Annotated in this window: 50 protein-coding genes (1 of these 50 running past the window's edge); 24 read left to right on the top strand and 26 right to left on the bottom strand. The window is 68.8% G+C overall.

What is annotated here, in order from left to right; all coding sequences use genetic code 11:
* Nucleotides 1-51 precede the first annotated feature (51 nt).
* Complete coding sequence (locus tag SB771_RS20315; protein ID WP_410721814.1) at nt 52-1,050, bottom strand: hypothetical protein; 999 nt, start codon at nt 1,048-1,050, stop codon at nt 52-54.
* A 1,354-nt stretch (nt 1,051-2,404) separates the two neighbouring features.
* Here SB771_RS20315 and SB771_RS20320 point away from each other — a divergent pair.
* The 3 genes from SB771_RS20320 (at nt 2,405) to SB771_RS20330 (ending at nt 6,356) form a co-directional block, all read left to right on the top strand.
* On the top strand, nt 2,405-3,877 hold the full coding sequence (locus SB771_RS20320) for a benzaldehyde dehydrogenase (RefSeq protein WP_175661236.1): 1,473 nt from the start codon (nt 2,405-2,407) through the stop codon (nt 3,875-3,877).
* Between the two features lie 14 nt (nt 3,878-3,891).
* Nucleotides 3,892-5,019 carry an NAD(P)-dependent alcohol dehydrogenase gene (locus SB771_RS20325; protein WP_175661235.1) on the top strand — a complete coding sequence of 376 codons (1,128 nt, stop codon included), beginning with the start codon at nt 3,892-3,894 and terminating at the stop codon, nt 5,017-5,019.
* A gap of 167 nt (nt 5,020-5,186) precedes the next feature.
* Entirely contained in the window at nt 5,187-6,356 is a 1,170-nt protein-coding gene (locus tag SB771_RS20330; RefSeq protein ID WP_175661234.1) for a helix-turn-helix domain-containing protein, read from the top strand.
* 328 nt (nt 6,357-6,684) lie between these two features.
* Here SB771_RS20330 and SB771_RS20335 read toward each other — a convergent pair whose 3' ends face one another.
* Entirely contained in the window at nt 6,685-7,869 is a 1,185-nt protein-coding gene (locus SB771_RS20335; protein WP_175661233.1) for a sugar transporter, read from the bottom strand.
* Nucleotides 7,870-8,062: 193 nt separating this feature from the next.
* On the opposite strand from SB771_RS20335, the gene SB771_RS20340 reads away from it, so the two are divergent.
* Nucleotides 8,063-8,737 carry an HAD family hydrolase gene (locus SB771_RS20340; RefSeq protein ID WP_105832417.1) on the top strand — a complete coding sequence of 225 codons (675 nt, stop codon included), beginning with the start codon at nt 8,063-8,065 and terminating at the stop codon, nt 8,735-8,737.
* Nucleotides 8,738-8,860: 123 nt separating this feature from the next.
* Here SB771_RS20340 and SB771_RS20345 read toward each other — a convergent pair whose 3' ends face one another.
* The gene (locus tag SB771_RS20345; RefSeq protein ID WP_011660491.1) at nt 8,861-9,103 is read right to left on the bottom strand and encodes a DUF6566 family protein; all 243 of its coding nucleotides are present in this window, start codon (nt 9,101-9,103) and stop codon (nt 8,861-8,863) included.
* Nucleotides 9,104-9,303: 200 nt separating this feature from the next.
* Between SB771_RS20345 and SB771_RS20350 the strand changes: the two genes are divergently transcribed.
* From SB771_RS20350 to treY, 12 genes are all read left to right on the top strand, one after another.
* Nucleotides 9,304-9,999: an MgtC/SapB family protein gene (locus SB771_RS20350; protein WP_011660492.1), complete on the top strand. Its 696-nt coding sequence runs from the start codon at nt 9,304-9,306 to the stop codon at nt 9,997-9,999.
* A complete protein-coding gene (locus SB771_RS20355) occupies nt 9,996-10,334 on the top strand; it encodes a hypothetical protein (RefSeq protein ID WP_012372629.1) in 339 nt (112 codons plus the stop codon). Before SB771_RS20350 ends, SB771_RS20355 begins: the two co-directional genes overlap by 4 nt.
* Nucleotides 10,331-12,550: a VTT domain-containing protein gene (locus tag SB771_RS20360; RefSeq protein WP_175705046.1), complete on the top strand. Its 2,220-nt coding sequence runs from the start codon at nt 10,331-10,333 to the stop codon at nt 12,548-12,550. The genes SB771_RS20355 and SB771_RS20360 overlap by 4 nt, the downstream gene beginning before the upstream one ends.
* Nucleotides 12,541-13,350, top strand: a complete 810-nt coding sequence (locus tag SB771_RS20365) for an endonuclease/exonuclease/phosphatase family protein (protein WP_105832414.1) — start codon at nt 12,541-12,543, stop codon at nt 13,348-13,350. The genes SB771_RS20360 and SB771_RS20365 overlap by 10 nt, the downstream gene beginning before the upstream one ends.
* Nucleotides 13,351-13,362: 12 nt before the next feature.
* Entirely contained in the window at nt 13,363-13,851 is a 489-nt protein-coding gene (locus SB771_RS20370; RefSeq protein ID WP_175661231.1) for a phage protein NinX family protein, read from the top strand.
* Nucleotides 13,852-14,153: 302 nt separating this feature from the next.
* On the top strand, nt 14,154-17,555 hold the full coding sequence (locus tag SB771_RS20375; protein ID WP_175661230.1) for a maltotransferase domain-containing protein: 3,402 nt from the start codon (nt 14,154-14,156) through the stop codon (nt 17,553-17,555).
* Nucleotides 17,555-20,965, top strand: coding sequence for a maltose alpha-D-glucosyltransferase (treS, locus tag SB771_RS20380; protein WP_175661290.1), 3,411 nt, complete (start codon nt 17,555-17,557; stop codon nt 20,963-20,965). The genes SB771_RS20375 and treS overlap by 1 nt, the downstream gene beginning before the upstream one ends.
* A complete protein-coding gene (gene glgB, locus SB771_RS20385; protein WP_175661229.1) occupies nt 20,962-23,163 on the top strand; it encodes a 1,4-alpha-glucan branching protein GlgB in 2,202 nt (733 codons plus the stop codon). Before treS ends, glgB begins: the two co-directional genes overlap by 4 nt.
* Before the next feature lie 34 nt (nt 23,164-23,197).
* Nucleotides 23,198-25,312 carry a glycogen debranching protein GlgX gene (gene glgX / locus SB771_RS20390; RefSeq protein ID WP_175661228.1) on the top strand — a complete coding sequence of 705 codons (2,115 nt, stop codon included), beginning with the start codon at nt 23,198-23,200 and terminating at the stop codon, nt 25,310-25,312.
* A gap of 9 nt (nt 25,313-25,321) precedes the next feature.
* Nucleotides 25,322-27,193, top strand: coding sequence for a malto-oligosyltrehalose trehalohydrolase (gene treZ / locus SB771_RS20395; protein WP_175661227.1), 1,872 nt, complete (start codon nt 25,322-25,324; stop codon nt 27,191-27,193).
* A complete protein-coding gene (gene malQ / locus SB771_RS20400) occupies nt 27,190-29,418 on the top strand; it encodes a 4-alpha-glucanotransferase (RefSeq protein ID WP_175661226.1) in 2,229 nt (742 codons plus the stop codon). The genes treZ and malQ overlap by 4 nt, the downstream gene beginning before the upstream one ends.
* A complete protein-coding gene (treY, locus tag SB771_RS20405; protein WP_175705045.1) occupies nt 29,415-32,189 on the top strand; it encodes a malto-oligosyltrehalose synthase in 2,775 nt (924 codons plus the stop codon). The genes malQ and treY overlap by 4 nt, the downstream gene beginning before the upstream one ends.
* A 91-nt stretch (nt 32,190-32,280) precedes the next feature.
* On the opposite strand, the gene arsH is transcribed toward treY, so the two are convergent.
* From arsH to SB771_RS20430, 5 genes are all read right to left on the bottom strand, one after another.
* Nucleotides 32,281-33,003, bottom strand: coding sequence for an arsenical resistance protein ArsH (gene arsH, locus SB771_RS20410; RefSeq protein WP_105832405.1), 723 nt, complete (start codon nt 33,001-33,003; stop codon nt 32,281-32,283).
* Nucleotides 33,004-33,023: 20 nt separating this feature from the next.
* Entirely contained in the window at nt 33,024-34,094 is a 1,071-nt protein-coding gene (arsB, locus tag SB771_RS20415) for an ACR3 family arsenite efflux transporter (protein ID WP_175661224.1), read from the bottom strand.
* A 66-nt stretch (nt 34,095-34,160) separates the two neighbouring features.
* Entirely contained in the window at nt 34,161-34,655 is a 495-nt protein-coding gene (locus SB771_RS20420) for an arsenate reductase ArsC (RefSeq protein ID WP_175661223.1), read from the bottom strand.
* A 22-nt stretch (nt 34,656-34,677) separates the two neighbouring features.
* A complete protein-coding gene (locus SB771_RS20425; protein WP_175661222.1) occupies nt 34,678-35,013 on the bottom strand; it encodes an ArsR/SmtB family transcription factor in 336 nt (111 codons plus the stop codon).
* A 131-nt stretch (nt 35,014-35,144) separates the two neighbouring features.
* A complete protein-coding gene (locus tag SB771_RS20430) occupies nt 35,145-35,396 on the bottom strand; it encodes a hypothetical protein (protein WP_175661221.1) in 252 nt (83 codons plus the stop codon).
* Nucleotides 35,397-35,536: 140 nt separating this feature from the next.
* On the opposite strand from SB771_RS20430, the gene SB771_RS20435 reads away from it, so the two are divergent.
* On the top strand, nt 35,537-36,784 hold the full coding sequence (locus SB771_RS20435) for a phosphatidylserine decarboxylase family protein (RefSeq protein ID WP_175661220.1): 1,248 nt from the start codon (nt 35,537-35,539) through the stop codon (nt 36,782-36,784).
* A 61-nt stretch (nt 36,785-36,845) separates the two neighbouring features.
* On the opposite strand, the gene SB771_RS20440 is transcribed toward SB771_RS20435, so the two are convergent.
* The 5 genes from SB771_RS20440 to SB771_RS20460 form a co-directional block, all read right to left on the bottom strand.
* Nucleotides 36,846-37,055: a hypothetical protein gene (locus SB771_RS20440; protein ID WP_175661219.1), complete on the bottom strand. Its 210-nt coding sequence runs from the start codon at nt 37,053-37,055 to the stop codon at nt 36,846-36,848.
* Nucleotides 37,056-37,325: 270 nt separating this feature from the next.
* The gene (locus tag SB771_RS20445; protein ID WP_011660510.1) at nt 37,326-37,667 is read right to left on the bottom strand and encodes a DUF1488 domain-containing protein; all 342 of its coding nucleotides are present in this window, start codon (nt 37,665-37,667) and stop codon (nt 37,326-37,328) included.
* Nucleotides 37,668-37,670: 3 nt separating this feature from the next.
* Entirely contained in the window at nt 37,671-38,219 is a 549-nt protein-coding gene (locus tag SB771_RS20450; RefSeq protein ID WP_175661218.1) for a type 1 glutamine amidotransferase domain-containing protein, read from the bottom strand.
* A 241-nt stretch (nt 38,220-38,460) separates the two neighbouring features.
* A complete protein-coding gene (locus SB771_RS20455) occupies nt 38,461-38,826 on the bottom strand; it encodes a DUF3022 domain-containing protein (RefSeq protein ID WP_175661217.1) in 366 nt (121 codons plus the stop codon).
* A 91-nt stretch (nt 38,827-38,917) separates the two neighbouring features.
* Nucleotides 38,918-39,337, bottom strand: a complete 420-nt coding sequence (locus tag SB771_RS20460) for a hypothetical protein (protein ID WP_175661216.1) — start codon at nt 39,335-39,337, stop codon at nt 38,918-38,920.
* A gap of 140 nt (nt 39,338-39,477) precedes the next feature.
* Between SB771_RS20460 and SB771_RS20465 the strand changes: the two genes are divergently transcribed.
* Together SB771_RS20465 and SB771_RS20470 are read left to right on the top strand one after the other, a co-directional pair.
* Nucleotides 39,478-39,834 carry a DUF3175 domain-containing protein gene (locus SB771_RS20465; RefSeq protein ID WP_175661215.1) on the top strand — a complete coding sequence of 119 codons (357 nt, stop codon included), beginning with the start codon at nt 39,478-39,480 and terminating at the stop codon, nt 39,832-39,834.
* Nucleotides 39,835-39,876: 42 nt separating this feature from the next.
* Nucleotides 39,877-41,202: a cation:proton antiporter gene (locus SB771_RS20470; RefSeq protein ID WP_012372655.1), complete on the top strand. Its 1,326-nt coding sequence runs from the start codon at nt 39,877-39,879 to the stop codon at nt 41,200-41,202.
* A gap of 5 nt (nt 41,203-41,207) precedes the next feature.
* Here the strand turns inward: SB771_RS20470 and ligD are convergent, their stop codons facing one another.
* From ligD to SB771_RS20525, 11 genes are all read right to left on the bottom strand, one after another.
* The gene (gene ligD / locus SB771_RS20475) at nt 41,208-44,006 is read right to left on the bottom strand and encodes a DNA ligase D (protein WP_175661214.1); all 2,799 of its coding nucleotides are present in this window, start codon (nt 44,004-44,006) and stop codon (nt 41,208-41,210) included.
* A 24-nt stretch (nt 44,007-44,030) separates the two neighbouring features.
* Entirely contained in the window at nt 44,031-45,038 is a 1,008-nt protein-coding gene (locus SB771_RS20480) for a Ku protein (RefSeq protein WP_175661213.1), read from the bottom strand.
* Between the two features lie 57 nt (nt 45,039-45,095).
* The gene (katE, locus tag SB771_RS20485; protein WP_165754625.1) at nt 45,096-47,204 is read right to left on the bottom strand and encodes a catalase HPII; all 2,109 of its coding nucleotides are present in this window, start codon (nt 47,202-47,204) and stop codon (nt 45,096-45,098) included.
* A 160-nt stretch (nt 47,205-47,364) separates the two neighbouring features.
* Nucleotides 47,365-47,751, bottom strand: a complete 387-nt coding sequence (locus tag SB771_RS20490) for a DUF3022 domain-containing protein (RefSeq protein WP_175661212.1) — start codon at nt 47,749-47,751, stop codon at nt 47,365-47,367.
* On the bottom strand, nt 47,748-47,909 hold the full coding sequence (locus SB771_RS20495; protein ID WP_006498332.1) for a DUF1328 family protein: 162 nt from the start codon (nt 47,907-47,909) through the stop codon (nt 47,748-47,750). Before SB771_RS20495 ends, SB771_RS20490 begins: the two co-directional genes overlap by 4 nt.
* Before the next feature lie 54 nt (nt 47,910-47,963).
* Complete coding sequence (locus SB771_RS20500) at nt 47,964-48,146, bottom strand: DUF3008 family protein (protein WP_011660519.1); 183 nt, start codon at nt 48,144-48,146, stop codon at nt 47,964-47,966.
* 69 nt (nt 48,147-48,215) lie between these two features.
* Nucleotides 48,216-49,655 carry an RNA polymerase factor sigma-54 gene (locus SB771_RS20505; RefSeq protein ID WP_175661211.1) on the bottom strand — a complete coding sequence of 480 codons (1,440 nt, stop codon included), beginning with the start codon at nt 49,653-49,655 and terminating at the stop codon, nt 48,216-48,218.
* A gap of 329 nt (nt 49,656-49,984) precedes the next feature.
* Nucleotides 49,985-50,293 (bottom strand): hypothetical protein, encoded by a 309-nt coding sequence (locus tag SB771_RS20510; RefSeq protein ID WP_012372660.1) that lies wholly within the window; start codon nt 50,291-50,293, stop codon nt 49,985-49,987.
* Between the two features lie 49 nt (nt 50,294-50,342).
* Complete coding sequence (locus SB771_RS20515) at nt 50,343-50,654, bottom strand: hypothetical protein (RefSeq protein WP_175661210.1); 312 nt, start codon at nt 50,652-50,654, stop codon at nt 50,343-50,345.
* Nucleotides 50,651-50,908 carry a hypothetical protein gene (locus tag SB771_RS20520; protein WP_126223740.1) on the bottom strand — a complete coding sequence of 86 codons (258 nt, stop codon included), beginning with the start codon at nt 50,906-50,908 and terminating at the stop codon, nt 50,651-50,653. Before SB771_RS20520 ends, SB771_RS20515 begins: the two co-directional genes overlap by 4 nt.
* Nucleotides 50,909-51,272: 364 nt before the next feature.
* Nucleotides 51,273-51,578: a hypothetical protein gene (locus SB771_RS20525; RefSeq protein WP_011660522.1), complete on the bottom strand. Its 306-nt coding sequence runs from the start codon at nt 51,576-51,578 to the stop codon at nt 51,273-51,275.
* A gap of 144 nt (nt 51,579-51,722) precedes the next feature.
* Here SB771_RS20525 and SB771_RS20530 point away from each other — a divergent pair, with 144 nt between their 5' ends.
* From SB771_RS20530 to SB771_RS20550, 5 genes are all read left to right on the top strand, one after another.
* Nucleotides 51,723-51,974, top strand: a complete 252-nt coding sequence (locus SB771_RS20530; RefSeq protein WP_175661209.1) for a hypothetical protein — start codon at nt 51,723-51,725, stop codon at nt 51,972-51,974.
* Between the two features lie 94 nt (nt 51,975-52,068).
* Nucleotides 52,069-52,500: a CBS domain-containing protein gene (locus SB771_RS20535; protein ID WP_011660523.1), complete on the top strand. Its 432-nt coding sequence runs from the start codon at nt 52,069-52,071 to the stop codon at nt 52,498-52,500.
* 90 nt (nt 52,501-52,590) lie between these two features.
* Nucleotides 52,591-53,073 carry a PRC-barrel domain-containing protein gene (locus SB771_RS20540; protein WP_006753979.1) on the top strand — a complete coding sequence of 161 codons (483 nt, stop codon included), beginning with the start codon at nt 52,591-52,593 and terminating at the stop codon, nt 53,071-53,073.
* A gap of 251 nt (nt 53,074-53,324) precedes the next feature.
* On the top strand, nt 53,325-54,620 hold the full coding sequence (locus tag SB771_RS20545; RefSeq protein WP_105832390.1) for an MFS transporter: 1,296 nt from the start codon (nt 53,325-53,327) through the stop codon (nt 54,618-54,620).
* A 63-nt stretch (nt 54,621-54,683) separates the two neighbouring features.
* The gene (locus SB771_RS20550; RefSeq protein ID WP_175661208.1) at nt 54,684-55,466 is read left to right on the top strand and encodes a substrate-binding domain-containing protein; all 783 of its coding nucleotides are present in this window, start codon (nt 54,684-54,686) and stop codon (nt 55,464-55,466) included.
* Between the two features lie 24 nt (nt 55,467-55,490).
* Here the strand turns inward: SB771_RS20550 and dctA are convergent, their stop codons facing one another.
* Nucleotides 55,491-56,813, bottom strand: a complete 1,323-nt coding sequence (dctA, locus tag SB771_RS20555) for a C4-dicarboxylate transporter DctA (protein ID WP_175661207.1) — start codon at nt 56,811-56,813, stop codon at nt 55,491-55,493.
* A gap of 52 nt (nt 56,814-56,865) precedes the next feature.
* Nucleotides 56,866-57,671 carry the 3' portion of a LysR family transcriptional regulator gene (locus tag SB771_RS20560; RefSeq protein ID WP_175661206.1) on the bottom strand. 130 nt of this gene lie beyond the right edge of the window, so 806 of the gene's 936 nt are visible here — the last part of the coding sequence; the start codon falls outside the window, past its right edge; it ends in the stop codon at nt 56,866-56,868.

The following is a 57,671-nucleotide window of genomic DNA, read 5'->3' on the forward strand; positions in this document are numbered from 1 at the left end:
TTCCTTGCGTTTGCGTGGCATAAAGTGGCTCCTTGGCCATCAGTTTATGCCTCACACACAAAGGTTCGGATAGGCTCGCTGAGGATCCATGTCGCTTGAGCCTCCATCGCCTAGCAATGCCCATCGATCAGTGACAGGATCATCATTATTGAACGCTTCAGGAATGTAACCTGCGTCAAGCGCCTTCTCAAATCGCCGAAGCCAATCGAGTACCGCTTGACCCGCTTCACCTTCACACAAAGCCAGCGCGTCGCGAGGCGCTCGCGCGACAATTAATTCAGCGAGCGTCTGCGCGGTCATGGTCGACGACATAACGATATCCCGTTCACCAGGAAGAACTCTTCCTTCACTGCCGGCGGTGTATCGATAGATCTCGTCATTGAATTTTCCTGGCGGATGAAACGCACAGCGCCAGTGCATTCCAGATGGCGCCACATACGGCAGGATCATCAGTCGACCATATCCATTTCGAATTAACCAGATGCCAGCACGCAAAACGGTTTGCGCGACGAGTCTCGTATCCATGTGATCGTCATTGATTTGTTGATAATTATCGAGAAATTCAGGAAGATAATTGGCGATTTCCTCATGCGAAATATATCGGTCAAACGCTTCGGCGTCGACGCGATGTTGATCAAAGAAAACTTGAGGCGCAATCAGGACCGTCTCAAAGTCTACATACATCCCGTACTTCGGATTATTGAGCCAATGCGCTGCTCGTGACTGGTATCGTTCTGGCTGCTCCGGCATAAATGAACCATTTTTGAGCTTATTCTCGATATGCAAAGCAAACGGCCCGCCATTCGGGCGCGAGAACACGACCAAAACGTCGGTTTCGCTCTGTACATATTTGACGACCGGCTCGCCACTCGCCAGATCAATAGCTACATGTGGATGAGTACCCCAAGGGTTGTCGCTGCGCGACCATTGGTACACGCCCCCGTCATTGGCGAATTTTGTCTGAGCGAGAAACCAGTTGGTAAACGCCCGGTTCGATTGGAACGCCTGCTCGATGCAACTGTCGAGTTGCTCCTCTTTGCTTTTGACCATATACCCCCCGATTTATTCGTTCAATCTACGGGCGCTCCGGACCTTTTGCCACACGCGACAGTAATGCGTTTGCAGGTCAATTCAATCCGTTTCTGGCGCATCACGCCTCATTTGACGGGGGCAAGATTCTAGCGAGCCTCGATGCTGTTTATATTCATCTATCAGAAACAATTTTATACACGATTGTTTGATTGTCAGCCTGTAACACATCGATTGAGAAATTTTGAAACCGAATTCTCGATGATGAGCTGAGGTCATATTTGACGCTTTGGTAGAACGCTGGCGCGGCATACCCTCCGCGGAACTCTCTGTAAGATACGTCGATGGTATTTCCAGATCGCCCTCCGTAGACGAGTTCTTGCCGTACGTAATCTTGTGAATATTCTTTGGATTCCCGCCATCCATCGGGTGAATTCAATATCCCAACCCAATGCCTAACGGTAGAGATCGAGCCGTTCTGATTCACAAGAAACGACTGTCCGATTGTGGCAGTTTGTTGCACCCCTACCGCGTATGACCTATAGGATTGCGATTCAATAACCGTCGATGCGCAACCTGAAAAACCCGCAGCGCACGTTGCCAATAACACAGCGCGCACGATAATCATGGTTTTTTTCACTATATCCCCCAATGAGTGCTAGAGAAAGTCACGAATAATTTCACCTAGATTTTCGACGTATGCCGGATAAGCTCTACTCGCTCGGCCGATTTACAGGTAGGAAGGCAAGCAAGTTTCAGGCCACTTCGCACCATTCGGCGTACGCCAAGTGACGTGAATGCCGTCGGTTGTTCGCCTCTGATGAAAGAGCAGGAAAGGTTTCACTATCGAATCATGTTCGACCGACAGAGAACGTTTGCAGGAATGGCTCTGCAGCGGTCAAAGAGTCAGCGAGTTCGATGGCGCGGACACGGGGAGAAGTGCGGATCGTTTTTTTACATCTGCACAAAGTGTTGCAAATGTGATTCGTTTCCTGTTGCTGCGTGGCTTCGGGCGTAATGACTTAGAGCTGACAACTAATATCGGAGGCATTCGTTGGCGGTTGGATGTGACACGTGGAGTTCTCGATGAAGCAATGCAGCCCAAGTGGGCGCTTCCGGATACCTCCCAGGTAGCGCTTCACCACCAACCCCCACCGCGTCATCAGCCGGCATGCCGCAACAACCCACGCAACGACTGTTCAGTTTCCGCACACATAACCACAAACGCCCCACGATCGCCGCAGCCCCGGCGGGTGGGAACAAACCCGGATACCCCCTTCCGCCGCCCCTGCCTACCCTCGCCCGCATTCCGGTCGACACCCAAGCCCCCAAGCAACACTCGATCCGGCCGATCCGAATTTCCCCAGGAGCGTAAATGGATAGCAGCACCAACACCGCACTGTTCGACGCCGACATCTGGCGCGGTAAGACTTTCACCGGACGCTGGCACGCGAGCGCGCTCTCGGCCGACGTAATCGAACCGGCGACCGGCACCCCGCTCGGCCGCATCGGCCTCGCCGACAGCGCAGCCATCGCCGACGCGTCGGCCGCCGCGCATCGCGCGCAGCCCGCATGGTTCGGCCTGCCGTACGACGAGCGTGCGGCGGTCCTGCGTCGCGCGGCGGCCGTCGCCGAAACGCACTTCGACGCAATCGTCGACTGGCTCGTGCGCGAAAGCGGCTCGACGCGCGCGAAGGCGTCGTTCGAAACGTCGGTCACGATCAAGGCACTGCACGAAGCGGCCGGGTTGCCGTCGCGCGCGGCCGGCGAGGTGCTGCCGTCGGCGGCCGGCCGGCTGTCGCTCGCGCGTCGCCGCCCGCGCGGCGTGGTCGGCGTGATCTCGCCGTTCAATTTCCCGCTGTACCTCGCGATGCGCGCGGTCGCGCCGGCGCTCGCGCTCGGCAACGCGGTCGTGCTGAAGCCCGATCCGCGCACCGCCGTGTGCGGCGGCGTCGCGATCGCGCGCGTGTTCGAACTCGCCGGCTTGCCGGCAGGCGTGTTGCACGTGCTGCCCGGCGACGGCGCGGCCGGTGCCGCGCTGGTCGCCGATCCGCATGTCGCGATGATCCAGTTCACCGGCTCCACCGCGGCCGGGCGCAAGGTCGGCGAAGCAGCGGGCCGCCATCTGAAGAAGGTGTCGCTGGAACTCGGCGGCAAGAATTCGCTGATCGTGCTCGACGATGCCGATCTCGACCGTGCGGTCGCGAACACCGCATGGGGCGCGTATCTGCATCAAGGCCAGATCTGCATGGCAACCGGCCGCGTGCTGGTGCAGCGCGCGATTCACGACCGCTTCGTCGCGAAGCTCGTCGAGAAGGCGCAAAGCCTGCGCGTCGGCGATCCGGCAAGTGGCGACGTCGGCCTCGGCCCGCTGATCAACGCCGCGCAACGCGACCATGCGGCGAGCGTGGTCGACGCGGCTCGTCGCGCCGGCGCACGCGTCGAGACGGGCGGCGGCCATCGCGACCTGTTCTTCGAGCCGACCGTGCTGAGCGGCGTCGCGCCGGGCAACCCGGCGTTCGACGAGGAAATCTTCGGGCCGGTCGCGATCGTCGTGCCGTTCGATACCGACGAAGACGCGATCGCGCTCGCGAACCGCACCGAATACGGGCTGTCGATGGCGATCCTGTCCGCCGACGTCGGCCGTGCGCTGAGGATCGGCGAGCGGCTGAATACCGGGCTGCTGCACATCAACGACCAGACGGTCAACGACGAAGCGATCAACCCGTTCGGCGGCGTCGGCGCATCGGGCAACGGCTCGAGCATCGGCGGTGCGGCAAACTGGGAAGAATTCACGCAGTGGCAGTGGCTGACGATCAAGGGCGCAGCGCCGCTGTATCCGATTTGACGAGGAAACCGATCATGTATACCGAAAACGATACGCGCGCCGTCACCGCGGCCGTCGCCCGCGCCGCCGGCGCGCCCTTCTCGATCGAACCGGCCCGGATCCGCGCGCCGCGCGGCGACGAGGTGCTGGTGCGCGTCGTCGCGACGGGCCTGTGCCACACCGACCTGATCGTGCGCGACCAGTACTATCCGGTGCCGCTGCCGGCCGTGCTCGGTCACGAAGGCGCCGGCGTGGTCGAGGCCGTCGGCCCGAACGTGAAGACGCTCGCTGCCGGCGATCACGTCGTGCTCACCTACGGCGCGTGCGGCCATTGCGCGTCGTGCGTCGGCGGTCACGGCGCATATTGCCGGCAGTTCTTCGCGCTGAACTTCGGCGGTGCCGATGCCGACGGACAGACGGCGATCCGCGACGCAGCCGGCGAACCGCTGCACGATCATTTCTTCGCGCAGTCGTCGTTCGCGAGCTACGCGCTCGCGCGCGAGAACAACGCGATCAAGGTGCCGAAGGAAGCGCCGCTCGAACTGCTCGGCCCGCTCGGCTGCGGGATCCAGACCGGCGCGGGCGCGGTGATCAATTCGCTCGCGGTACGCACGGGCAGCAGCTTCGCGAGCTTCGGCGCCGGCGCGGTCGGCATGAGCGCCGTGATGGCCGCGCGCATTGCCGGCGCGACGACCATCATCGCCGTCGACATCGTGCCGTCGCGGCTCGCGCTGGCGCTGGAGCTCGGCGCGACGCACGCGCTCAATAGCAAGGAAGTCGACGTCGTCGACGCGATCCGCGAGATCACCGGCGGCGGCGTCGACTACGCGCTCGAATCGACGGGGCTGCCGGCCGTGCTGTCGCAAGGGATCGACGCGCTCGGCTCGCGCGGCACGATGGGCGTGGTCGGCGCGCCGAAGCTCGGCACGAAGGCCGAATTCGACGTGAACAGCCTGCTGCTCGGCGGCCACACGATCCGCGGGATCGTCGAAGGCGACAGCGTGCCGCAGACCTTCATTCCGCAACTCGTGCAGCTGCATCTGCAAGGCCGGTTCCCCTTCGACCGGCTGGTGAAGTTCTATCCGCTCGAGCAGATCAACCAGGCCGCCGCGGACAGCAGCAGCGGCATCACGCTCAAACCGATCCTGCGCTTGCCGCATTGAGTGCGGGGTGCCGCCGGCGGCACCCCGATGCAAATCGGCGGCACGCGGCGTGCACCCTTGCACGGCACGACGATACCCCGCTTCGGGCACCGGGCTATATTACGCATTCGCGCGACACGCCGGCCGGCATGCCCGGCCCGGCCATTCGACCCACATGGAGCGCATGTGTGAATACAGCCCCTGAATCTCCTGCACGGCTGGTCGACCTCGACCGGCTCCGCGCCCGGTTCGCGGCGGGCGAGCCGCTGCCCGAAACTGCTCTGCCGGCCAGCGTCGCGCGCTCGTGGCTGCGTTCGCGCGACGCCGGCCTGCGGCCATGGCAACACGCCCGCTATGAAATGCAGCGCGAGCTCGACGAATCGCGCGCGGACCGGCGGCTCTACCGTTGCGTCGCGCAGGAGATCGAGCCGCTGTGGGCCGCGTTCGGCGGCCGCGAGTGGACGATCTTCTGCGTCAATCCGCGCGGCACGATCGTGCATGCGCGGCGCAGCCCGCAATGCGACGACGCGCTGCTGACGCCGATCGTCGCCGGCCGCCGGATCGTCGAACCGAACATCGGCACGACCGCGCCGAGCTGCGTGATTCACGATGGCGCCGAGGCCGTCGTCGCGGGCGCCCAGCACTATCTCGACGAGTTCTCGCGGGTATTCTGCCTCGCGGTGCCGCTGGTCGGCCTCGACGGTGAAGTGATCGGCGCGCTCGACATCACCGGCATCGGCCGGCGCAACGTCGCGCAGCTGCGCGAGCAGTTCCGGCACGCGGCGCTGTCCGCCGAGCAGCGGCTGTATGCGATGTTGCGCGACTGCCATCTGCTGCAGGTCCAGCACGATCCGCGCTGGCTCGGCACGCCGCTCGCCGGCGTCATCGCACTCGACGAAGCGGGCCGCGTGCGCGCGGTGAGCCGGCTTGCACGGCAGATGCTCGATCTCGCGCCCGCAGGGCCGGTCGCGCCGTATGACCTCCGGCAACTGTTTCCCGGCGCGACGCCCGCGCAACAGCGTCGTTTACTGACACCGGCGCGCACGCCGCAGCGAATCGCGCGCGACGATGGTAGCCACCTATGGGTGCGCACGCTGCGCGCGCCGCTCGATCGGGCGACGATGTCGCGCCACGCCGATGTGCTCGAAGACGCCGCCGATGTGTGCACCGCGGCGCCGGCCGCGAGCCCGCAGGCAAGCCTGCACGAACAGTCGCTCGAAGCCATCCGCCGCGCGCTCCGCGAACACGACGGCAATGTGTCGGCGGCCGCGCGGCAACTCGGCATTTCACGCACGACGCTGTACGCGAAGCTCAGGCGGCTCGAAGCTGCGGGGATTGGGACTGACGGGCTGCATTGACGCGGCGTGCAACGTGCGGCGTGCAACGTGCGGCGTGCAGCGTGCAGCGTGCAGCGTGCAGCGTGCAGCGTGCAGTGTGCGGTGTGCGGTGTGCGGTGTGCGGTGTGCAACGTGCGGCGATGGGCATGAAACGATGGCGGCCACGCCATCGCCCTACCCGATTCCTTGCGAACCCGATCGCCGCCGTCGCATCCCCCGTCGCGAACCGCTTGCTCGGGTATTCGCTGGATCAGGGAACGGACCCGCCGCCGCGATCGTCGAGCACGACAGGTTAATGCCGCCATTGCGGCGTGATCATCGATCGTCGGCGCGACGCTGAATCGGCCCGCTACGCCACCGCCCGCCGCTCATGCAGCCGCAACGCGGCCCACGCGATCCCGGCCGAGAAGATCCCGACCACCCCGCCGAACGTGCCGATCCACGGCAGCCCGAACGCGCCGGCGATATGGTTGCCGAGCAGCGCGCCGGCGCCGATCCCGACGTTGTACAGCCCGGAAAAGATCGACACGGCGAGATCGGTCGCCTCGGGCGCCAGCTTCAGCACCCACGCCTGCATCGCGAGACCGAAGCAGACGATCGCGCCGCCCCACACCAGCGTGTGAACGGAAAGCGTGACGATGTTCAGCGCGCTCGGGAACAGGATCAGCAGACAGGCCGACAACGCGATGATCGACGCGATCAGGAAATCGGCCGGCCGCTCCGGAAACACGCGATTGAAGCAGAGCGCGGCCGGCACGCCGGCGACGCCGAACAGGATCAGCACGTAGGTAATCCGGCTGCTGCTCGCATGATTGACGCTCTGCACGAACGGCTCGATATACGTGTACGACGTGAAGTGCGCGGAGATCACCAGCACGGTGATCGCGTACAGCGCCACCAGCGCCGGCTTGCGCAGGAACGTGCCGATGCTCGCGAGCGAGCCGGCGCCCTCGCTGGGGAGCGTCGGCAGCGTCATGCGCAGCGCCAGCAACGCGACGGCCGCCGCGCCGCCGATCACGAGGAACGTGACGCGCCAGCCGAGCGCCTCGCCGATCACGCGCCCGAGCGGAATGCCGGCGACCATCGCGGTCGCCGTGCCCATCGCGAGCAGGCCGAGCGCGCGGCTTTTGCGGTCGCGCGGCGCGAGCCGCACGGCCAGCGGGACGGAAATCGACCAGAACACCGCGTGCGCGCACGCGATGCCGAGCCGGCCGAGCATCAGCACGGTGAAATCCCACGCGACGCCGGTGAGGACATGGCTGCCGATGAACACCAGCAACGCGCAGCTCAGCAGCTTGCGGCGCTCGACGTGACGCGTGACGAACGTCAGCGGCAGCGACACGACGGCGACGGCCCACGCGTAGATCGTCAGCATTAGGCCGACGGCGGTCGGCTGCATCTGCAGGCTGTCGCCGATCGCGCTCAGCAGCGCGACGGGCACGAATTCGGTGGTATTGAAGATGAAGGCAGTGAGTGCCAGGGCCAGAACGCCCCACCACGACTGTTCGGAACTGACGGCGTCCGGGGTTGCCATACGGGAATTCGACGAAGGTTGGCGGCGCGGGCAGCCGGCCCGGCGCATCGGCGCGATTGTACCAGCGGCGCTTGAAACGCCGCTGCCGGCCGCGATGCGCGAACACGGCAATGACACGGCCGTGCGCCGATAATGTGTCGAATCCGCTTTCCCCGAACGAATCGCCCGAACGCCATCGGGCCAGGAGATTTACATGCGCATTGAAACGTCATTTCTGTTCGATCTCGACGGCACGCTCGTCGACAGCGTCTATCAGCACGTGCTCGCGTGGAAGGAAGCGCTCGACGCCGAGGGCATCGAGCTGTCGGTGTGGCGCATCCACCGCAAGATCGGGATGAGCGGCGGCCTGTTCCTGAACCAGCTGCTGCGCGAGACGGCCGGCGACATCGACGCCGAGCGCGTCGAGCGGCTCGCGCGGCTGCATGCGGCCGCGTACCAGCGGCTGCGCGCGCAGGTCCGGCCGCTGCCGGGCGCACGCGAGTTGCTGGCCGCGCTGACGAACGCCGGCATTCGCTGGGCAATCGCGACCAGCGGGCGAATGGAAACCGCCGCGATCAATCTGGAGGCGCTCGGCGTCGATCCGGAGAAGAACGTGGTCGTCACGCGCGATCAGGTCAAGTACGCGAAGCCCGATCCCGACCTGTTCCTGACCGCCGCCGCGAAACTGAACGTGCCGATCGAACATACGGTCGTGGTCGGCGACAGTATCTGGGACATGCTCGCCGCGAGCCGCTGCCGGGCGCTCGGCGTCGGGCTGCTGTCGGGCGGTTACGGCAGCGACGAGCTCGAACGCGCGGGCGCGCTGCGCGTGTATGACGATCCGGCGGATCTGCTGTGGCATCTGGATGAGATCGCGGCGCGGCCGTAACGCCTGAATCGTCCGGCCGACCCGCATCGGCCGGGTCCCAGCGATCGCCTTCCCCGGCTTCGTTCCCCTCGGCGGGCACGCGCCTCCATGCCGGACGCGCGTGCGAACACCGTGCCGGTGGAATCAATCGTCGTCGACGCGCTTGTCGACCAGATAGCGCCCGCGCTCCACGCCCGCCCGCAGCGCCTCGTCCTCGGTCAGCCACTCCGTGCCGGCCGGCTCGGGTACGTACAACTCGATGCGCGCGCCGTCGACATACACCTGCACCTCGTCGTCCCACGCACCCCGCGCGTTGCGGCGCGCCCATACGCGAATCTCGTGGCCGCGATACGGGTCGCGAACCTGTGCGTCCTGTTGATGTTGCATCCTGGCCCCCTGTACTTATCTGCGATGAAGATGCAAAAAATGCGCGCCGCATGATCGCCGCGCGCGCCGTCGGGCCCGCGCGCACGCGGCGTGCCCGGTATCGGCCGATCCGGCACGGGCCTTGCGTCCCTATTGAGCAGCGAACCGCGTATCGAACCGGTATCGACCCGCTCCAGTACGCCAAACAAAAGGAGGCCACGATGATCGGCCATCTCGAACTCCTCGGACGCCTGCTGCTCGCCGCGCTGCTCGGCAGCGTGATCGGACTCGAACGCGAGCGCCTCAACTGGGCCGCCGGCTTGCGCACCCACATGCTGGTATGCGTCGGCTCGGCACTCGTGATGCTCGTCTCCACGTTCGGCTTCGAAGACGTACACGGCCAGAGCGGCGTCGTGCTCGACCCGTCACGGGTCGCCGCACAGGTGGTATCGGGCATCGGCTTTCTCGGCGCCGGCTCGATCCTGCTGCGCGGCGAAGTCGTGCGCGGGCTGACGACCGCCGCGAGCCTGTGGGCGGTGGCTGGTGTCGGTCTCGCGGTTGGCGGCGGCATGTACGTTGCGTCGCTCGGCGCGACCGTGATCGTCCTCGTGATCCTGGCGGGCGTGAAGCCGCTCGAGCGCCGCTTCATCACCCAGCGGCAGCAGCGCACGCTGCGGCTCGTCGTCCAGCGCGGCGGCCTGACGCTCGGCAAGCTGCACGACACGCTCGGCACCGACCGCGTGCGCGTGAAGCGATTCATCGTCCAGCAGTCGGACGACGATCCGGACACGGACGACATCTCGGTGTCGTTCTCGCGCACGAGCGGCGCGGAATTTGCGGCGATCTGCGCGGCGCTGCAAAACCTCGCCGGCGTACGGACCTGTCGCCCCGATACTTCTTCAAGGAGTTTTGCGTGACTCAGACCGACCTGCTCTCCTACCTCGTAACGAGCCAGCTGACGGCGCGCATGCGCGGCGGCGCGTGGATGACGACCAGCCAGACGGTCGGCGCGCTGCGCGCGTGGCTCGCGTGCCATCACGCCGAATGCGGCTGGCTCGACCGGATCAGGATCGCGGACGCGTCCGCCACGATTGCACAAGGCATCTACGAGATCGCGTGCGCGTACGGCGATCCGGACAGCGGCGAACGCATCCGGCTCGACGCCGATTCACCGGAACTGCAGGCGCTGCGCGCGCGTTGCGACGTGCTGCTGCAACGCATCGACGGCGACCGGGACGTCGACGCCCGATGATCGTGCCGGGACGCATGACGCGCGCCAGCGTCGCGACGGCGCGCTCCGATGGCGCGACAGCCGACCCGTCGCGCACGGACGAGCCGCTGCGCCACGGGCTGCTCGAGCGCGGGCGCAACTGCGACACGATCCGCCATGCCGATCGCTTCGCGATGCTGGTGGACGGCGACGCGTATTTCGCGACGCTGCGTGCCGCGCTGCTCCGGGCGCGCCATACGGTGTTCATCGTCGGCTGGGACGTCGACAGCCGCATGCACCTGCCGCCTGCCGACCCCGGCGACGGCCTGCCCGACACGCTCGCCGCCTTTCTGCACGCGCTGGCATCGTCGCGGCACAACCTGCGCATCTACGTACTCGCGTGGGACTTCGCGATGATCTATGCGCTCGAGCGCGACTGGCCGCCGGTCTATCGCGCCGCGTGGCGCGCGCATCGCGGCATCCGGTTCCGGCTCGACGACACGCATCCGCGCGGCGCATCGCATCACCAGAAGCTCGTCGTGATCGACGACCGCCTCGCGTTCGTCGGCGGGCTCGACCTGACGCGCGCACGCTGGGATACGCCCGCGCACGCGGCCGACGATCCGCGGCGCCGCGACGCGCACGGGATGCCGTACGGGCCGTTTCACGACGTGCAGGCGATGTTCGACGGCGACGCGGCCGCCGCGATCGGCAAGCAGGCGCGCGCGCGCTGGTTCAATGCATGCGGGCGTCCGATCGCGATCCGCGCGCAGCGGCATCTCGATCGTGAGGAAGACGTCGATCCGTGGCCGCCCGATGCGCGCGTCGACCTGCGCGACGTGCGGCTCGGCATTGCCTACACGGCGCCGCGCCACCGCGATCGCGAACCGGTGCGGCAGGTGTCCGCGCTCGTCGAGGACACGATCCGCGCCGCGCGCCGGCACCTGTATATCGAGAACCAGTATTTCACCGCGGCGGTGGTGCGCGAAACGCTGTCCGAGCGGCTCGCCGATCCGGAGGGGCCCGACGTGACGGTCGTCGCACCGCGCGTGCAGAGCGGCTGGCTGCAGGAAGCGACGATGGGCGTGCTGCGCGCGCGGCTGCATGGCACGCTCAAGGCCGCCGACCGCTTCGACCGTTACCGGCTGCTGTATCCGCATGTCGACGGGCTCGGCGACGCATGCGTGAACGTGCACAGCAAGATCGCGATCGCCGACGACGAATGCATCGTGATCGGCAGCGCGAACCTCAATAACCGTTCGATGGTGCTCGACACCGAATGCTGCATCGCGCTCGTCGCGGCCGGCGAGCCGCGCATCCGCACCGCGATTGCCGGCCTGCGCGACCGGCTGCTGGCCGAACATCTCGACACGACACCGGCCGAGATTGCCGCCGCGCTCGCGCATGACGAACGTCCGAATACCGTGCTCGACCGGTTGCGCGACAAGCCCGGCCGCACGCTGCGCACGCTCGAGCCGGTCGTGACGCCGCAACTCGACGCGCTGGTGCCGGTCAGCGCGCGGCTCGACCCCGAGCAGCCGATCGAGCCGGACCGCTTCGTCCGCGAGTTCGTGCCGCGCGAGCAGCACCGCGTGCTGACCGCGCGCTTCTTCGTGCTCGGCGCGGCCGTGCTGCTGGTCGCGGCGCTCGCGCTCGCGTGGCGCTTCTCGCCGCTCGGCAAGGAGCTGAACATCGCGTCGCTCGCACGAATGGCCGCTCACGCCGCGCAGCTGCCCGGTGCGCCCGCGTTGCTGCTGGCCGGCTACGTGATCGCGGCGACGCTGTCGGTGCCGATCACGCTGCTGATCACGGTGACGGGCCTGGTGTTCGGCGCGTGGCCGGGCTTCGCGTATGCGGCGCTCGGCACGATGGCGGCCGCCGCCACGACCTACGGGATCGGACACTGGCTCGGGCGCGACGCGGTGCGCCGGCTCGCCGGCGCGCGCGCGAACCGGCTCAGCGAACACCTCGGCCGGCGCGGCGTAGTCGCGATGGCCGTGCTGCGGCTGCTGCCGATCGCGCCGTTTACGGTCGTGAACCTGGTCGCCGGCGCATCGCACATCGGCCTGCGCGACTATCTGGTCGGCACCGCGATCGGGATGCTGCCCGGTATCGTGCTGACCGTCACGTTCGCGCACCAACTGACCGCCGCGTTCAGCCATCCGGGGCCCGGCGCGTTCGCGTGGCTCGCGGCGATTGGCGCCGTGCTGGTCGGCGTGTCGGTGCTGCTCGTCAGGGTGCTGCGACGATGGCGCTGAGCGTGCAACCGGCCCCGCCGCCGGACATCGTCACGTCCGACGGCCCGCCCCCCGCCGCACCGGGCGGGCGCGACCTGCGGATCGCGACGTACAACATCCGCGGCGGCTACGGCAAGTGGCACACACGCGCGGCCCACCGGATCGCGCAGGTGATTCACGAACTCGACGCGGACGTGATCGCGCTGCAGGAAGTGCCGCTCGGCGGCACGCACGCGCCCGACGTGCTCGCGCATCTGCGCGACGCCACCGGCATGCACGCAGTGGCCGGCCCGACCATCGACACCCCCGAGCGCCGCTACGGCAACGCGGTGCTGTCGCGCTGCCCGATTCGCGCGGCGCGCACGCTGGACCTGTCGTTTCACCAGCGCGAGCCGCGCGGCGCGCTCGATGCGGACATCGACAGCAGCGCGGGCATGATCCGCGTGGTCGCGACCCACCTGGGGCTGTCGGCGAGCGAGCGCAGCGCGCAGGTGCAGCGGCTGCTCGCCGCGTTCGACACCGGCGCGATGCCGGTGATCCTGATGGGCGACATCAACGAATGGTTCGTGCGCGGTCGCGCGCTGCGGGCGCTCGTCACGCGGTTCCGGCGCGCGCCGGCGCCGCGTACGTTCCCGACGCTGTACCCGGTGTTCTCGCTCGACCGGATCTGGATCCATCCCGGCGAGTGGCTGGTCGACGTGAACGTGCATCGCAGCATGCGCGCGCGGCGTGCGTCCGATCACTACCCGCTCGTCGCGCGCATGCGTGCGACGCCGGGCACGCCGCTTGCGCGACGAGCGCCCCACCCTGACGAAACCTGACGGAGCTTGCCGATGCGAACCGACGAACTCGCCGGAACCGCCCTCGATTACTGGTGCGCACGCGCGTTGTGCGCGGATGATGAAGACACGCTGTGCTTCACGGCCGTCGACCCGAAGGTGATCCTGACCGGCGCGTGCGACGCGTTGCGACGCCTGGACGCGCATTTCGCGCCGTCGGCGTCGTGGGCCGATGCGGGTGCGGTGCTTGAGCGCGTGGCCGACCTGCGGATCGTGCGGCGCGGCGACGGCGTCGAATGCGACGCCAGCTTCATCGACGGCCCGTCGACCTGCGCGGCACGCGCGCCGGACGTGCGCACCGCGGTGCTGCGCGCGTTCGTGCGTGCGCGCTTCGGCGACGAGGTGGACGCTCCGCCGTCGTTCGCGCACCGGATCGAGCATGGGGCGGCGGTGCGCTACGACCCGGGGGTGCCGATTCCGGAAGCGGACGATGATGCGGCGACGGGAGACAGTTCGGATATTCGGTCGATTCCGCGGATGTGAGGGGTGTGTTGCGGGGGGTATCGGCTGCTTGCGGGTTGTCGCGATGATGCCACCGCATGCGCCGAGTTTTTCATCGATATCTCGAAGCCATTGGCAAAAGTTTCACTCTGCCGCCCCCCCGTCATCGATCACGCGCCCCCGCATAAAAACGCCGCCACCGCGCCCCAGCCTGCAAAAAACGACCATCCAAACCGCCGCGAATCGCGCGTGCGCGTTTGCAACCCCGCCCGCCTCACAGCAGGAACACGCATTGCGACAAGCACACCTGTTGCCGATCCGGCCGCCGCCCGCACACGCTACCCATGAACCCCACACCGCCCTTCGCTCCTCACATCTACTTCTGCGACGCCCGCCTCGTCGGCCCGCTCGATGCATGGCCCGACACGTTCCAGCACATCGCCGGCATGGGCTTCGACCACGTGCTGATCGGCGGCTTCTGGGCCGCCAGCGTCGCGGGCTTCCCGCGCCACGTCGCTGACTTCCATCGGCCGGCGGCGACGTTCGCGACGCGCGCCGGCGCGCTGGAGACGTTCTCGCGGCTCGCGCAGCTCGCGCACGGCCACGGGCTGCGCGTGCTGCTCGAAGTGGTGCCGGACCGCATCGCGCGCGACAACCCGCTGCGCGCCGAGCATCCGGACTGGTACGTCGAGCGCGCGCACGACGACGCGTTGATCGATCCGCGCAGCGCCGCGCATGAAATGGATGTCGCGCATGCCCAGGTCGGCGAAGACGCCGCGCACGACGCGCTGTCCGCGTGGTGGTGCACGCACCTCGCCACGTTCGCGGATGCCGGTGCGTCGGGTTTCCTGATCGACGCGCCGCATCACCTGCCGGCCGCGTGGTGGCCCGGCTGGCGCGCGGCGCTGCGCCGCGCGCGCCCGGACGTCGCGGTGCTGGCCGGCGTCCCCGGCCATGCGCGCGACGCGCTCGCCCAGCTCGAGGCGGCCGGCTTCGATGCGGTGTTCTCGTCGGTCCGCTGGTGGGACTTGCACGCGCCGTGGTTCGTCGACGAACACCGGCTGCTGCGGCGCATCGGCTCGCCAATCGCGTTTCCCGATGCGATCGACGGCCCGCGCCTCGCCGACAACTGGAACACCGCGCCGGACGAGACGGTCGCCCGCGCGTACCACCGCGCGTTGTGGACCGCCGCCGCGGTCGGCACCGGCTGGCTCGTGCCGATGGGCTTCGAGCGCGGCGTCACGCTGCCGCTGATGGCGCGCGACGCGGACGCCGCACGCTTCCGCGCCGCGCTGGACGACGCGCGCTTCGACCTGTCCGGTGCGATCGCCGACGCGAATGCATGGCGCCGCGCGACACCGCTCGCGGCCGAGCGCGGCGAAATCGCGCAAGTGAGCGCGCCGGGCGCGCGCGCGACGGCGCTGCTGCGCGGCATGGGCCCGTCGCTCGAATACGACGACACGGCACTCCTGGTCGCGCTGAATCCCGATCTCGATGCGCCGACGCACGTCGATCCCGCGACGATCCTGCCCGGCGTGCCGGGCGGCTTCACGCACGTCTCGCCGCCGAACGGCGCGCGCAAGCCTGCGCCCGCCGCGCCGGTCGCGCTGCAAGCCTTCACGCTCGAGCCCGGCGGCTATGCGTTGCTCGACGCACGGCGCGCGCCGCCCGCGCTCGCTCGCACCGATGCGGCGGGCGAGCGCACCGCGCTGTCGGCCGCGCTCGCGGCCGACCGGATCGCGATCGAGCGCGTCGAGCCGGTGGTCGACGGCGGCCGCTTCGCGATCAAGCGTGTGATCGGCGAAACACTGGTTGTGCACGCATCGATCTTCACGGACGGCCACGCGCATCTCGCGGCCGCACTGCAGTGGCGAGCCGACGACGAAGACACATGGCGCGAAGTGCCGTTCGTCGCGGAGCCGAACGATCGCTGGCACGCGTGCATCTCACTCGACCGGCTCGGCCGCCACGCGTTCCGCGTGATCGCATGGCGCGACGACTGGGCATCGCTCGTCACCGATATCACCAAGAAACGCGCGGCCGGCCAGGACGTGACGCTGGAGCTACGCGAGGCGCAACTGCTGCTCGCGACCGCGTTGAAACACGCCGATCCGGCCGACCGGCAGGCGCGCACGCGGATGGAACAGCTCACGGCCGAGTTCAACGACGCATCGCCCGACAAACGGCTCGAACTGCTCGGCGCGCCCGCGCTCGCCGATGCGTACGGCGCGCTGCGCTACCGGCCATTCGTCACGCACGACGATGCGGTCTACCCGGTCGACGTCGAACGCCGCGCCGCGCGCTTCTCAAGCTGGTACGAGATGTTCCCGCGCTCGGCGAGCAACGACCCGCACCGGCACGGCACGTTCGACGACGTGATCGCGCAATTGCCGCGCATCCGCGACATGGGTTTCGACGTGCTGTATTTCCCGCCGATCCATCCGATCGGCACGACGGCGCGCAAGGGCCGCAACAACACGCTGACGGCCGGCCCCGATGACGTCGGCAGCCCGTACGCGATCGGTTCGCCCGAAGGCGGCCACACGGCCGTGCATCCGCAGCTCGGCACGCTCGCGTCGTTCCGCACGCTGGTCGACGCCGCGCATGCGCAGGGGTTGGAAATCGCGCTCGACTTCGCGATCCAGTGCTCGCCCGATCATCCGTGGCTCGCCGCGCATCCGGGCTGGTTCGCGTGGCGGCCCGACGGCTCGCTGCGCTATGCGGAGAATCCGCCGAAGCGCTACCAGGACATCGTGAACCCCGATTTCTATGCGCCGGATGCGCTGCCCGACCTGTGGGTCGCGCTGCGCGACGCGGTGCTGTTCTGGGTCGACGCCGGCGTGCGGATCTTCCGCGTCGACAATCCGCACACGAAGCCGCTGCCGTTCTGGGCATGGATGATCGCGGACGTGCGCGGCAAGCATCCGGACGTGGTGTTCCTGTCGGAGGCGTTCACGCGGCCGGGGATGATGTACCGGCTCGCGAAGATCGGCTTCTCGCAGTCGTACACGTATTTCACGTGGCGCGAGACGAAGCGCGAATTCATCGACTACCTGACCGAGCTGACGGCCGGCCCCGCGCGCGAGTTCTTCCGGCCGAACTTCTTCGTGAACACGCCCGACATCAATCCGCGCCACCTGCAGAACGCACCGCGCTCGCAGTTCGTGATCCGCGCGGCGCTGGCGGCGACGCTCGCCGGGTCGTGGGGCCTGTACTCGGGCTTCGAGATCGGCGAATCGGCGCCGCTGCCCGACAGCGAGGAATACGCGGACGCGGAGAAATACGAGCTGCGCGTGCGCGACTGGCGCAAGGCCGCGCACATCGGCGGCGAAATCGCGCGGCTCAATCGCGCGCGGCGCGACCATCCGGCGCTGCAGACCCACCTCGGCCTCACCTTCGTCGATGCGGACAACGACCAGGTGCTGGTGTTCGTGAAGGCGACGCCCGCGCACGACAGCGTCGTCGCGGTCGCGATCAGCCTCGACCCGTGGCATCCGCAGGCCGCGAATTTCACGCTCGATGCGGCGCTGTGGCGCGGCTTCGGGCTCGTCGACGGCGAACCGCTCGACGCGCTCGAACAGGACGCCGCGCATGCCGAAACCTGGCGCGGGCATCGCCAGTACGTATCGCTCGACCCGCACGTGCGGCCGTATGCGATCTGGCGGCTCGCGCCGTCTCCCGGCGCCGCGCGAGCGGCGGCGCCCGACCCGGCCGATGCCCGGGGCCATTCCGGAGCACACGGATGATGAAACGCGAAGATCCCCTCGACGACGTGCGTCGCGCGCAATTCCCGTCCCTCGCACCGGCCGGCACGCCGCGCCGGCGCCGTTCACGGCGCCGCGCGCCCGCGCTCTGCGCGGACGATCCGCTGTGGTACAAGGACGCGATCATCTACCAGGTACACGTGAAGTCGTTCTACGACTCGAACAACGACGGGATCGGCGACTTCCCGGGCCTGATCATGAAGCTCGACTACATCGCCGAGCTCGGCGTCGACACGATCTGGCTGCTGCCGTTCTATCCGTCGCCGCGCCGCGACGACGGCTACGACATCGCCGACTACCGCGACGTGCATCCCGACTACGGCACGCTCGCCGACGTGCGGCGCTTCATTCGCGAAGCGCACGCGCGCGGCATCCGCGTGATTACCGAGCTGGTGATCAACCACACGTCCGACCAGCATCCGTGGTTCCAGCGCGCGCGGCGCGCGAAGCCCGGCTCGATGCATCGCGACTACTACGTGTGGTCGGATACCGACACGAAATACGCGGGCACGCGGATCATCTTTCTGGATACCGAAACATCGAACTGGACGCACGACCCGATCGCCGGCCAGTACTACTGGCACCGCTTCTACTCGCACCAGCCGGACCTGAACTTCGACAACCCGGCTGTGGTACGCGAGGTGATCCAGGTGATGCGCTTCTGGCTCGATCTCGGCATCGACGGGCTGCGGCTCGACGCGGTGCCGTACCTGGTCGAGCGCGAAGGCACCAACAACGAGAACCTGCCGGAAACGCATGCGATCCTGAAGCGGATCCGCGCGACGATCGACGCCGAGTATCCGAACCGGATGCTGCTCGCCGAAGCGAACCAGTGGCCGGAGGACGTGCAGGAATACTTCGGCGAAGAGAACGAATGCCACATGGCGTTCCACTTCCCGCTGATGCCGCGCATCTACATGTCGATCGCGAGCGAGGACCGCTTCCCGATCATCGACATCATGCGGCAGACGCCGGCGCTCGCGCCGAGCAACCAGTGGGCCGTGTTCCTGCGCAATCACGACGAGCTGACGCTCGAGATGGTGACCGACTCGGAGCGCGACCTGCTGTGGCAGACCTATGCGAGCGACCGCCGCGCGCGGATCAACCTCGGGATCCGGCGCCGCCTCGCACCGCTGATGGAGCGCGACCGGCGCCGCATCGAGCTGATCAACTCGCTGCTGCTGTCGATGCCCGGCACGCCGGTGATCTACTACGGCGACGAGCTCGGCATGGGCGACAACATCCACCTCGGCGACCGCGACGGCGTGCGTACGCCGATGCAATGGTCGTCCGACCGCAACGGCGGCTTCTCGCGCGCGGACCCGGAACTGCTGGTGCTGCCGCCCGTGATGGGCGCGCTGTACGGCTATGACGCGGTCAACGTCGAGGCGCAGACGCGCGACCCGCATTCGCTGCTGAACTGGACCCGCCGGATTCTCTCGACGCGCCGCGCGACGCAGTCGTTCGGCCGCGGCACGATCCGCTTCCTGCGTCCGGACAACCGCAAGGTGCTCGCGTATCTGCGCGAGCTCGAAGGCCACGAGACGGTGCTGTGCGTCGCGAACCTGTCGCGCGCGTCGCAGGCGGTCGAGCTCGACCTGTCCGAATTCGCGGGCCGCGTGCCGATCGAGATGACGTCGGACTCGGCGTTTCCGCCGATCGGGCAGCTCACGTACCTGCTGACCTTTCCGCCGTACGGGTTCCTGTGGTTCGTGCTGTCCGAGCACGGCCGCGAGCCGTCGTGGCGGCAGCCGCACGCGGAGCCGCTGCCCGAATACGTGACGATCGTGATGCGGCGCGGCGACGCGCGGCCGGACGTCGGGCAACTGCACACGCTCGCGCACGATGCGCTTGCGTCGTGGCTCACGCGGCGGCGCTGGTTCGCGTCGAAGGACCGCAAGATCGGCGACGCGTGGCTGAACGTCGTCACGCCGATGCCGGACGAACCGTTCCAGTACGCGGAGGCCTGGGTGTCCGCGAGCGACGGCAGCGTCGAGCGCTATGTCGTGCCGCTCGCCACCGCGTGGGGCGGCGAGACCTCGCATCCGCTGTTCACGCAGCTCGCGCTCGCCCGCGTGCGGCGCGGCCATACGGTCGGCTACCTGACCGACGCGTTCGCGCTGCCGGCATTCGCGCGCGGGATGCTGCGCAAGCTGCGCGACGGCGCGACGGTACCGACGTCCGACGGCGGCCGCCTCGACTTCCTGCCCGAGCACGCGCTGGCCGGCCTCGATCCCGGCGACGAGGCCGAAGTGCGCTGGCTCGCGGCCGAGCAGAGCAACAGCTCGCTCGTGATCGGCGACGCGATCGTGCTGAAACTGGTGCGCAAGGTCGCGCACGGCGTCCATCCGGAAGCGGAGATGAGCCGGCACCTGACGCGGATCGGCTATGCGAACACCGCGACGCTCGCCGGTGAAGTCGTGCACGTCGACCCGGACGGCACGCCGCATACGGTCGCGATCCTGCAGCGCTACGTCGACAACCAGGGCGACGCGTGGACGCGTTCGTTCGACTTCCTGCGGCGCGCGATCGACGAACTCGCGCTGCCGGCCGCGGGCGACGGCGACGCGGCCGAAGTCGACGACGAACCCGATGCGCTGCTCGGCTACGCGGCGTTCGCGGGCATCATCGGCACGCGGCTCGGCCAGTTGCATGTCGCGCTCGCGCAACCGTCCGACGATCCCGCGTTCGCGCCCGAAGCCGCGACGCCCGAGCACGTCGACGGCTGGTGCGTCGATGCGATCGCGTCGTTCGAGCGCGCGCTCGACGTGCTGCGCACGCAGCTCGACAAGCTTGATCCGGTCAACCGCGCGGCGGCGGACACGCTGCTCGCGTCGCGCGACGCGGCCGTGCAGGCCATCGGCGAACTCGTGCCGCGCACGCTCGACGCGCAATGCACGCGCATTCACGGCGATTTCCATCTCGGCCAGGTGCTCGACGTGCAAGGCGACGCGCTGCTGATCGACTTCGAAGGCGAGCCGGCGCGCGCGCTCGACCGGCGCCGCGCGAAATCGCATCCGCTGCGCGACGTGGCCGGCCTGCTGCGCTCGCTGTCGTACGTGAGCGCCACCGCGCAATTCGCGATCGAGAAGGCGCCGCCGCAGACGGCCGGCCGCAAGCGCGCGCTGTTCGACCGCTTCGGGCAGGCCGCCGCCGACCGCTTCGTCGAATGCTATCGCGCGGCCGCCGATCAGGCGCCCGAGCGCTTCGTCGACCCGCGTTACGCGGACCGCCTGCTCGCGCTGTTCCTGATCGACAAGGCGTCGTACGAGCTGTGCTACGAAGCCGCGAACCGCCCCGACTGGCTCGGCGTGCCGGTCGGCGGGCTCGCCGCGCTGATCGAACGCCTGCTCGCGACCGACCGCGCGCCCGACCACGGAGGCAACCGATGACCGACATGCTGTTCGACCGCACCGACATCGACGCGCTGCTCGCCGGCCGCCATCCGGACCCGTTCGCGTGTCTCGGCCCGCACACGGACGCCGGCCGGGTCGTCGTGCGCGCGCTGCTGCCCGGCGCGCAGCGCGTGCGGGCGGTGACGCCCGACGGCGACGAACTCGGCGCGCTCGCGTGCGTCGACGACGCCGGCTGCTTCGCGGGCACGCTCTCGCACGACGGCCGCTACCGGCTGGCCATCGACTGGCCGGACACGCGCCAGATCACCGACGACGCGTACGCGTTCGGCACGCTGCTCGACGAGGCCGCGCTCGCGCGTTTCGCGGCCGGCGACCCGGCCGCCGTGCTCGACTGCCTGGGCGCGACGCCCACGCGCGTCGACGGCGTCGACGGCGTGCGCTTCGCGGTGTGGGCGCCGAACGCGCAGCGCGTATCGGTCGTCGGCGACTTCAACATGTGGGACGGCCGCCGGCATCCGATGCGGCTGCGCCGGCCGTGGGGCGTATGGGAGCTGTTCGTGCCGGGCATCGGCGCCGGCGAACACTACAAGTACGAGCTGCGCGCGGCCGACGGACACGTGCTGCCGCACAAGGCCGACCCGTGCGCGCGCGCGACCGAAGCGCCGCCGCGCACCGCGTCCGTCGTCGCCGACACCGCGGCGCTCGACGCGTTCGCGTGGCACGACGACGGCTGGCTGCACGCGCGGCCGTCCGCGGACCGGCGCTTTCGCATGCCGTGGTCGATCTACGAGGTACATGCGGAATCGTGGCAGCGCGTGCCCGAGGAGATGGACCGCAGCGCGACCTGGGACGAACTCGCCGAGCGGCTGATCCCGTACGTGCGCGGCATGGGCTTCACGCACGTCGAGTTCATGCCGATTTCCGAATACCCGTTCGGCGGCTCGTGGGGCTACCAGCCGCTCGCGCAGTTCGCGCCGTCGGCGCGCTTCGGGCCGGTCGACGGCTTCGCGCGCTTCGTCGACCGCGCGCATGCGGCCGGCATCGGCGTGATCGTCGACTGGGTGCCCGCGCACTTCCCGAACGACGCGCACGGCCTCGCGCAATTCGACGGTAGCGCGCTGTACGAACACGCCGATCCGCGCGAAGGCATGCACCCGGACTGGAACACCTGCGTGTTCAACCTCGGACGCAACGAGGTCGGCGCATTCCTCATCGCGTCGGCGCTCGCGTGGGCGCGCCGCTATCACGTCGACGGGATTCGCGTCGACGCGGTCGCGTCGATGCTGTACCGCGACTATTCGCGCAACGAAGGCGAATGGGTGCCGAACATCCACGGCGGGCGCGAGAATCTCGAATCCGTCGCGTTCCTGCGCACGTTGAACGACACGCTGCACGGTACGCTCGCGCCGCCCGGCGTCGTCACCTTCGCGGAGGAATCGACCGCATGGCCGGGCGTCACGGCGTCGACCGGCGACGGCGGGCTCGGCTTCGACTTCAAATGGAACATGGGGTGGATGCACGACACGCTGTCGTATGTGCGCGAGGATCCGATCCATCGCCGCTATCACCACGACCGGATGACGTTCGGGCTCGTCTATGCGTTCTCCGAACGATTCGTGCTGCCGCTGTCGCACGACGAGGTCGTGCACGGCAAGGGCTCGCTCGCCGTGAAGATGCCGGGCGACGCGTGGCAGCGGCTCGCGACGCTGCGCGCGTACTTCGGCTTCATGTGGGCGCATCCGGGCAAGAAGCTGCTGTTCATGGGCAGCGAATTCGCGCAATGGGCCGAGTTCGCGCACGATGCGACGCCGCACTGGGACCTGCTCGACGCACCCGCGCATCGCGGCGTGCAGCGGCTCGTGCGCGACCTGAACCGCACCTACGCGGCCGAGCCGGCGCTGCACGCGCTCGACTGTCACGCGTCGGGTTTTTTCTGGCTGATCGGCGACGATCGAGACAACAGCGTATTCGCGTTTGCGCGCCGCGACGATACCGGACGCCTCGTCGTCGCGATCTGCAACTTCACGCCGGTGCCGCGCCCCGGCTATCGCATCGGGCTGCCCGCGCCCGGGCACTGGCGCGAACTGATGAACACCGATGCCGCCGTGTATGGCGGCACGAATGCCGGCAACGACGGCGCCGTGTGGACGGAGGACGTGACGTCGCACGGCCAGTCGTGGTCGGCCACCTTGCGCCTGCCGCCGCTCGCGACCCTATGGCTGAGCCCGGCCTGACGCCCGGCGCCCTCGACACGGAGACAATCCCCCCATGCCGACCGCCCTGCCTTCCCGTCTCGAACCCGGCCGCTGCTATCCGCTCGGCGCCACGTGGGACGGCCTTGGCACCAACTTCGCGGTATTTTCCGCGCACGCGCACCGTATACAGCTGTGCGTGTTCGACCCGACCGGCCGCAAGGAACTCGCGCGCCTCGACCTGCCCGAATGCACCGACGAGGTGTGGCACGGCTACCTGCCGAACGCGCATCCGGGCACCGTATACGGCTTTCGTGCGGATGGCCCGTACCAGCCGCAGCACGGCCATCGCTTCAACCCGACCAAGCTGCTGCTCGACCCGTACGCGCGCAAGCTGGTCGGCCAGTTCCGCTGGTCCGACGCGCTGTTCGGCTATCGCGTGCATTCGAATCGCGCGGACCTGTCGATGGACCGCCGCGACTCGGCGCCCGCAATGCCGAAGGCCGTGGTCGTCGACGAGGCGTTCGACTGGCGCAACGACCGGCGCCCGGACGTGCCGTGGCGCAGCACCGTGATCTACGAGACGCACGTGCGCGGCGCGTCGATGCGTCGCGCCGGGCTGCGCGTGCCGGAGCGCGGCACGTTCGCGTCGCTGTCGCATCCGGCGTTCATCGATCATCTGCTGTCGATCGGCGTGACGACGATCGAGCTGCTGCCCGTGCACGCGTTCCTGCAACAGCGTGCGCTGGTGAACCGCGGGCTGCGCAACTACTGGGGCTACGACACGGCCGCGTTCTTCGCGCCGGAGCCGTCGTACCTGACGACGCGGCGGCTCGACGAAATGCGCATCGCGATCCGGCAACTGCATGCGGCCGGCATCGAGGTCGTGCTCGACGTCGTCTACAACCACACGTGTGAAGGCAACGAGCTCGGCCCGACGCTGTCGTGGCGTGGCCTCGACAACGCGAGCTACTACCGGCTGCGGCAGGACGACCGGCGTTACCACGTCGACGAGACCGGCTGCGGCAACACGCTGAACCTGTCGCATCCGCGCGTCGTGCAGATGGTGATGGATTCGCTGCGCTACTGGGCCACCGCGTTCAACATCGACGGCTTTCGGTTCGATCTCGGCGTGACGCTCGGCCGTGAGGATCACGGCTTCGAGCCGGGCGCGGGGTTTTTCGACGCGTTGCGGCAGGACCCGGTGCTCGCGCAGCGCAAGCTGATCACCGAACCGTGGGATCTCGGCCTCGGCGGCTATCAGCTCGGCCGTCATCCGCCCGGCTTCGCCGAATGGAACGACCGCTTTCGCGACACCGTGCGGCGCTTCTGGCGCGGCGACGCAGGCCAGCGTCCGGAACTCGCCGCGCGCCTCGCGGGCTCGGCCGACCTGTTCAACCATCAAAGGCGCCGAACCTGGGCGTCGGTCAATTTCGTCACCGCGCACGACGGCTTCACGCTCGCCGATCTGGTGTCGTATGCGCACAAGCACAACGAGGCCAACGGCGAGGACGACCGCGACGGCCGCGACGACAACTGCAGCGCGAACTGGGGCGTCGAAGGCGCCACCGACGATGCGTCGATCCTCGACCTGCGCGCGCGTGTCGCGCGCTCGATGCTCGCGACGCTGTTTACCGCGCTCGGCACGCCAATGCTCGTTGCCGGCGACGAATTCGGCCGCACGCAGCACGGCAACAACAACGCGTATTGCCAGGATAACGAAATATCGTGGCTCGACTGGGACCTCGCGCACAGCGAAGAAGGCGTCCAGATGATCCGTTTCGTGTCGCGGCTCGCGGCGCTGCGGCGCATGTACCCGGTGATGTCGGCACCGCGCTATCCGTCCGGCGACCGCGACGGCGCGCCGGGCATGCGCGAGATCGGCTGGTTCGACGAACACGGCCTCGAGCTGAGCGTGCCCGCGTGGGAAGACGGCGAGCGCCGCGCGCTGACGATGCGGCGCGTCGGCACCGGCCGCACCGGGCGCACCGAGGCGTTGCTCGTGATGCTGAACGCGTCGGCCGGCACCATCAAGTTCAAGCCGCCCGCGCCGGTGCTCGACTACCGCGTGCTGCTCGACACCGCGACGCCCGACTCCGGCCCGCGCTCGTGGCCGGAGGCCGGCCTCGACGTCGCAGCGCACACGGCCGTGATCGCGGTCGCGGCCGTGCCACCCGACCTGCCCTCGTGAGGAACCGCCATGTCGTCACGTACCGCCCCCCCATCCGGCACGCACGCGTTCGCGTCGTCGTTCGGCGCGACCTGCGTCGACGCGCAGCACACCCGCTTCCGGCTGTGGGCGCCCGCGAGCCGCACGGCCGCGGTCGAACTGCACGGCGACGAGCGCATCGCGATGCAGGCCGCCGGCGACGGCTGGTTCGAGGTCGTCGCGCGCTGCGGCGCCGGCACGCTGTATCGCTTTCTGCTCGATGATGGCCTCGCGGTGCCTGATCCCGCGTCGCGCTTCCAGCCGTCCGACGTGCACGGGCCGAGCCAGGTCGTCGATCCGACCGCGTACCGCTGGCGCAACGACGCGTGGCGCGGCCGGCCGTGGCACGAGACGGTGCTGTACGAGCTGCACGTCGGTGCCTGCGGCGGCTATGCGAACGTCGAGCGGCGCCTGGCCGACATCGCCGCGCTCGGCGTGACCGCGCTCGAGCTGATGCCCGTCAACGCGTTCCCCGGTGCGCGCAACTGGGGCTACGACGGCGTGCTGCCGTTCGCGCCCGCTGCGTCATACGGCCGGCCCGAGGAGCTGAAGGCGCTCGTCGATGCCGCGCACGGGCTCGGACTGCAGGTGTTTCTCGACGTCGTGTACAACCACTTCGGCCCCGACGGCAACCTGCTGCCGCGCTATGCGCCTGAATTTTTCCGGGCCGACCGGCAGACCGCGTGGGGCCCGGCGATCGATTTCTCGCGCGCGCAGACGAGCGCGTTCTTCATCGACAACGCGCTGTACTGGCTCGACGAATTCCGTTTCGACGGCCTGCGCATCGATGCCGCGCATGCGATCGACGACGATGCGTGGCTGCGCGAGCTGGCACGGCGCGTGCGCACGCATTTCGGCGATGCGCGCCACGTGCATCTGGTGCTCGAGAACGAACGCAATACCGCGAGCCTGCTCGGGCCCAACGGCTTCGATGCGCAGTGGAACGACGACTTCCACAACAGCGCGCACGTGCTGCTGACCGGCGAGCACGAAGGCTACTACCGCGCGTACGCCGACGCGCCGCTGCGCCGTCTCGCGCGCACGCTCGGCGAAGGCTTCGCGTATCAGGGCGAGCCGTCGCCGCTGCATGGCGGTGCGCCGCGCGGCGAGCCGAGCGCGCACCTGCCGCCGACCGCGTTCGTCACGTTCCTGCAGAACCACGACCAGATCGGCAACCGCGCGTTCGGCGAACGGCTGCGCGCGCTCGCGAACGACGACGCGGTGCGCGCCGCGATCGCGTTGATGCTGCTCGCGCCGCAGATTCCGCTGCTGTTCATGGGCGAGGAAGACGGCAGCACGCAGCCGTTCCAGTTCTTCACCGACTATCGCGGCGAACTCGCCGATGCGGTACGCGAAGGCCGTCGCCGCGAGTTCGCCGCGTTTTCCGCGTTCGCCGATCCCGCACATCGCGATGCGATCCCCGATCCGAACGACGTCGCCACGTTCGTGCGTTCGTCGCCGGCCCACGCGGACGACGATGCGTGGCCCGACGCCGACGCATGGCGGCACTTCTACCGCAGCGCGCTGACAGTGCGCGCGGCGCTGGTGACGCCGCACCTGCCCGGCGCGCGCGCGCTCGGCGTCGAGTTGCTGGCGGGTCACGTTAGCCCCGACGCGGAGGCGCTGGTCGCGCGCTGGCGGCTCGGCGACGGCAGCACACTGACGATCGCGTTCAATCCCGGCTCGCACGACGCGGTGCTGCCCGCGCTGCCGGTCGGCAAGATCGTGTTCGAGACGCCGCCGCGCGCGCGCGACCGGCTCGCCGACCAGCGGCTGCCCCCTCGCACCTGCATCGCGTGGCGCGACGGCGCGGTCAACCACGATGCGCTGAAACACCGCGCGAACGGGCACACGCGACCATGACGACCGACGTACCGATCGCCGAACTCGCGCGCGCGGCCGGGCTCGAACCCGACTGGATCGACGCGGGCGGCGTCGCGCGGCGGGTGACCGACGATTCGCTCGTCGCGCTCGTCGATGCGCTCGGCTGGCCCTGCGGCACGCCGATCGAGCGGGTCGACAGCGCGGCCGCGCTGCTCGATGCGCACGACGCCGCGCCGCCGGTCGTCACAGGCGACGCGGGCGTGCCGCTGACGCTGCCGCGCAGCGTCGCGCCGCGCGGCGCGCGCTGGCGGATCACGCTGGAATCGGGCGAGCACATCGACGGGCGCGTGGCCGGCGCGGGCGAATACGGCCGGCTGCCGCCGCTCGCGCAGCCCGGCTATCACACGCTCGACATCGGCGAGCACCGCATCGGCCTCGCGATCGCGCCGCGCGCGCGGCCGTTCGCTGCCGGCGCCGGGCTGCCGCAAGCGCCGCGCCGCTGGGGCATCTCGGCCCAGCTCTACAGCCTGCGGCGCGCGGGCGACGACGGCTCCGGCGACTACACCGCGCTCGCGCGCCTCGCCGCGCAGGCCGCGCGGCACGGCGCCGACGCGGTCGCGATCAGCCCGACGCACGCCGGCTATCCGGCGTTGCCCGACCACGACAGCCCGTATTCGCCGTCGTCGCGGCGCTGGCACAACGTCGCGTATCTCGACTGCGATGCCGTACCGGGGGCCGATGTCGTGCGGCGCACGAACGGCGCGGCGGCGAAAGTCGCACCCGCACCGGATACGCCGCTGATCGACTGGCCACAGGTGCTGCCGCTGAAACTGCGCCGCCTGCGCGCGTGCTTCGATGCGTGGCGTGCGAACGGCGGGCCCTCGCGCGATGCGTTCGAGCAGTTTCGCGCGGCGGGCGGTGCGGCACTCGACGCGCATGCGCGCTTCGACGCGCTGCAGGCGTTCTGCATCGAACACGGAATCGGCGCCGACTGGCGGCATTGGCCCGCGCAGTGGCGGATGCCGGCCACCGCCGAGGTCGACGCATTCGCGCACGCGCATGCCGACGCGATCGCGTTCCACACGTTCCTGCAATGGTGCGCGTCGCGCGCGCTCGGCGACGCGCAGCAGGCGGCGCGCGATGCCGGGATGGCGGTCGGGCTGATCGCCGATCTGGCGGTGGGATCCGATCGCGCGGGCAGCGACGCGTGGGCGCACGGCACGACGCTGTTGCGCGGCGTGTCGGTCGGCGCACCGCCCGACCTGTTCAATGCGGACGGCCAGGCGTGGGGCGTGACGACGTGGACGCCCGCCGCGCTGCGCGCGAACGGCTTCACGCCGTTCATCGACCTGTTGCGCGCGGCGTTCGCCCACGCCGGCGGGATTCGCATCGATCATGTGCTCGGCTTCGCGCGGATGTGGATCGTGCCGGAAGGCGGATCGGCGCGCGACGGCGCGTACCTGCGTTATCCGCTCGACGATCTGGTGAGGCTCGTCGCGCTGGAGGCCGCGCGGCACCGGGCGGTCGCGATCGGCGAGGATCTGGGCACGGTGCCGGCGGGTTTTCGCGAGCGGCTCGGCGCGCAGGGCATCGCCGGGATGCGCGTGCTGTGGTTCGAACGTGACGCGGACGGCGCGTTTCGGCCGCCGTCCGCGTGGGATCGCGACACGATCGCGATGACGTCGACGCACGACCTGCCGACCGTGGCCGGGTGGTGGCGGGGTGTCGATCTCGAATGGCGGCGGGTTGCCGCCGAGGCCGCTGCGGCGCCGACCAAGCCGCACCCTGCCGGTGACGACGTCGGCCGCGCCGCGGCCGCACGCGACACCGGCCACGACGCACGGATCGATCCGGTCCTGCGCAGCGATGCGCCCGCCCAGGATGACGGCCGCGACGCGCCGCCCCCCGCTTCTTTCGACCTGCGCGCGGCCCAGGCCGAACGCACCACCGACCGCGCGGCGTTGTGGCGCGCGTTGCAGCACGCGGGCTGCGCACCGGCCGGCGATCCGATTCCGTCCGCCGACACGCCGCCCGTCGCCGCGGTCCTCGCGTACGTCGCGCGCAGCCCGTCGCCGCTCGCGATCGTGCCGCTCGAGGATCTGCTCGCGCTCGACGAGCAACCGAATCTCCCCGGCCCGCCGTGCGGTCATCCGAACTGGCTGCGCCGGCTGCCGCGCGCGGTCGACTCGCTGTTCGACGCCGACGTGCGCACACGCATCGCGGCGATCGAGCACGCGCGCCGAGCGCCGGAGGACGACGCATGACGCCGCGCGCGACCTTGCGATTGCAGTTGCACGCGGGCTTCACGTTCGACGACGCGGCCGCACACGCCGACTATTTCGCGCGCCTCGGCGTGAGCCACCTGTACCTGTCGCCGCTCACGACGGCCGAGCCCGGTTCGCTGCACGGCTACGATACCGTCGACCATCGCGCGATCAGCACGGAGCTCGGCGGCGAAGCCGGCTTCCGGCGCCTCGTCGACGCACTGCGTGCGCGCGGCCTCGGCGTGATCGTCGACATCGTGCCGAACCACATGGGCGTCGGCGGCGTATCGAACGGCTGGTGGAACGACGTGCTCGAATGGGGGCGGGCGAGCCCGTACGCCCGCTACTTCGACATCGACTGGCACCCGCCCGATGCGGCGCTCGACGGCAAGGTGCTGCTGCCCTGCCTCGGCGTGCCCTACGGCGACGCGCTCGCGTCCGGCGACATCACGCTCGGCGCCGATCCATCGGCCGGGCGCTTCTTCATCGCGTGCCCGGGCAGGCGGCTGCCGGTCGCCATCGCGACCTACGCGGAGATCCTGCGCATCGCGAACCGCGCGGACCTGAACGCGCTCGCCGAGCGTTTCGCCACCGCGTCGGCGCGCGGCGGCCCGCGTGTCGCGGCCGCGCACGCGGCGCTGCGCGACTACGCCGCCGCCCAGGGCCCGCATGCGTTCGACGCGATATTGCGCGGCGCCGACCCGCGCCGCGCACGCTCGCGCGCGTGCCTGCACCGATTGCTCGAACGCCAGCACTACCGGCTCGCGTGGTGGCGCACGGCCGCCGACGAGCTGAACTGGCGGCGCTTCTTCGACATCGCGACGCTCGCGGCCGTGCGCGTCGAGGACGATGCGGTGTTCGACGCGGTGCACGCGCTGCCGTTGGGCCTCCATGCGGCCGGCTACATCGACGGCCTGCGCGTCGATCACGTCGACGGCCTCGCCGATCCGCGCGCGTACTGCCGGCGGCTGCATGCGCGGCTCGCCGCGCAGCGCGACGCGCGGCCGTATGTCGTCGTCGAGAAGATCCTCGCGCCGGGCGAGACGCTGCGCGACGACTGGCGCGTCGACGGCACGACCGGCTACGACTTCATGAACGACGTCGCCGCGCTGCTGCACGATCCGGCCGGCGCCGCGCCGCTCGCCGCACACTGGGCGGCCGTGTCGGGATCGGCGCGCTCGTTCGCGCAGGAAGCGGTGGCCGGCAAGCGGCGCGTGCTGAAGCGCCAGCTCGCCGGCGAACACGCGCGCGTCGCGCGAGCGTTGCATCGCATCGCGCGTGCGGCGCCCGCGACGCGCGACGTCAGCCAGATTGCGATCCATCGCGTGCTCGGCGAATTGGCTGTGCACCTGCCCGTGTACCGGATGTACCCGACGCCAGGCGACGAGCCCACCGGCGCCGATGGTCGCGTGCTGATGCTCGCGTACGACGCGTCGTGCGCCGCGATCGATCCGTCCGATCGTTACGCGCTCGATCGCGTCGCCGGCTGGCTCGGGCTGCCTGGGATGCGCGCGCCGCGCGCGGATGCCGCGCTGCTGCACGCGGCGCGTGTCGCGTTCGCGCAGCTCACCGCGCCGCTCGCCGCGAAGGGCGTCGAGGACACGGCCAACTACCGGTACGGACGACTGCTGTCGCGCAACGAAGTCGGCGCCGATGCGGGCGACTTCAGCCTGTCGCGCGGCGCGTTCCATGCACGCAACCGGCGTCGCGCGCGCACCGTTCCCCATACGCTCGTCGCGACCGCGACGCATGATCACAAGCGCGGCGAGGATGCGCGTATGCGGCTCGCGGTGCTCAGCGAAATGCCCGACGCGTGGCGCGCGGTGTCGCTCGACTGGTCCGCGCTGAACCAGCCGCACCGCGGCGGCGCGCATCGCGATCTCGCGTGGGCGCCGGGGCCGGCCGCGGAAGCGATGCTGTACCAGACGCTCGTCGGCTGCTGGCCACCGGGGCTTGTGCCCGACGATGCGACCGGACTTGCCGCGCTGGCCGAGCGCGTGGTGCGCTGGCAGACGAAGGCCTTGCGCGAAGGGAAACAGCACACGGACTGGCTCGCGCCGGACGCCGACTACGAGCGCGCTTGCGAGCAGTTCGTGCGCGCGATCCTGACGCCGCGCGGCATGGGCGATTTCGTGCATCGGCTGCATGCGTTCGTCGCGCGGATCGCGCCGGCGGGCGTCGTCAACAGTCTCGCCCAGGCGGCGCTGCGAATGGCGTCGCCGGGCGTGCCCGATCTGTACCAGGGGACCGAGTCATGGGATCACTCGCTCGTCGATCCGGACAACCGGCGCGACGTGCCGTTTGCCGCGCTCGCGGCCGAACGGGTCGACGAACCGGTCGCCGCGTATCTGCGGCACTGGCCCGATGCGCGCGTGAAGCGCGCGCTCGTCGAGCGGATGCTCGCGCTGCGCGCACGCTGGCCCGCGACGTTCGCGGATGGCGCCTATGTGCCGCTGCGCGTGCGCGGCCGGCTCGGCCGGCATGCGGTGGCGTTCGCCCGGCGCGACGAAAGCGCAACGATCGTGGTGATCGTCACGCGGCTCGCGTGCGGATGGCTGGGCGAAGCGCCGGAATTGCCGCGCGTCGAGCCTCGGGAATGGGGAGATACGGCCGTGGTGCTGCCGCGCGGCGCTGGCGAGCGGTGGATCGACTGGTTGAATGACGGCAGCGAAGTCGAGACGCCGGACGGCACGATGCGGCTCGCTCGCTGTCTGGCGGCGTTGCCGGTTGCGGTGCTGGTGGCGGACGATACGAAGCGTCGCGAGTTGTAGTCGGTTTCGTGCAAAGGCGGCCTTCACACGGCGGCTGCCGAGCGAAGTAGCATGACATCGACTCCCGATTGGATTGACGGCACCTTGCGCGTCAGATCGCCCGCTGATTCACCCGCTTCGACAACTCCTCCGCGCTTTCCTTCCGCTCGCTGTACCGATCGACCAGATACGGACCGATGTCGCGCGTCAGCAGCGTGAACTTCACCAGTTCCTCCAGCACGTCGACGACGCGATCGTAATAGGCCGACGGCTTCATCCGCCCCGCTTCGTCGAATTCCATGAACGCCTTGGCCACCGACGACTGGTTCGGGATCGTCAGCATGCGCATCCAGCGCCCCAGCACGCGCATCTGGTTCACCGCGTTGAACGACTGCGAGCCGCCGCTCACCTGCATCACCGCAAGCGTCTTGCCCTGCGTGGGCCGCACGGCGCCGACCGACAGCGGAATCCAGTCGATCTGCGACTTCATGATGCCCGTCATCGCGCCGTGTCGTTCCGGCGAGCACCACACCATCCCTTCCGACCACATCACCAGTTCGCGAAGTTCGACGACTTTCGGATGGCTCTCCGGCGCATCGTCGGGCAGCGGCAGGCCGCTCGGATTGAACACGCGCACCTCCGCGCCCATCGCGGTGAGCAGGCGCTCGGCTTCCTCGACCAGCAGGCGGCTGAACGAACGCTCGCGCAGCGAACCGTACAGCAGCAGAAAACGCGGCGGATGGGTGGACGGCGACGCCGGCCGCAAGCGGCTCGCGTCCGGCACCTGGAACAAAGCGGGATCGAGTTGCGGCAGGTCGGTCAGTCGGTCGGTCATGGATGAATTCCGGAATTGGCTCACACGCGCTCGTACCAGCCCTTCGACCGGTTCACGATGCGCACCACCAGCAGCATGACCGGCACCTCGATCAACACGCCGACGACGGTCGCGAGCGCCGCCCCGGAGTGAAAACCGAACAGGCTGATCGCGGCCGCGACGGCGAGCTCGAAGAAATTGGATGCGCCGATCAGCGCGGACGGACACGCGACGTTGTGCTTCTCGCCCACCGCGCGGTTGAGCCAGTACGCAAGCGCCGCATTGAAGAACACCTGGATCAGGATCGGCACCGCGAGCAACGCGATCACCAGCGGCTGCTTGAGGATCGCTTCGCCCTGGAACGCGAACAGCAGCACGAGGGTGGCCAGCAGCGCGGCGATCGACCACGGGCCGATCCGCGCCATCGCGGCGTCGAACGCGGCCTGGCCGTTTCTCAGCAGCCGCTTGCGCCAAAGCTGCGCGAGGATCACCGGAATCACGATATAGAGCACCACCGACGTGAGCAGCGTCGCCCACGGCACGGTAATCGCGGACATCCCCAGCAGCAGCCCGACCAGCGGCGCGAACGCGATCACCATGATGCTGTCGTTGAGCGCGACCTGCGACAACGTAAACAGCGGATCGCCGCCCGTGAGCCGGCTCCACACGAACACCATCGCCGTGCACGGCGCGGCGGCCAGCAGGATCAGGCCGGCGATGTAGCTGTCGAGCTGGTCCGCCGGCAGCATCGGCGCGAACAGCTGGCGGATGAACAGCCAGCCGAGGAACGCCATCGAGAACGGCTTGACGAGCCAGTTCACGGCGAGCGTGATGCCGATTCCCTTCACATGCCGGCGCACTTCATGCAGCGCGCCGAAGTCCACCTTTACGAGCATCGGCACGATCATCACCCAGATCAGCAGCCCGACCGGCAGGTTGACCTGCGCATACTCGATGCGGCCGATCCGCTGGAACAGGCCGGGCAGCAGCTGGCCGAGCGCGATGCCGGCGACGATGCACAGCGCGACCCAGAGCGTCAGGTAGCGTTCGAAGAAGTTGATCGCGGGCCTGACGGCGGCGTTGCGAGGCGGGACGACGTGGGACGTGTTCATCGGACGTGGCTCGGGATGGAGGAAGGCACGCGGCATGCAGGTTCGTGCATGCCGCCGCGCGACCGCTCAGTTTTGCGCGATGGCGGTCAATGCCGCCTGGAGTTCGGCGTTGCTCATGCGTTCGAGCGGCAGCGCCAGCAGTTGCAGCATCCGGTAGCCGAGCGCCTCGCGCGTCAGTTCGAACGCGAGCTGCTTGCCCGCATCGCCGCCCGCGGCGTTCGACGGATCGGCGTAGCCCCAATGCACTTTCACCGGGCTGCCGGGCCAGTACGGGCAAGTCTCCGCGGCCGCGCTGTCGCATACGGTGATGACGATGCGCATTTCCGGCGCGTCGTCGCCGACGAATTCGTCCCAGCTCTTGCTGCGGTATCCGCTGACGTCGACGCCCGCGCGCGTCAGCGCATCCACCGCGAACGGATTGAGCCTGCCGCTCGGCGCACTGCCGGCGCTGTACGCGCGCACGTCGCGGCCGAGCTTCGCGGCCCAGTGATTGAGCATGCCCTCGGCGAGCACGCTGCGCGCGGAGTTGTGAGTACAGAGGATCAGGACGTTGGTTGTCATCGGCGGGGCGCGTGAAGGTGGCTTACGTTGGGTCGGAGCAGGCGGGCGAACAAGCGGAGACGGGCGTGCACGGATTGCCGCCGCAGCAGTTCTCGGTGAGGTAGCCGACGAGCCCGTTCATCGTCGCGAAGTTCGCGCAATAGAACACGAAGCGGCCTTCCTGGCGGCTCGTGACGAGCTGCGCGTGGGCCAGTTCCTTCAGATGAAACGACAGCGACGACGGCGGCACGTCGAGCAGCGTCGCGATTTGTCCGGCCGCCAGGCCCGACGGGCCGGCCTGCACGAGCGCGCGGAAGACGGCGAGGCGGGATTCGTGCGCGAGGGCGGAGAGCGCGGCGACGGTCTGGTTCGTTTCCATGTTTCGATAATACTCGAAATGTGGAAACGATGGAACTTCCGCATCGCAAAAATGCCTGGGCCGTGCCAGAACCGGGCGGTTGAGCCACCGGCACCGCCCCGGCCCCCCCCCCCCCGGCCCCCGTTACATCATCACGACCATTCTTCCGGCGGCATCTCGCCGCTGTCGTCCTCCCAAAGCGGCTTGCCTGTCGCGTCATTCCCGCCCGTCGTCGCCGGCCCGTTGTCGCTTCTACGCTCACTGCGCCGAGTGGACTCGCGCGACGTCGCCGCGCGCACCCGCGCCCGCGTGCGGGTCGGTGCCACGGTCCGCTGCTCGCCGCCGCGGCGCTCGCCGGTCGAAGCCGCATCGTTGGTCTGTCGTCCATTCGAATCCGCATTCATGTTTGCCCTCCTGAGTCATCGAAAGAAGAAAAGAAGAAAAGAAGAAACCATCGCCCGAGCGCCGCAATTTCGGTGCCGCGCGTCGGGCAAGCGCCTTGCTCTTTGTTGCTATCCGTTTCGTACCCCAACCGGAGGTGACCATGCCGACCGACCGCAGCACGCCCGCCACCCGCCATCGCCTCGGCGGATGGATGGCCAGCGAGGAAGCGCACATGGCCGCGTATCGTGAAAAAATTGCGGGCGAAGCGCGCGCGCATGCCGGCGAACGGCTGCGCACGCCGGCCGTGCAGGAACTCGCGCGGCTGTTCGACGACAATGCCGTGCTGCGCATGAGCCTCACGCGTGCGATCGACGAGGCGCTCGAATCGGGCCGCAAGCTCGGCTACACATCGATCGGCGAGTTGATGACCGTGATCGACCACCTGATGACCTACACGCCGCCGTTCAGCGAATCGAGCCTGATCGTGTGCCCGCTGAACGCATTCCTCGACTGGCCGATGTGCATGCCGTCGGGCCACGCGGTGTTTCGCGACGCGGCGGTCAATGCGCACCTGAAGCAGGTGCTGAACGTATGGTGCGACTTCCTCGGCGGCCCGCATTCGTGCACGCATCTCGACACATCGGCGCCCGACGGCTGGTTCTGCGACGAAGCGCGCGAGCGGCTGGGCCTGTCGCAGTTTCAGTACCAGGAAGATCAACCGCACTGGGGCTTCGCTTCGTGGAACGACTTCTTCACGCGCCGGTTTCGCGCGGATGCGCGGCCCGTCGCGGCGCCGGGCGATCCGCACGTGATCGTCAGCGCGTGCGAGGCCCAGCCGTATCACACCGAGTCCAGCCTGAAGATCCGCGACAAGTTCTGGATCAAGGGGCAGCCCTATTCGCTGCGCGACATCTTCACGCCGGCGCGACTGCCGCTCGCCGAACGTTTCGTCGGCGGCGACCTCTATCAGGCATATCTGAGCGCGTACAACTATCACCGCTGGCACGCGCCGGTGCGCGGCACCGTCACGCATGCGTACCGCGTCGACGGCACCTACTATTCGGTCGCCGAAGCCGAAGGCCCCGATCCGGCCGGACTCAACGATTCGCAGGGCTACATGACGGCGGTGGCCGCACGCGCGGTGATCGCGATCGACTGCGACGATCCGGGGATTGGGACCGTCGTGGGCGTGTTCGTCGGGATGGGCGACGTGTCGTCGTGCGTGATCGAGGTCATGCCAGGGCAGCGCATCGACAAGGGCGAGGAGATCGGCTATTTCCAGTACGGCGGCTCGACCTACTGCCTGCTGTTCGAACCCGGCGTGATCGACCACTTCGTGCACGCGCCGCCGTTCGACGACGATACGCCCGTCGTGCAGGTCAACGCGCCGGTCGCGATCGCGCGCTGAACGGCGTGCCGGCCGGCGTCGGTGTCGGCGCGCGATGGCGCGATCGCGTTACGCGATTGCCTCACGCATCGGTGCCGCCGTGCCGTTGCATGCACTGCACGATCGACAATCCGTCGGGGGTGAGCGCGGGACGGCTCGCGCCCGACGCGTCACAACGTATCTCGATCAACTGTTGTTCGACCAGCGCGACCACGTCGTCGCGGTCGCTCTGAATCTGCTCCGGCGCGCGATGCACCAGGAACAGCGCGGCAAATTCATGGGCTGTCAGCATGTTCGTCTCCCCGGTGTCCAGCTTCGTGCGAGGCGGCAGGGCACCGCGTCGGCGCGGGCGCGCATCGGGCGCCTACATCGGAAGCTACATGCAGGGAGCGTGCCAGTATGTGGGACATAGCCGCGCCGCGCGCGGCCTGCGCGCGGCGCGATGTGTCCCTGCGAGCCGCGTGACGGCCGCTGCAAAGTTTTCAACCGCGTGTAACGGAGCGGCAACGCCGGCGCGACGGCGAGCCCGATACGGCGTGCGCGCGACCTGGCCCCCGGCGACTTACGATTTCCGCGAGCGGGCCATGCCGGCGCGGGCCGTATTGCCCGCCGCCTTGTCCTGCACGCGGAAGTAGCCGCTGTGCAGCTCGGTGCCGCCCTTGCCGTCGGCGAGCACTTCCGCGCACGCGGCTTCGATGCGTGCACGGCCGCGTTCGAACGCTTCGCGCAGGTCGGCCTCGAGCGCGGAGCGCGCGCCGAAGTGATCCTCGAGCGCCTCGACCGTGATCGCGCAGATCTGCGGCTTCCCGTCGAACTCGACGACGAAGCGCATCTGCATCACCGCGCCGTCGAACTCCGGCGGCGCGTCGGTCAGTCTCGCGCGGTGAACGGATTCGGTCGGCATCTCTCACGCTCCTCGCGACGCGAGGGACTGCACCAGCGCGCCGTTGAATGCAGGCAGGTCGTCGGGCTTGCGGCTCGTGATCAGGTTGCCGTCACGCACCACCTCCTCGTCGACCCACTTGCCGCCCGCGTTGCGGATGTCGTCCTGCAGGCTCGGCCAGCTCGTCATCGTGCGGCCTTCGACCAGCCCCGACGACACGAGCAGCCAGCCGCCATGGCAGGTCGCCGCGATGGGCTTGCCCGCGCCGACGGCCGCGGTCACGAATTCGCGCGCGGCCGGCAGCATCCGGATCGCGTCGCCGTTGACGACGCCGCCCGGCAGCACCACCGCGTCGTAATCGCCGATCCGCGCGTCGTCGAACGTATGGTCGACCTTCACGCGATCGCCCTTGTCGACGTGCCTGAAGCCCTGGATCTCGCCGGGCTTCTGCGAGATCACGTCGACCTGCGCGCCTTCCGCCTTCAGCGCGCGCTGCGGCTCGACGAGCTCGGCTTCCTCGAAGCCGTCGACCGCGAGTATCGCTACCTTGCAATGGTCCAGCTTGCCTGTCATGGAATGCTCCCTGTTGTGTCGCGGCACCGGTCGTGCCATGCCCGTCGCGAAGCAAACGGCGTGCCGCGTCCTCGTGGATGGCGATCGTACGAGTCGGTTTCGACAGGGCACGACCCCGGTAGCGGCCAAGGATGGCCCCCAGGTATGCCGCCGCGTGGTGCGCTTGGTTCGCCGCAGGTCGGGCGGCCCGGCGCCTGCAAAGATTTCAACGGAATATGTAACGCGACCGCGCGCGCCGCGCTCATTGCAGGTGACGCGCGGCATCGAGCATCGCGTCGGTCAGTTCGACCGTCACCGTCAGGTCCTCGGTGGCTTCCGACAGCGATTCGAGCGTGGCCTGCACGCTGTCGTGCAGCATCGCGTGCACACGCATCCGCGCGCCGTCGTCGAGGTCCGCATAGCGCGCCATCGTGTCGCAGTCGAGCGCGAGCACGACCGAGTGCCGCGCGATGCCCTGCGGCGCATGGGGCGCGAGCGCCCACGCCGCGTGGAACGTGATCCTGCCGGTCTCGACATCGAGATTCACCGCCGTATCGAGTTCGTCGCTATCGACGTCATCGGTATCGAGGTCGATTGCGTCGAACGTAGTTCGGTAATTCGATTGCATGATGTTCTCCTGCGTGGTGGCGGCGTGACGGCCGCGAGGCCGCCGGCCGCCCTCGCGCCGCGCCGGCCGTGCCGGCGCGACACGGGAATCGTCAATAACCGCTGGAACCCGCGCCGCCGGTGCCACCCGCGCCACCGCCACCTGCGCCTGCGCCACCGCCGCCTGCGCTGCCGCCGGCCGCGCCGCCGCCGCCCGTGCTGCCGCTACCGCCGGTTCCGGCCCCGCTCGGGCCGCCCGGCTTGGTCCGTACCGGCGGGCGCACGTGCGAGCGGGTGCCGCGCGGCTCCTGCATGCGGGTCGCCGGCGGCGGCGCCGCGGTATTGCCGTTGGTCATGCCGCCCGTTCCCTGCGCCGACGTGTCGTCCGGCGGCGACAGAATGGGCGCGCCGGTGCCCTCACCGGGGCGTTGCGAATTCTGTGCCCACGCGGCCGGCGCCGCGGCGATGAGCGCGACGGCCGCGCATGCGGCGATCCGGCGCGCGGCGGCTTTCGATTCGGATGCTGGTTTCATGGAGCGTTCTCCGTCAATGGAATCGCTGGTCGTGGAATGTCCTGCCCATGCGATTCAGCAAGGCCCATGCCGGTCAGCCGGCGCGGCACGCGGCTTGCGGCCCCGTCACCCGTCATCCCGAACCCGTACGGAGCCCCGCCATGCCTTCAGCTTCCGCTTCCCATCCGCACGGTAAACGCGCGACCCGCCGTCCGGGACGCACCCGCGGCCACGCTTCGCATTCGCGCAAGCGCTGGTCCGCGGACGTCATGCAAAAGAGCGATGCGCTCGACATCGAGCCCGACATCTTCAAGTCGGACGATCCCGGCGAGATCGCCGCTTCGCTCAAGCGCTCGGCCGAACATAGCCGCCGTCGCAAGGCCACGCCGTTCCAGTCGGCGATGTCGATGCTGAACTTCTACGTGAATCGCGCCGGCCGCACGCTGCCGAAAACGCGCCGCACGACGCTCGAACGCGCGAAGCGCAAATTGCGCGAGGCGTTCGGGCGCAAGCCGTGACGGCCCCCGCCTGCCTCGTATCGAAACATTCAGCTTCCTCGCATGCATGAAACGCTGTGGTATCTGATCATCGGCGCGGTGCTGATGGGCATGGGCGTCGCGACGTCGGCGCTGCGCCGTCTGCCGTGCAGCACCGCGATGATCTATCTCGTGCTCGGCGTCGCGCTCGGTCCGTCCGGCGTCGGGCTTCTCCACCTCGATATCGAACGCGACGCGCGGCTGCTGCGCGAGATCGTCGAGGTCGCGCTGCTGGTGTCGCTGTTCGCGATCGGGCTGCGGCTGCGCGTGCCGCTGTCCGACAAGCTGTGGCTCGTGCCATGCCGGCTCGGCCTGCTCGCGATGATCGTCACCGTGCCGCTGCTCGCCGGCTGCGCGGTGCTGACGCTCGGCCTCGGCTGGGGCCCCGCGCTGCTGCTCGCGGCGATCCTCGCGCCGACCGACCCGGTGCTCGCGCACGACGTGCAGGTGCACGATCCCGGCGACCGCGATCTGGTGCGCTTCGCGCTGTCCGGCGAAGGCGGGATGAACGACGGGATCGCGCTACCGTTCGCGCTCGCCGGCCTCGCGCTGTGCGGCGTGCCCGATACGCCGCACGGGCCGCCGCCGTTGTCCGGCACGTTCGCACTGGCCGTGCTGTGGGGCATCGCGGGCGCGGCCGCGATCGGCGGGCTGCTCGGCGCGGCCACGACCAAGGCGATCGGCCGGTTGCGCACCCGCTATGCGCAGGCGCTCGGCTTCGAAGGCTTCTTCGCGCTCGCGCTGATCGTGCTGTCGTTCGGCGCCGCGCAGTTCGCGCATACGTTCGGCTTCATCGCGACGTTCGCCGCGGGCGTCGCGATGCGCCGCGTCGAGCATCGTGCGAGCGGCGATCGCCCGCCGCGCGAGGTGATCGGCCAGGTCGATTCGGAAGACGTGAGCGCGACCGAGAAACATCCGGAGAAAGTCCACGCGTTCATGGCCGAATCGGTGCTCGATTTCACGATCGAACTCGAGCGGATCGCCGAGGCGCTCGTGATGACGATGATCGGCAGCGTGCTCGGTACGCTGTCGGCTCCGCTCGTCACGTGGGGCGCGATTGCGCTGGCGCTGGTGCTGTTCGTCGCCGTGCGGCCGTTCGCGGTGCTGCTGACGCTCACCGGCTCACACGCGACGCTTGCGCAGCGGCGGTTGATGGCCTGGTTCGGGATACGCGGGATCGGTTCGTTCTACTACCTGCTGTTCGCGCTCGAACACGGGCCATCCAGCACCGTGCGGCCGCTCGCGGCGCCGGTGCTTGCCGTCGTGGTGGCGTCGGTGATCGCGCACGGGATCTCCGCGACGCCGCTGATGGATTGGTATTACCGTCTGCAGCACCGGCGCGGACCCTGATTGCGTCACGACGTGCCGAGCCGCGCGCGCATCTGAGCGGTGATCCGCTGGCGCGTGTCGTCATAGCCGTCCCACGGATCGCGCTTCAGTCGATCGAGGCGCTCGTGCAGCGTGTCGATCGTCCATTGCGCGCCGCCCGTCGTGTCGGGCACCTCGTCCCAGCGCAGCGGCACCGACACGCCGAGGCCGGGCCGCGCGCGCACCGAATACGCGGCGATCGTGCTCGCGCCGCGGCCGTTGCGCAGATAGTCGATGAAGATCTTGCCGCGCCGGTGCTTCGGGCCCATCGTCGCGGTGAAGCGATCGGGCAACGCACCCGCGACATGCTGCGCGACCGCGCGCGAGAAGTCCTTCACTTCGTCCCATCCCATGTGCCGCGTGATCGGCACGACGACGTGCAGCCCCTTGCCGCCGCTCGTCTTGCAGAACGAGATGAGACCGAGTTCGTCGAGCAGCCCGCGCACGAGCTGCGCGGCGTCGATCATCGCGCTCCACGGCAGCGCCGGATCGGGGTCGAGGTCGAACACGATCCGGTCGGGGCGCTCGATGTTCGACGCGTGCGCATTCCACGTATGCAGCTCGATCGTGCCCATCTGCGCGGCGCCGAGCAGCGCATCGACGCTGTCGAGCGACAGCAGCGGGCCATGGCCCGGATCGAGCCCGTCGTGCTGCGTGACGAACGGGATCTCGCGGCGCTCCGCGTGCTTCTGGAAGAACAGCTCGCCCGAGATGTCGCCCGGCGCGCGCACGAGCGACACAGGGCGGCCCTTCAGGTCCCGCAGCAGCCACGGCGCGACCCATTGCCAGTAGCGCGCCAGATCGATCTTGCGCGTGCCGCTGTGCGAATCGATCACGCGCTCCGGATGGGTGATGCGCACGCGGCCGAGCTGGTCGGGGCCGGTATCGTCGGCCTCGGCGCGACGGGAACCGCGTGAGCGCGCGGGGTGCTTGCCGTCGTTCGTGTCGCTGGTGTCGCGCTCTGCGTGCGCCGTGCCCTTGGGTTTGTGTCTTTCGTGCTGGGTGGTTTCACGCTGATCCATCTGCACCTCCGTTTCCGTATGCTTCGGCACCTCGCGGACGATCCGTGCCGCCGGCTTGTCCTCGCGCAGCGCGATGAACGCGGCCTGCCGCACGATGCCGTCGCCGGTCCATTCCGCGAATTCGCATTCGGCGACGAGCACCGGCTCGATCCAGTGCACGGGCGTGCGCGAGCGTTCGCGCGGCGGCGGATCGAACGGCATCGTGTCGCGCTCGTGCTTGCGCAGGATGGGGGTAAGCCGGTCGAGCATCCGCGTGTCGAAGCCGGTGCCGACGCGCCCGACATAGCGCAGCGGCCCCGGCCCGCGCCGCCGCTTGCCGTCCGCGGCCGGTTCGTGCACGCCCAGCAGCAGCGCGCCGAAGCCGTGCCGGCTGCCCGACGGCTCGGTATAGCCGCCGATCACGAACTCCTGCCGGCGCCGGCACTTGAGCTTGATCCACGCGGGCGAGCGTCCGGCGCGATAGCGCGACTCGGCGCGCTTGCCGATCAGCCCTTCGAGGCCGGTGTCGCATGCGCTCGCGATCAGCGAAGCGACGTCGTCGCCGAGATCGGGCGAAAAGCGCAGCCGCGTGGGGTCGCTGTCGGCGAGCAGCGGTTCGAGCAACGCGCGGCGCGCGGTCAGCGGCGCGTCGCGCAGGTCGTAACCGTCGAGATATGGCAGGTCGAACACGAACAGCGTGATCTCGTCCGAATGCCCGGCGCCGAATGCGTTCTGCAGCGCCTGAAAATCGGGCAGGCCGTTCTTGCCGAGCACGACGGCCTCGCCGTCGAGCCACGCGGCGTCGACGTCGAGCGCCGCGAGCGCGTCGCGTTGCGCGCGCAGCTTCGCGGTCCAGTCGCGGCCTTCGCGCGTCATCAGCTTCACATGCCGGCGCGCGCCCTTGCCGGAAATTCGGGCAAGAATCCGGTAGCCGTCGAACTTCAGTTCATAGCACCAGTCGCCCTGCGTCGACGGACCGTCGACCAGCGTCGCGAGTTGCGGCGCGACGTGCTCGGGCAGTGGCGCGCGCACCGCGCCTTCGATCCGGGAAGGGTCGATGGGTGCGCCGGCGTGGTCGTCGTGGCCGCGGTCGTCATGCCGCGCGGCGTGCGTGCCGGGCTTCTCGCGCTGCCCGCTTCGCGACCCGCGCGCCGAGCCGTTCTTCGCGTCCGCCCGCGCCGACGCCGCGCCGTCGTGCACACTGCCCGGCCGCTCGCCGACGACGTCGAATTCGTCCATGCTGCGCGCGTCGTCGTCGCGCTCCTTGATCAGCAGCCACTGCTCCTGCCGCCCCTCCTGCCGCCCGCTGCGCACGAGCGCCCAGCCGCCGTGCAGCTTTTCGCCGTCGAGCCGGAACGTCAGCTTGCCCGCGCGATAGCCTTCGCGTGCCTGCGCGAGGCCGCCATCGGGCGTCCACGTGCCTTCGTCCCAGACGACGACCGAGCCCGCGCCGTAATGGCCCTCCGGAATCTGGCCTTCGAACGACGCGTATTCGAGCGGATGGTCCTCGACGTGCACCGCCAGGCGCTTCACCGACGGATCGAAGCTCGGCCCCTTCGGCACGGCCCACGACTTCAGCGTGCCGTCGAGTTCGAGCCGAAAGTCGTAGTGCAGTCGCCGCGCGTGGTGCTCCTGGATCACGAAGCGCAGCGGGTGAGTGCCCCGTGCGCTCGCGCGCGCGGCGGGCTTCGAACCGGCCTTCGCACGGTGCCCGTGCGCGCCTTCGGGTTCCGGCGTCGCGCCGAAGTGGCGCTTGCGCCGATACGGATCGAGCTTGCCGGCCATCGCATCACCTCGCGTCGTGCGGCATCATGCGGCGTGCTTGCCGCGCACGGCGGTTTTCTTCGCCGCATGTGCGCCCGTCGCCGCGCGTTTCGCGGCCGGCCGCTTCGCCGCGGTCTTTGTGGCCGCGCCTTTCGACGCGGATTTCGTGGCCGGCTTGCGACGTGCGCCGGCGGGCGGCGACGTCTCCGCCTCCTCTTCCGCGCGTTCATCGCGCAGGTCCGATGCGCGCGCGCCGCCGCCGCCCTTCAGGCTGCGCTTGAGCAGCTCGGTGAGGTCGACCACGTTGGTCGCGGCACGGCCCGTCTGCGCCGGCCGGTCCTCGATCTCCTCGATCTTGCCCGAGCGCACCTTGCGTTCGACCAGTTCGAGGATGTCGTCGCGGAACGTGTCGTGATACTCGTCGGGCGTCCACTTGCCCGCCATGTCGTCGATCAGCTTCTTCGCCATCGTCAGCTCGCGCGCGGTCACGCCCGCGTGCTTCGCGTCCTCCGTCGGCACCGACAGTTCGTCGAGCGGACGCAGTTCCTCCTGCCAGCGCAACGTGTCGAGCGCGAGCAGCGGCCCGACCGGAATCAGCGCGCCGAGATGCTGGCGGTCGCGCATCACGACGAGCGCGATGCCGATCTTGCCGCTGTCCTTCAGTGCCTCGCGCAGCAGCGCATAGACCTTCTCGCCCTTGCGATCCGGCACGAGATAGTACGGCGTGTCGAGATACAGGAACGACACCGCGTCCGCGTCGACGAACGTGAGAATGTCGACCGTCTGCGTCGATTCGGGGTTCGCCGCGCGAATCTCTTCGTCGGTCAGTACAACGTAGCGCTCCTTCTCGTACTCGTAGCCGCGCACGATGTCCTCGCGCGTGACCTCCTTGCCGGTGCGCTTGTTGATCTGCCGATAGCCGACCGGATCCATCGAGCGCTTGTCGAGCAGCCGGAACGACGGCTTCACGGTGCGTGTCGCCGGGAACAGCTGCACGGGCACGTGAACCAGCCCGAAACTGATCGCGCCTTTCCATATCATCCGCGGTGCCATGCCTGTCCTCCTTGCCGCACCCGCGCCCGCCCCCGAAGGGGCAGGCGCCGTGCGACGCTATGCCGGCAGCTCGGCCGCCTGCTGCTCGCGCGACCAGACCCGATGCCGGCCGATCTCGTCCGAAAACGTGCGCAGCAGCGCGTCGAGATCGGCCGCTTGCGCGACGCACACGCCCTCGGCCGGATCCGGCAGATGCGCGGCGCTCAGCAACTGACGCCCGGAGCCGACCGCCGCGATCGGCTTCAGGTGCTTGAACGCCTCGCGCACGAAGTGCCGCGCGTCGGCACTGTGCGCGAGATTGCGACCATCGCCGTCGCCGCCGCACACGAACACCGCGTCGAACATCACCGACGGCATCCCGGCGAGCGTCGCCTGCGGCACGATGCTGCCGATCGGCGCGAGGGTCGGCGCGACAATGGTCGGCACAGCACCTGCGGACGTCAGCTCGCCGCGCACCTGCTCGACGAGCGTCTGGCTCACGCCGGGCGTCGCGATCAGCGCGATCTTGCGCGAGCGCATACCGGGCTTCGACCGGCCGATCAGGCTCAACGACGGCGCGCGCTGCTTGACTGCCGGCGTCGTGGCCGTTTGCGGCGCCGGCAGCCCGAGCCGTTCGGCGACCTGCGCGGCCAGCCCCGCGTCGAACCGCGCGATGATCTCGTTGACCACGCGTTCGCGAATCTCCGGCTTCGTCACCTTGCCGAGCTCGAAGCAGTACGCGTCGCGGATATGCCGCTGCTCGATCTCGGTCATGCTCTGGTAGAACAGCGCCGGCTGCGAGAAATGATCGGCGAACGTTTCGCTGCGCACGCGCACCTTGTCGCCTTCGAGCGGTTCGTGCACGGTCTCGAAGCCGCCGCCGGACGGCGCGGGCGGCGTCTCGCGCGGCCAGCCGCCGTTCAGCGAATTCGGTTCGTACGACGCCTGCCCGACCGCGATCGTCTGCCGGTGCATCGCATCGCGCTGGTTGTTCGCGAACGGGCACACCGGCCGGTTGATCGGAATCTCGTGAAAGTTCGGGCCGCCGAGCCGGCTCAGCTGCGTGTCGGTGTACGAGAACAGGCGCCCCTGCAGCAGCGGATCGTTCGTGAAGTCGATGCCGGGCACCACGTGCCCCGGGTGAAACGCCACCTGCTCGGTCTCCGCGAAGAAGTTGTCCGGGTTGCGGTTCAGCGTCATGCGGCCGATCGGGCGCACCGGCACGAGTTCCTCCGGCACCAGCTTGGTCGGGTCGAGCAGATCGAAGTCGAACTTGTTCGCGTCGGCGGGATCGATCAGCTGCACGCCGAGCTCGAACTCCGGATAGTCGCCGCGCTCGATCGCCATCCACAGGTCGCGCCGATTGAAATCGGGGTCGTGGCCGGCGATGCGCTGCGCTTCGTCCCACAGCAGCGAATACGCGCCGCTCACGGGCCGCCAGTGGAACTTCACGAAATGCTCGGCGCCGGCCGCGTTCACGAAGCGGAACGTGTGCACGCCGAAGCCGTCCATCGCGCGAAAACTTGCGGGCAACGCGCGGTCGGACATCAGCCACAGCACCGTATGCGTGGTTTCGGGCACGAGCGATACGAAATCCCAGAACGTGTCGTGCGCGGACGCGCCGGTCGGCATCTCGTTCGGCGCCTCGGGCTTCACCGCATGCACGAAGTCGGGAAACTTGATCGCGTCCTGGATGAAGAACACCGGCATGTTGTTGCCGACCAGGTCGTAGTTGCCCTCTTCGGTGTAGAACTTCACCGCGAAGCCGCGCACGTCGCGCACCGTGTCGGCCGAGCCGCGCGGGCCCTGCACGGTGGAAAAGCGCACGTACACCGGCGTTTCGGCGGCCGGGTCCTGCAAGAACGCGGCCTTCGTATAGTCGGCCATCGGCTCGTAGACGCGAAACACGCCGTGCGCGGCCGAGCCGCGCGCGTGCACGACGCGTTCGGGAATCCGTTCGTGATCGAAGTGCGTGATCTTCTCGCGCATGATGAAGTCTTCGAGCAGCGACGGGCCGCGCGCACCGCCGCGCAGCGTGTTCTGGTTGTCGGCGATGCGCACGCCCTGGTTGGTGCGCAGCGCCTCGCCGTCGGGCCGCAGCCGATTCTCGTCGAGCTGGCGCGACTTCGCGCTGTCGGGTTGCGGCGGGTTGGGCGTCGGATTGCCGGATTGCGGGGGATTGGTCATGCGCGCGTCCTCTCGTATCGGTTCGGTTTCGGTTCTGTGAAGGGCGGCGTGTACGGGCGCGTAGCGGCGCACACGGCTGCCGGCACGTAAAACGGGCGAGCCGCGCGGCGTATGCCGCGGCGGCCCGCCTGCGGTGTCGCTGCAGGCTGCGGCGCCTGCGTCAGGGCGCGCGCAACGCGCTGTCGAGCTCGTCGCGCGTCACGTCGAGCGCGACATTGCATTCGATCTCGGCGTCGTCGACACGCGGCTTTTGTTCGTCCACCGCGCGCCGCGCGAGGTCGCACAGCCGGGTGCGCACGCGCAGCCGGTCGTCCGCGCCGAGCGACGCATAGCGCGTGAGCACGTCGGGATCGAAGCGCAGGTCGACCACGCAGCGCCATTGACGCGCGTTTTCATCGGCCGGCACCCGCACCCATGACACCTGAATCGTGAGCCGGCCCGATGCGTCGTCGGTATGCACGACGAGGGTCGACTCCGATGGAAAGCCGTTCGCGAGCGCAGTCTCGAGTTCCGCGATGCGCTGCGAACGGTCGGGGGTGGCCGTCATCGGCGTACGACACCCAGCAGCAACGTGACCAGGAAGATCACGACGAAGATGTAGAACAGGATCTTCGCGATCTCGGCCGCACCGGCCGCGATGCCGCCGAAGCCGAACACGGCCGCGATGATCGCGATGACGAAGAAGATGATGGCATATCTCAGCATGAATTCCTCCTGGAGTCCTGAAGAACGACGATCGTCGGCGCGGGTCGCCGTCGATCAATGCTTGTGCTTGGGTTTGCCGTGTGCCGGCGTCGAAGCCATTTTCTCGAGCTCCTTCTCGCTCATCGACTTGGCCATCGACTTCGACGGCGCCTTCAGATCCTTCATTTTCGTGTCACCGCGCTTGGCCGACAGGGCGGCCCCCGCCGCGCGCTGCTGGGCCTGGGATTTGGCTGGCATGATTTCCTCCTTTCGGTGGCGCGCGCGACGGTCGCAACTCGCGGGCCGCGCGCGGTTCGGACGGTATCGTCAGGCAGCGTCGCGCCGACGCAACTCGGCCGGCGGGATCTTCATGGCCTGGCGATACTTGGTCACCGTACGACGCGCAAGAAGGATGCCGCGCCCCGCGAGGTTCTGCGCGAGCGCGACATCGGACAGCGGGTCGGTATGGCGCTCGGCCGCGATCATGTCGCGGATCAGCACCTTCGCGGCCGACGCCGAGCACACGCCCTTGCCGGCCGCTTCCAGCTTGCGCGGGAAGAAGTGCTTGAACTCGAACGTGCCGTGCGGCGTGGCCATGTACTTGTTGCCCGTCGCACGCGACACCGTCGATTCGTGCAGGTCGAGCTCTTCCGCGATATCGCGCAGCACGAGCGGCTTCATCGCGATCTCGCCGTAGCGGAAGAAGTCGCGCTGCCGCGCAACGATGCATTCGCCGACGCGCTGGATCGTGTCGAAGCGCTTCTGCACGTTGCGGATCAGCCAGCGCGCTTCCTGCAATTGCTGGCCGAGCGGCGAATCGCGCTCGCCGCTCGACTGCGCGAACAGCGTCGCATAGCGTTCGTGCAGCCGCGCGCGCGGCAGCACGGCCGGGTTGATCGTCACGATCCATTCGTCGCGCACCTGGCGCACGATCACGTCGGGCACTACGTAGTCGCCGCGCGTGCTGCCGTAGTGATTGCCGGGGCGCGGATCGAGCCCGCGTACCAGTGCGCACGCGGCCTGCATCGTCGCCTGGCTGCAGCCGACGCGCCGCTGAATTTCGGCGGTCTCGCGCCGCGCGAGCCGTTCGAGATGTTCGCGCGCGATCACCTTCGCTTCCGCGAGCGCCGGCGTGCCGGCGGGAATCGCGTCGAGCTGCAGCAGCAGGCATTCGGACAGTGACCGTGCGGCGATCCCCGGGCGGTCGAGCATCTGCACGAGCCGCAACGCAACCCCGAGATCCTGTTCCGACAGCAGCAGCGCGGGATCGGCCGCGACCAGCAGCTCGGACAACTCCTGCCGCAGGTAGCCGTCCTCGTCGAGCGCGTCGATCACGATGCGCGCGGCCTCGCGGTCGCGCCGGTTCAGCGGATAGAGACGCAGCGCGTCGTGCAGCTGCTGGTGCAGCGACGGTTCGGCGGCCATCCATTCGCCGGGCGACAGGTCGCTGACGTCGTCGCCCTGCCTGCCCGTGGTGCGAGGCGCCGGGGCGGCCGTGTACGACATGTCGCCGTCCGGTGGACGCACGTCATCGCCATCGGGCACGGGCTCGGGCGCGGCGGTTTCGGCCGGATGGTCTGGCGCGTCGGTCTCGGCGACGGCTTCGTCGTCGCCCTGGCCATCTTCGAGAAACGGATTCGAGTCGAGCGCCTGCCGCAATTCCTGCTGGAATTCGAGCGAAGACAGCTGCAACAGACGCAGCGATTGCTGCAGCCTCGGTGTGAGTGCCAGATGCTGTCGCATCTGGAGCGCAAGCGTGACGGACATCGATGCCCCTCCTGACTGTGTGCGAAATTCACGTGCAGGAATTCATGCACCTTTCATGCCAGGGCGGCGAACCGCCGTCTGGCAAGGCTTTCGCCGCTTCGCACCATATGATCCGGGGGCTTCGAAGCCGCTTTTTTACAAGCGCCGGGAAGTTAGGGGGCACGAAATTCGCGCAGGGCGCGGGCGCCGGAATGAATGGACGGCATCGCGTCCTTCGGTGCTTCGGTGCTTCGGTGCTTCGGTGCTTCGGTGCTTCGGTGCTTCGGTGCTTCGGTGCTTCGGTGCTTCGTCGCTCGGCAGCCTCCCCCGGCGATGCGTACCGCGTCAGGTCAGTACTGCATCAGCGGTGGCGTGCCCGGCAACGGCCGGTCGCCCTCCACGCCGTTCGGCCCCGGCTGCGGCACGTCGACCGCCGCGCCGCCAGTCGCGCCCGCGGGCATCGTGTTGTGCGGCGACGGACGCGTGTCGTAGCGCGTATTCGCGTCCGGCATGGTCGTGGTCGGCGACGCGCCATGCGCGCCCGGCGGCGCCGGCGGCGCGCCGCGCGGGCCATAGGTTTGCGGTTGCGTGCATGCGCCCAGCGCGCACGCGGCGGCGAACGCACATGCGCCTACGCGTATCGTCTGGATCGGCTTCATCGGAATCCTCCGTGGAATCGGCGGCGCTGGCCGGCCATCGCGGCACGGCTCAGAGCCGGTTGAAATGGAAATCGCCCGCGTACGCGGTCGGCGCGCGACGCGCCATCATCGTGTCGAATTCGGCCGCGACGCGCGTCAGTGCGCCGCGTTGGCGGTCGGTGCCGGCCTGTTCGAGCGCCGCGAACGCGTCGGCGTCGAAGGTGACGGTCAGCGACGCCGGATGGCCGTCGACGCGGAAGCCGAAATGCAGCGCGCCGGACGGCTGCTCCTCGACATGGAACGGCATCGCGCGCGCCTCGAAATGGCGGCCGAGGGTCTCGGCCATGTCGCGCAGCATGCCGGGTTTCACGCTGATGCTCATCGTGGGCCCTCCATGGATGGGGTGAACGCGGCCGGCGGCACGCCCGTCGGCAGCGCGTGAACCGGCGGCTCCCGGGTCGGCGGCTCGCGTTCCGGCGGCGGGTGCACGGGCGGATCGCCCTCCGGATCGTGAAACGGTTCGGGTGTGCCGGGCGGCACGATATCCGGCTCGGGCGGCTCGGGCTCCGGCGTGATGCCGGGCGGCGGCGGCTCGGGCCGGTGCAACGACTGGGCGGGGTGTCGATTCATGGGCATTCGATCGTGTCGCTCCTCAACGGCCCGGACCGGTGGTGCGCGAGCGCACGCCGCTCGAGGGTCTACGCACCCCTGATCCGCAAGCCGCGTGCCGGGCGCGGGGCGTTCGCGTGGTGTCCGCGGTGCGTTCGCATGGTTGTCCGCGTGCCGTCCGCGGGCCGTCCACGGCCCTCCGCGTGCCCTCCACCTGCCCTCCGTGTGCCCTCCACCTGCCCTCTGCGTGCCGTCCGCGTGCCGTCCGCGTGCTGTCCGCGTGCCCGGCGCGTGCCGTCCAGTGCGGCAGCATCCGCGTGCACATGGATGCCGCCACAGACCGCGCCGTGCATTCGCTACACCGCGCGCTGCAATTCTTTCAACAGAGTCGCTACGCTTCGTATGCGGCCATCACGAGCCACAGCTCGCGGCCGTCGTCGCGCACCCGCGCGGCGAGCGCATACGGATCGTGCGGGTCGCACGCGCGCTGCAGCGCCAACCGCGCCGGCTCCGTCGAGCCGAACGTCTCATCGCCGAGCGGCCGCACGTCGGCCTTGCCTTCGAACATCCTGCGATCGGGCCGGTAGATCAGCGGCTCGTGTTTCCACGTGCTGAAATGGCTCTTCACCGAATCGAACCCGCCGCCGCATACGTTGACTTCATAGCGCACCCCTGGTCGCTGTTTGGGATTGGTCATCGTGCCTCCTGTGCGTGTGTGCATGTGCGGCATATCGGGCCGCGCGTCGTCGTCGCCGCCCAAGCGGCAAATCGCGTGCCGCATCCCGCCGCGGGCACGGCCGTTGCGCTGAATGGTTCATCGTCACCGACACGGAGGCTTGCCATGAAGGATTCGACCCGGTCCGGCCGCGACGCGCCGGCGCACGAGCAACCGGACACGTCGCCGCCGCTGAAGCACCAGGATCAGACGAAAACGCACCACTCGGAGCGGCATATCGACAAGCAGCTCGAGGACACGTTCCCCGCCAGCGATCCGCCCGCGACCGGCGGCGTCACGCGCATCGAACCCGACACGCCGCCGGGCACGCATGACGACGGCCCATGGCAAGACCCGGCCAAACGTCGCGACAAATGACGGATGACGGCCGGGAAGGTGCGGTGGCCACGCGCGACGCGGCACGCCGCTTGCTGAATCGAATGGCCCCGCTTCAACCTGGAAGGAGGACCTGATGCATCGCGTCAACGAAATCATGTCGCAGGACGTCGTGCATATCGCGCCGACCGACTCGATCCGGCATGCCGCGCAACTGATGGAGCGCTACGACATCGGCGCGCTGCCCGTGTGCGACAACAACCGGCTGGTCGGCATGGTCACGGACCGCGACCTCACGGTGCGCGCGATCTCGGTCGGCAAGCCGCCGGAAACGCGGATTCATGAAGTCGCGTCGGGCCCGATCGAATGGTGTTTCGAGGACGATCCGCTGGACGAAATCCAGCATTACATGGCGGACGCGCAGTTGCGCCGCCTGCCGGTCGTGGATCACGACCAGCGTCTGGTCGGCATGCTGTCGCTCGCGGACATCGCGACGCGCACGGCCGGCCCGATACGTGACGAAGTCGCGAACACGCTCGAAGGCGTGTCGCAACCGAAGCGGACGTGACGGGGCGATCCTCGCCTCGCCCGATAACCCGCGCGACCCGGAGGGCCCATCCCGGGCACGGTCGCGCCCCATGCAGCCAGGAGGACAACCATGCAGACTCCCGATCAAGGACGGACCCGCATCATCGGCAAGGGCGCCGCGACGGCGGCGGGCCCCGGCCCCGACGTGATGGCGGCCGACACGCTGGAAGGCGACAAGGTCTATACGACCGATGGCGACGACGTCGGCAAGATCAAGGACATCATGCTCGACGTGCGCTCGGGCCGCATCGCGTATGCGGTGCTCTCGAGCGGCGGCCTGCTCGGCATCGGCGACAAGCTGCTCGCGATTCCATGGAGCGCGCTGACGCTCGATACCGAACGCAAATGCTTCCTGCTGTCGGTATCGTCAGAGCGGATCAAGAACGCACCGGGCTTCGACAAGGATCACTGGCCGGCGATGGCCGACCCGCAATGGGCCGAGCCGCTGCACGAGTACTACGGCAGCACGCCGTACTGGAGCGCGGGCGATGAGCTCGGGCTCACCGATCCGACCGAAGACCTCAACGATCCGCGTACGCGCGGCACGCATTAAAACGGCTTTCGATTTGCCGGTGAGTTAGCCGACGGAGCCCCGCTCGATGCGGGGCTTTTTTTGCGCGTTTTTCAGCTTTTTCGCTGAATTCCGGTGCCGGCTCGGCCCTCCCGATGCCCGCCTATTGATAACCAAACAACATCAATCCTTCCAAAAATCGCACTTATCGTTTCCCCGTCTCCGGGCGAACATGCCGAAAACGACAATCAACCGCTCCCCGCGCATTTTCCCGATTCACTGGAGACACCCAGATGCACCCCTCGCCCAGCCTTCCGACCGGACGTTCGAAGGCCGCCGCGGTATTCCGCGTGACGGCCGGCAACTTCCTCGAGCAGTTCGACTTCTTCCTGTTCGGCTTCTACGCAACCCAGATCGCGGCCGTGTTCTTTCCCGCCGCGAGCGAGTTCGCGTCCCTGATGATGACGTTCGCCGTGTTCGGCGCCGGCTTCCTGATGCGGCCGCTGGGTGCGATCGTGCTGGGCGCGTACATCGACGACGTCGGCCGCCGCAAGGGCCTCATCGTCACGCTGGCGATCATGGCGAGCGGCACCATCCTGATTGCGTTCGTGCCGGGCTACGCGACGATCGGCCTGCTCGCGCCGGCGCTCGTGCTGCTCGGGCGCCTGCTGCAGGGCTTTTCGGCGGGGGCCGAGCTGGGTGGCGTGTCGGTCTATCTGGCCGAAATGGCCACGCCCGGCCGCAAGGGTTTCTTCACGAGCTGGCAGTCCGCCAGCCAGCAGGTCGCGATCGTCGTCGCGGCGGCCCTCGGCTTCGCGCTCAATCACTGGCTCAGCGCGTCGGCGATCGCCGCGTGGGGCTGGCGCGTGCCGTTCTTCGTCGGCTGCATGATCGTGCCGTTCATCTTCATGCTGCGCCGCAAACTGGAGGAAACGCAGGAGTTCAAGGCACGCCGGCATCGTCCGACCATGAAGGAAGTCTTCACCACGCTGATGCATAACTGGCGCGTCGTGGTCGCCGGCATGATGCTGGTCGCGATGACCACGACGAGCTTCTATCTGATCACGGTCTATGCACCGACCTTCGGCAAGACCGTCCTGCACCTGAGCACCGCCGACAGCCTGCTCGTCACGCTGTGCGTCGGCCTGTCGAACTTCGTCTGGCTGCCGATCGGCGGCGCGCTGTCCGATCGCATCGGCCGCCGGCCGCTGCTCGTCGGCATGACGGTGCTCGCGATCGCGACCGCCTATCCCGCGCTGTCGCTGCTCGCTCATGCGCCGTCGTTCGTCAACATGCTGCTCGTGCTGCTGTGGCTGTCGTTCATGTACGGGATCTACAACGGCGCGATGGTCGTCGCGCTCACGGAAGTGATGCCGGTGGAAGTGCGCGTCGCGGGCTTCTCGCTCGCCTACAGCCTCGCGACGGCCGTGTTCGGCGGCTTCACGCCCGCCATCTCGACCGCGCTCATCCACATGACCGGCGACAAGGCCGCACCGGGCTACTGGATGAGCCTCGCCGCGGCGTGCGCGCTGCTTGCGACGTTCGCGCTCTATCGCCGGCACCCGGCGACGCTCACGCCCGCGCACTGACGCGGGATGCCGAACGACCTGCCCCGACTCCGTACGACCCGGACCATGACAACGACCATGACGATGAAAAACCTGCTTCTGAAACTGTGCGCGACCGCGCTCGTCGCCACCACCGCGGTGAGCGCGAACGTACAGGCCGCCGACCTGCACGTGATGAGCTCGGGCGGCTTCACCGCCGCGTACAAGCTGCTCGGCCCGCAGTTCGCGTCCAGCACGGGCAACACGCTCGCCACCGCGCTCGGCCCGTCGATGGGCAAGTCGCCCGAAGCGATTCCGAACCGGCTCGCGCGCGGCGAGCCTGCCGACGCGGTGATCATGGTCGGCTACGCGCTCGACGATCTGATCAAGCAAGGGAAGGTAGTCCCCGGATCGCGCGTCGAGCTGGCCGATTCGCGCATCGGCATGGTCGTGCGCGACGGCGCGGCGAAACCCGACATCAGCTCGCCCGACGCGCTGAAGCAGGTTCTGCTGCACGCGAAGTCGATCGCCTATTCGGACAGCGCGAGCGGCGTCTACATCGAGCGGGAACTGTTCAAGAAGCTCGGCATCGAGGACCAGGTGAAATCGAAGGCGAAGATGGTTCCGCGGATTCCGGTCGCGTCCGTGGTCGCGAACGGCGACTACGAAATCGGCTTCCAGCAGGTCAGCGAACTGCTGCCGGTTAAAGGCGCGACCTTCGTCGGCAAGATTCCCGAATCGCTGCAGTCGGTCACGCGTTTCGCCGCCGGCATCCCCGTCGGCGCGCAACACCCGAAGGAAGCGAAGGCGCTGCTCGACTATCTCGCGTCGCCCGACGTGCAGTCGGAAGTGAAATCGACCGGACTGGATTCCGTCTCCGCACACTAAGCACGCACCAACGGAAGGCGTGCGTCAGACCGCCTTCCCGTCGCGCGCGGCGTCAGCGTCAGCATCATCGGCGCCGTTCGGGCCCGCGGGCCCGGCCGCGCTTAGCATCCGCGCAAGACGCGCGCGATCGCACGCCCCTTCCCACGTCGACACGAAGATCACCGCACACGCGTTGCTGATCACGCTCGTCAGCGCGCGCGCCTCCGACATGAAGCGATCGATGCCCACCAGCAGCGCAACGCCGGCCACCGGCAGATCGGGCATCACGGCGAGCGTCGCGACGAGCGCGACGAGTCCGCTGCCGGACACGCCCGCCGCGCCCTTCGACGTCAACAGCATCACCGCCAGCATCGCCGCGATTTGCGGCGCGGACAGCGGCACGTCGCACGCCTGCGCGATGAACAGCGCCGCGAGCGTCAGGTAGATCGCTGTGCCGTCCAGGTTGAACGAGTAGCCGGCCGGCAGCACGAGGCCGACCACGCCCTTGTCGCAACCGAGCGACTCCAGCTTGACGATCAGCCGCGGCAGCACCGGCTCCGTGGACGACGTCGCGAGCACGATCAGCAACTCCTCGCGCAGGTAGCGCAACAGCCGCCACAACGCGAAGCCGTGCAGCCGCGCGAGCGGCGCGAGCACCAGCGCGACGAACAGCACACAGGCCACGTAGAACGCCACCATCAGCCGCGCGAGCGAGCCGACCGAGCCGATGCCGAAGCGTCCCACCGTGAACGCCATCGCGCCGAATGCGCCGAGCGGCGCGAGCCGCATCACCATCGCGAGCACGCGAAACACGATCTGCGCGACGCCGTCGATCAGCGCCAGCACGGGCCGGCCGGCCTGCGGATACGCATTCAGCGAAAAACCGAACAGCAGCGACAGCAGCAGCACGGGCAGCACCTCGCCCTTCTGGAACGCGCCGAGCATCGTATCGGGGATCACGCTCAACGCGAACTCGACGAGCCCGTGCGGTTGCGCGTGCGGTGCATATTGCGCGAGGATGCTCGCGTCGAGATGGTGGACGTCGACGTGCATGCCGGCGCCCGGCCGCAGCACGAACGCGGTGACGAGCCCGAACGCGAGCGCGACGGCGGTCAGCAGATAGAACAGCACCAGCGCGCGGACGATCGTGCGCCCGATGGCCTTGCCGTTCGCGAGCGACGTGATGCCGGAGACGATCGTGCAGAACACGATCGGCGCGATCATCATCCGCACGAGCCCGACGAATGCATCGCTGAGCGGCTTGAGCATCGCGCCCACCGACGGCCAGAAGTGCCCGACGCTCACGCCGAGCACCATCGCGAGCAGAACCTGCACGTAGAGCGAACGAAGCGGTCTTGCCCACCTCACGATGCTGTCTTCCTCGATGTTCCTGTTGTATTCATTGGATATTGTGTATTCGTCACGTCGTTCCGTCGCTGCGTGCGATGCCGGTGCCTGCACCGGCCCGTTTGGCGTCGACGATCGCACGGTGAAACTCCTCGGCGGCCGGCGTCAGCGGGCGCCCGCGCCGTTTCACGATGCCGACCCGGCGCTTCACCACCGGTTCGACGAGCGGCACGCTCGTGAGCAACGGATGGTCGTGTCCGGGCATCGCCATCGACGGCACCGCGGCCACGCCGAGCCCGGCTTCGATCAACCCGAGCAGCGTCGTCACGTGGCGCGTCTCGCATACGCTCGGCGCACGCGGCGCGACGGTCGTCAGCGCCTGGTCGAGCAACAGGCGGTTGCCGGACGTCTTGTCCACCGACACATACTCGTACTCGTACAGCTCGTTCCAGGTCACGCGCTTCTTGCGCGCGAGCGGATGGTCGCGCCGGCATGCGGCGACGAAGCGCTCCTGCAGCAGCAGCTTGAAGTCGATCTCGGGCTCCTGGCTGCCCATGAAGCTCACGCCGAAATCGGCCTCGCCGCTGATCACTGCGCTCAGCACCTCGTTCGCGCCGGCATCCAGCAGCTTGACCCGGATGCGCGGAAAGCGGCGATGATAGCTCGCGATCACGTTGGGCAAGAAGTAGTACGCCACCGACGGCACGCACGCGATCGTCACATGACCGAGGCGGCTCGTTGACACGTCGCGGATGCCGAGCAGCGCGACGTCGAGATCGTCCAGCAGCTGCTCGGCGCTCGGCGCGAACACGCGCCCGACGGTGGTCAGCGTGACGCTGCGCGTGGTGCGCTCGAACAGGCGCACGCCGAGCGCTTCCT

The sequence above is a fragment of the Burkholderia sp. SIMBA_051 genome, assembly GCF_046534915.1.
GTDB classification, from domain to species: Bacteria; Pseudomonadota; Gammaproteobacteria; order Burkholderiales; family Burkholderiaceae; genus Burkholderia; species Burkholderia ambifaria.

Excerpts from the sequence above, each read along its gene's own strand:
- SB771_RS20465 (WP_175661215.1), top strand. The coding sequence starts at position 39,478 with ATGCCTTCAGCTTCCGCTTCCCATCCGCACGGTAAACGCGCGACCCGC.
- SB771_RS20490 (WP_175661212.1), bottom strand. The coding sequence starts at position 47,751 with ATGACGGCCACCCCCGACCGTTCGCAGCGCATCGCGGAACTCGAGACT.
- SB771_RS20425 (WP_175661222.1), bottom strand. The coding sequence starts at position 35,013 with ATGGAAACGAACCAGACCGTCGCCGCGCTCTCCGCCCTCGCGCACGAA.
- arsH (WP_105832405.1), bottom strand. The coding sequence starts at position 33,003 with ATGACCGACCGACTGACCGACCTGCCGCAACTCGATCCCGCTTTGTTC.
- malQ (WP_175661226.1), top strand. The coding sequence starts at position 27,190 with ATGACGACCGACGTACCGATCGCCGAACTCGCGCGCGCGGCCGGGCTC.
- treZ (WP_175661227.1), top strand. The coding sequence starts at position 25,322 with ATGTCGTCACGTACCGCCCCCCCATCCGGCACGCACGCGTTCGCGTCG.
- SB771_RS20525 (WP_011660522.1), bottom strand. The coding sequence starts at position 51,578 with ATGACCAATCCCAAACAGCGACCAGGGGTGCGCTATGAAGTCAACGTA.
- SB771_RS20340 (WP_105832417.1), top strand. The coding sequence starts at position 8,063 with ATGCGCATTGAAACGTCATTTCTGTTCGATCTCGACGGCACGCTCGTC.
- SB771_RS20515 (WP_175661210.1), bottom strand. The coding sequence starts at position 50,654 with ATGAGCATCAGCGTGAAACCCGGCATGCTGCGCGACATGGCCGAGACC.
- SB771_RS20430 (WP_175661221.1), bottom strand. The coding sequence starts at position 35,396 with ATGAATGCGGATTCGAATGGACGACAGACCAACGATGCGGCTTCGACC.
- SB771_RS20345 (WP_011660491.1), bottom strand. The coding sequence starts at position 9,103 with ATGCAACATCAACAGGACGCACAGGTTCGCGACCCGTATCGCGGCCAC.
- SB771_RS20360 (WP_175705046.1), top strand. The coding sequence starts at position 10,331 with ATGATCGTGCCGGGACGCATGACGCGCGCCAGCGTCGCGACGGCGCGC.
- SB771_RS20550 (WP_175661208.1), top strand. The coding sequence starts at position 54,684 with ATGAAAAACCTGCTTCTGAAACTGTGCGCGACCGCGCTCGTCGCCACC.
- SB771_RS20480 (WP_175661213.1), bottom strand. The coding sequence starts at position 45,038 with ATGGCACCGCGGATGATATGGAAAGGCGCGATCAGTTTCGGGCTGGTT.
- SB771_RS20335 (WP_175661233.1), bottom strand. The coding sequence starts at position 7,869 with ATGGCAACCCCGGACGCCGTCAGTTCCGAACAGTCGTGGTGGGGCGTT.
- SB771_RS20455 (WP_175661217.1), bottom strand. The coding sequence starts at position 38,826 with ATGCAATCGAATTACCGAACTACGTTCGACGCAATCGACCTCGATACC.
- treY (WP_175705045.1), top strand. The coding sequence starts at position 29,415 with ATGACGCCGCGCGCGACCTTGCGATTGCAGTTGCACGCGGGCTTCACG.
- SB771_RS20420 (WP_175661223.1), bottom strand. The coding sequence starts at position 34,655 with ATGACAACCAACGTCCTGATCCTCTGTACTCACAACTCCGCGCGCAGC.
- SB771_RS20365 (WP_105832414.1), top strand. The coding sequence starts at position 12,541 with ATGGCGCTGAGCGTGCAACCGGCCCCGCCGCCGGACATCGTCACGTCC.
- glgX (WP_175661228.1), top strand. The coding sequence starts at position 23,198 with ATGCCGACCGCCCTGCCTTCCCGTCTCGAACCCGGCCGCTGCTATCCG.
- SB771_RS20500 (WP_011660519.1), bottom strand. The coding sequence starts at position 48,146 with ATGCCAGCCAAATCCCAGGCCCAGCAGCGCGCGGCGGGGGCCGCCCTG.
- SB771_RS20530 (WP_175661209.1), top strand. The coding sequence starts at position 51,723 with ATGAAGGATTCGACCCGGTCCGGCCGCGACGCGCCGGCGCACGAGCAA.
- SB771_RS20520 (WP_126223740.1), bottom strand. The coding sequence starts at position 50,908 with ATGCCCATGAATCGACACCCCGCCCAGTCGTTGCACCGGCCCGAGCCG.
- SB771_RS20445 (WP_011660510.1), bottom strand. The coding sequence starts at position 37,667 with ATGCCGACCGAATCCGTTCACCGCGCGAGACTGACCGACGCGCCGCCG.
- SB771_RS20320 (WP_175661236.1), top strand. The coding sequence starts at position 2,405 with ATGGATAGCAGCACCAACACCGCACTGTTCGACGCCGACATCTGGCGC.
- katE (WP_165754625.1), bottom strand. The coding sequence starts at position 47,204 with ATGACCAATCCCCCGCAATCCGGCAATCCGACGCCCAACCCGCCGCAA.
- SB771_RS20470 (WP_012372655.1), top strand. The coding sequence starts at position 39,877 with ATGCATGAAACGCTGTGGTATCTGATCATCGGCGCGGTGCTGATGGGC.
- SB771_RS20510 (WP_012372660.1), bottom strand. The coding sequence starts at position 50,293 with ATGAAGCCGATCCAGACGATACGCGTAGGCGCATGTGCGTTCGCCGCC.
- ligD (WP_175661214.1), bottom strand. The coding sequence starts at position 44,006 with ATGGCCGGCAAGCTCGATCCGTATCGGCGCAAGCGCCACTTCGGCGCG.
- SB771_RS20545 (WP_105832390.1), top strand. The coding sequence starts at position 53,325 with ATGCACCCCTCGCCCAGCCTTCCGACCGGACGTTCGAAGGCCGCCGCG.
- treS (WP_175661290.1), top strand. The coding sequence starts at position 17,555 with ATGAAACGCGAAGATCCCCTCGACGACGTGCGTCGCGCGCAATTCCCG.
- SB771_RS20540 (WP_006753979.1), top strand. The coding sequence starts at position 52,591 with ATGCAGACTCCCGATCAAGGACGGACCCGCATCATCGGCAAGGGCGCC.
- SB771_RS20350 (WP_011660492.1), top strand. The coding sequence starts at position 9,304 with ATGATCGGCCATCTCGAACTCCTCGGACGCCTGCTGCTCGCCGCGCTG.
- arsB (WP_175661224.1), bottom strand. The coding sequence starts at position 34,094 with ATGAACACGTCCCACGTCGTCCCGCCTCGCAACGCCGCCGTCAGGCCC.
- SB771_RS20535 (WP_011660523.1), top strand. The coding sequence starts at position 52,069 with ATGCATCGCGTCAACGAAATCATGTCGCAGGACGTCGTGCATATCGCG.
- SB771_RS20450 (WP_175661218.1), bottom strand. The coding sequence starts at position 38,219 with ATGACAGGCAAGCTGGACCATTGCAAGGTAGCGATACTCGCGGTCGAC.
- SB771_RS20370 (WP_175661231.1), top strand. The coding sequence starts at position 13,363 with ATGCGAACCGACGAACTCGCCGGAACCGCCCTCGATTACTGGTGCGCA.
- glgB (WP_175661229.1), top strand. The coding sequence starts at position 20,962 with ATGACCGACATGCTGTTCGACCGCACCGACATCGACGCGCTGCTCGCC.
- SB771_RS20505 (WP_175661211.1), bottom strand. The coding sequence starts at position 49,655 with ATGTCCGTCACGCTTGCGCTCCAGATGCGACAGCATCTGGCACTCACA.
- SB771_RS20435 (WP_175661220.1), top strand. The coding sequence starts at position 35,537 with ATGCCGACCGACCGCAGCACGCCCGCCACCCGCCATCGCCTCGGCGGA.
- SB771_RS20440 (WP_175661219.1), bottom strand. The coding sequence starts at position 37,055 with ATGCTGACAGCCCATGAATTTGCCGCGCTGTTCCTGGTGCATCGCGCG.
- SB771_RS20495 (WP_006498332.1), bottom strand. The coding sequence starts at position 47,909 with ATGCTGAGATATGCCATCATCTTCTTCGTCATCGCGATCATCGCGGCC.
- SB771_RS20375 (WP_175661230.1), top strand. The coding sequence starts at position 14,154 with ATGAACCCCACACCGCCCTTCGCTCCTCACATCTACTTCTGCGACGCC.
- SB771_RS20460 (WP_175661216.1), bottom strand. The coding sequence starts at position 39,337 with ATGAAACCAGCATCCGAATCGAAAGCCGCCGCGCGCCGGATCGCCGCA.
- SB771_RS20315 (WP_410721814.1), bottom strand. The coding sequence starts at position 1,050 with ATGGTCAAAAGCAAAGAGGAGCAACTCGACAGTTGCATCGAGCAGGCG.
- SB771_RS20325 (WP_175661235.1), top strand. The coding sequence starts at position 3,892 with ATGTATACCGAAAACGATACGCGCGCCGTCACCGCGGCCGTCGCCCGC.